The 56,654-nt window shown below is 68.5% G+C and carries 53 protein-coding genes and 1 riboswitch (2 of these 54 cut by a window edge); of the genes, 23 read left to right on the top strand and 30 right to left on the bottom strand.

The features are described 5' to 3' along the window. Positions 1–589, bottom strand: the 5' portion of a protein-coding gene (locus HDA44_RS25240; protein WP_184838477.1) for an HAD hydrolase family protein. Its footprint begins 221 nt before the window's first position; only the first 589 of its 810 coding nucleotides appear in the window; its start codon is at positions 587–589; its stop codon lies off the left edge, out of view. Between the two features lie 580 nt (positions 590–1,169). Between HDA44_RS25240 and HDA44_RS25245 the strand changes: the two genes are divergently transcribed. After that, positions 1,170–1,715: a WhiB family transcriptional regulator gene (locus HDA44_RS25245; RefSeq protein WP_238352546.1), complete on the top strand. Its 546-nt coding sequence runs from the start codon at positions 1,170–1,172 to the stop codon at positions 1,713–1,715. 158 nt (positions 1,716–1,873) lie between these two features. Here the strand turns inward: HDA44_RS25245 and HDA44_RS25250 are convergent, their stop codons facing one another. Then, positions 1,874–2,662 carry an HAD family hydrolase gene (locus HDA44_RS25250; RefSeq protein WP_184838481.1) on the bottom strand — a complete coding sequence of 263 codons (789 nt, stop codon included), beginning with the start codon at positions 2,660–2,662 and terminating at the stop codon, positions 1,874–1,876. After that, the gene (serS, locus tag HDA44_RS25255; protein WP_184838483.1) at positions 2,659–3,933 is read right to left on the bottom strand and encodes a serine--tRNA ligase; all 1,275 of its coding nucleotides are present in this window, start codon (positions 3,931–3,933) and stop codon (positions 2,659–2,661) included. Before serS ends, HDA44_RS25250 begins: the two co-directional genes overlap by 4 nt. 94 nt (positions 3,934–4,027) lie before the next feature. Here serS and HDA44_RS25260 point away from each other — a divergent pair, with 94 nt between their 5' ends. Then, positions 4,028–5,620: a bifunctional phosphatase PAP2/diacylglycerol kinase family protein gene (locus tag HDA44_RS25260; protein WP_184838485.1), complete on the top strand. Its 1,593-nt coding sequence runs from the start codon at positions 4,028–4,030 to the stop codon at positions 5,618–5,620. Between the two features lie 294 nt (positions 5,621–5,914). On the opposite strand, the gene HDA44_RS25265 is transcribed toward HDA44_RS25260, so the two are convergent. Then, a complete protein-coding gene (locus HDA44_RS25265; protein ID WP_184838487.1) occupies positions 5,915–6,388 on the bottom strand; it encodes a DUF4446 family protein in 474 nt (157 codons plus the stop codon). A gap of 111 nt (positions 6,389–6,499) precedes the next feature. Here HDA44_RS25265 and larB point away from each other — a divergent pair, with 111 nt between their 5' ends. Further along, on the top strand, positions 6,500–7,216 hold the full coding sequence (larB, locus tag HDA44_RS25270) for a nickel pincer cofactor biosynthesis protein LarB (protein ID WP_184838489.1): 717 nt from the start codon (positions 6,500–6,502) through the stop codon (positions 7,214–7,216). After that, on the top strand, positions 7,216–8,577 hold the full coding sequence (larC, locus tag HDA44_RS25275) for a nickel pincer cofactor biosynthesis protein LarC (protein ID WP_184838491.1): 1,362 nt from the start codon (positions 7,216–7,218) through the stop codon (positions 8,575–8,577). The genes larB and larC overlap by 1 nt, the downstream gene beginning before the upstream one ends. An 18-nt stretch (positions 8,578–8,595) precedes the next feature. On the opposite strand, the gene HDA44_RS25280 is transcribed toward larC, so the two are convergent. Next, a complete protein-coding gene (locus tag HDA44_RS25280) occupies positions 8,596–10,143 on the bottom strand; it encodes an MptA/MptB family glycosyltransferase (protein ID WP_184838493.1) in 1,548 nt (515 codons plus the stop codon). Next, complete coding sequence (locus HDA44_RS25285; protein WP_184838495.1) at positions 10,140–10,931, bottom strand: glycosyltransferase; 792 nt, start codon at positions 10,929–10,931, stop codon at positions 10,140–10,142. The genes HDA44_RS25280 and HDA44_RS25285 overlap by 4 nt, the downstream gene beginning before the upstream one ends. A gap of 192 nt (positions 10,932–11,123) precedes the next feature. On the opposite strand from HDA44_RS25285, the gene HDA44_RS25290 reads away from it, so the two are divergent. Further along, positions 11,124–11,714 carry a dihydrofolate reductase family protein gene (locus HDA44_RS25290; protein ID WP_184838497.1) on the top strand — a complete coding sequence of 197 codons (591 nt, stop codon included), beginning with the start codon at positions 11,124–11,126 and terminating at the stop codon, positions 11,712–11,714. Positions 11,715–11,804: 90 nt separating this feature from the next. After that, positions 11,805–13,019, top strand: a complete 1,215-nt coding sequence (locus HDA44_RS25295; protein ID WP_184838499.1) for an arginine deiminase — start codon at positions 11,805–11,807, stop codon at positions 13,017–13,019. A gap of 159 nt (positions 13,020–13,178) precedes the next feature. On the opposite strand, the gene HDA44_RS25300 is transcribed toward HDA44_RS25295, so the two are convergent. The 3 genes from HDA44_RS25300 to HDA44_RS25310 form a co-directional block, all read right to left on the bottom strand. After that, positions 13,179–14,162 (bottom strand): DUF5926 family protein, encoded by a 984-nt coding sequence (locus HDA44_RS25300; protein WP_184838501.1) that lies wholly within the window; start codon positions 14,160–14,162, stop codon positions 13,179–13,181. Between the two features lie 117 nt (positions 14,163–14,279). Continuing rightward, positions 14,280–14,696: an ATP-binding protein gene (locus tag HDA44_RS25305; protein WP_184838503.1), complete on the bottom strand. Its 417-nt coding sequence runs from the start codon at positions 14,694–14,696 to the stop codon at positions 14,280–14,282. A 174-nt stretch (positions 14,697–14,870) separates the two neighbouring features. Further along, positions 14,871–15,674, bottom strand: a complete 804-nt coding sequence (locus tag HDA44_RS25310) for a glycerophosphodiester phosphodiesterase (protein ID WP_184838505.1) — start codon at positions 15,672–15,674, stop codon at positions 14,871–14,873. Positions 15,675–15,714: 40 nt separating this feature from the next. On the opposite strand from HDA44_RS25310, the gene HDA44_RS25315 reads away from it, so the two are divergent. Beyond that, positions 15,715–16,704, top strand: coding sequence for a zinc-binding alcohol dehydrogenase family protein (locus HDA44_RS25315; protein WP_184838507.1), 990 nt, complete (start codon positions 15,715–15,717; stop codon positions 16,702–16,704). An 84-nt stretch (positions 16,705–16,788) separates the two neighbouring features. Here HDA44_RS25315 and HDA44_RS25320 read toward each other — a convergent pair whose 3' ends face one another. The 6 genes from HDA44_RS25320 to HDA44_RS39005 form a co-directional block, all read right to left on the bottom strand. Further along, positions 16,789–18,126, bottom strand: coding sequence for an LLM class flavin-dependent oxidoreductase (locus HDA44_RS25320; protein WP_184838509.1), 1,338 nt, complete (start codon positions 18,124–18,126; stop codon positions 16,789–16,791). Continuing rightward, the gene (locus HDA44_RS25325) at positions 18,123–18,839 is read right to left on the bottom strand and encodes an ABC transporter ATP-binding protein (RefSeq protein WP_184838511.1); all 717 of its coding nucleotides are present in this window, start codon (positions 18,837–18,839) and stop codon (positions 18,123–18,125) included. Before HDA44_RS25325 ends, HDA44_RS25320 begins: the two co-directional genes overlap by 4 nt. Continuing rightward, a complete protein-coding gene (locus tag HDA44_RS25330; protein WP_184838513.1) occupies positions 18,815–19,654 on the bottom strand; it encodes an ABC transporter permease in 840 nt (279 codons plus the stop codon). Before HDA44_RS25330 ends, HDA44_RS25325 begins: the two co-directional genes overlap by 25 nt. Further along, on the bottom strand, positions 19,651–20,703 hold the full coding sequence (locus tag HDA44_RS25335) for an ABC transporter substrate-binding protein (protein ID WP_184838515.1): 1,053 nt from the start codon (positions 20,701–20,703) through the stop codon (positions 19,651–19,653). Before HDA44_RS25335 ends, HDA44_RS25330 begins: the two co-directional genes overlap by 4 nt. After that, complete coding sequence (locus tag HDA44_RS25340; RefSeq protein ID WP_184838517.1) at positions 20,696–21,256, bottom strand: flavin reductase family protein; 561 nt, start codon at positions 21,254–21,256, stop codon at positions 20,696–20,698. The genes HDA44_RS25335 and HDA44_RS25340 overlap by 8 nt, the downstream gene beginning before the upstream one ends. A 117-nt stretch (positions 21,257–21,373) precedes the next feature. After that, positions 21,374–21,454 (bottom strand): putative leader peptide, encoded by an 81-nt coding sequence (locus HDA44_RS39005; protein WP_420488554.1) that lies wholly within the window; start codon positions 21,452–21,454, stop codon positions 21,374–21,376. 93 nt (positions 21,455–21,547) lie between these two features. On the opposite strand from HDA44_RS39005, the gene HDA44_RS25345 reads away from it, so the two are divergent. Both HDA44_RS25345 and HDA44_RS25350 read left to right on the top strand, forming a co-directional pair. Beyond that, positions 21,548–22,039: an RNA polymerase sigma factor gene (locus HDA44_RS25345; protein WP_184838519.1), complete on the top strand. Its 492-nt coding sequence runs from the start codon at positions 21,548–21,550 to the stop codon at positions 22,037–22,039. Beyond that, positions 22,032–22,598, top strand: a complete 567-nt coding sequence (locus HDA44_RS25350) for a methylated-DNA--[protein]-cysteine S-methyltransferase (RefSeq protein WP_184838521.1) — start codon at positions 22,032–22,034, stop codon at positions 22,596–22,598. The genes HDA44_RS25345 and HDA44_RS25350 overlap by 8 nt, the downstream gene beginning before the upstream one ends. Positions 22,599–22,687: 89 nt before the next feature. On the opposite strand, the gene HDA44_RS25355 is transcribed toward HDA44_RS25350, so the two are convergent. The 6 genes from HDA44_RS25355 to HDA44_RS25380 all read right to left on the bottom strand — a co-directional run bounded on the left by HDA44_RS25355 (position 22,688) and on the right by HDA44_RS25380 (position 28,484). After that, entirely contained in the window at positions 22,688–23,371 is a 684-nt protein-coding gene (locus tag HDA44_RS25355; RefSeq protein ID WP_184838523.1) for a class I SAM-dependent methyltransferase, read from the bottom strand. A gap of 27 nt (positions 23,372–23,398) precedes the next feature. Next, entirely contained in the window at positions 23,399–24,721 is a 1,323-nt protein-coding gene (locus HDA44_RS25360) for a purine-cytosine permease family protein (RefSeq protein WP_184838525.1), read from the bottom strand. Then, a riboswitch (TPP riboswitch) is annotated at positions 24,717–24,832 on the bottom strand. Its footprint overlaps the gene before it by 5 nt. Positions 24,833–24,850: 18 nt before the next feature. Further along, on the bottom strand, positions 24,851–25,513 hold the full coding sequence (locus tag HDA44_RS25365; RefSeq protein WP_184838527.1) for an alpha/beta fold hydrolase: 663 nt from the start codon (positions 25,511–25,513) through the stop codon (positions 24,851–24,853). Next, positions 25,510–26,328 carry a hypothetical protein gene (locus HDA44_RS25370; RefSeq protein WP_184838529.1) on the bottom strand — a complete coding sequence of 273 codons (819 nt, stop codon included), beginning with the start codon at positions 26,326–26,328 and terminating at the stop codon, positions 25,510–25,512. Before HDA44_RS25370 ends, HDA44_RS25365 begins: the two co-directional genes overlap by 4 nt. 56 nt (positions 26,329–26,384) lie before the next feature. Further along, positions 26,385–27,143 (bottom strand): DUF3152 domain-containing protein, encoded by a 759-nt coding sequence (locus HDA44_RS25375; RefSeq protein ID WP_337906397.1) that lies wholly within the window; start codon positions 27,141–27,143, stop codon positions 26,385–26,387. Positions 27,144–27,290: 147 nt separating this feature from the next. Continuing rightward, positions 27,291–28,484, bottom strand: coding sequence for an ATP-binding protein (locus HDA44_RS25380; RefSeq protein WP_184838533.1), 1,194 nt, complete (start codon positions 28,482–28,484; stop codon positions 27,291–27,293). Positions 28,485–28,633: 149 nt separating this feature from the next. Here HDA44_RS25380 and HDA44_RS25385 point away from each other — a divergent pair, with 149 nt between their 5' ends. Then, complete coding sequence (locus HDA44_RS25385) at positions 28,634–29,647, top strand: GTP pyrophosphokinase (protein ID WP_184838535.1); 1,014 nt, start codon at positions 28,634–28,636, stop codon at positions 29,645–29,647. On the opposite strand, the gene HDA44_RS25390 is transcribed toward HDA44_RS25385, so the two are convergent. Then, complete coding sequence (locus tag HDA44_RS25390) at positions 29,634–33,623, bottom strand: S8 family peptidase (RefSeq protein WP_184838536.1); 3,990 nt, start codon at positions 33,621–33,623, stop codon at positions 29,634–29,636. The two genes, HDA44_RS25385 and HDA44_RS25390, sit on opposite strands and share 14 nt — an antisense overlap. A gap of 115 nt (positions 33,624–33,738) precedes the next feature. Here HDA44_RS25390 and HDA44_RS25395 point away from each other — a divergent pair, with 115 nt between their 5' ends. From HDA44_RS25395 to HDA44_RS25410, 4 genes are all read left to right on the top strand, one after another. Next, positions 33,739–34,692 (top strand): helix-turn-helix domain-containing protein, encoded by a 954-nt coding sequence (locus HDA44_RS25395; RefSeq protein WP_184838538.1) that lies wholly within the window; start codon positions 33,739–33,741, stop codon positions 34,690–34,692. 138 nt (positions 34,693–34,830) lie between these two features. Further along, positions 34,831–36,591 carry an ABC transporter transmembrane domain-containing protein gene (locus HDA44_RS25400; protein WP_184838540.1) on the top strand — a complete coding sequence of 587 codons (1,761 nt, stop codon included), beginning with the start codon at positions 34,831–34,833 and terminating at the stop codon, positions 36,589–36,591. Continuing rightward, positions 36,588–38,366 (top strand): ABC transporter transmembrane domain-containing protein, encoded by a 1,779-nt coding sequence (locus tag HDA44_RS25405; RefSeq protein WP_184838542.1) that lies wholly within the window; start codon positions 36,588–36,590, stop codon positions 38,364–38,366. Before HDA44_RS25400 ends, HDA44_RS25405 begins: the two co-directional genes overlap by 4 nt. A 58-nt stretch (positions 38,367–38,424) precedes the next feature. After that, positions 38,425–40,212 carry a S9 family peptidase gene (locus HDA44_RS25410; protein ID WP_337906399.1) on the top strand — a complete coding sequence of 596 codons (1,788 nt, stop codon included), beginning with the start codon at positions 38,425–38,427 and terminating at the stop codon, positions 40,210–40,212. Here HDA44_RS25410 and HDA44_RS25415 read toward each other — a convergent pair. The 3 genes from HDA44_RS25415 to HDA44_RS25425 form a co-directional block, all read right to left on the bottom strand. Next, the gene (locus tag HDA44_RS25415; protein WP_337906401.1) at positions 40,184–41,095 is read right to left on the bottom strand and encodes a S66 peptidase family protein; all 912 of its coding nucleotides are present in this window, start codon (positions 41,093–41,095) and stop codon (positions 40,184–40,186) included. The genes HDA44_RS25410 and HDA44_RS25415 overlap by 29 nt on opposite strands. Before the next feature lie 10 nt (positions 41,096–41,105). Further along, complete coding sequence (locus HDA44_RS25420) at positions 41,106–44,474, bottom strand: phosphodiester glycosidase family protein (RefSeq protein WP_337906402.1); 3,369 nt, start codon at positions 44,472–44,474, stop codon at positions 41,106–41,108. A 163-nt stretch (positions 44,475–44,637) separates the two neighbouring features. Beyond that, positions 44,638–44,961, bottom strand: a complete 324-nt coding sequence (locus tag HDA44_RS25425; protein WP_184838548.1) for a rhodanese-like domain-containing protein — start codon at positions 44,959–44,961, stop codon at positions 44,638–44,640. A 118-nt stretch (positions 44,962–45,079) separates the two neighbouring features. On the opposite strand from HDA44_RS25425, the gene HDA44_RS25430 reads away from it, so the two are divergent. Then, on the top strand, positions 45,080–45,940 hold the full coding sequence (locus HDA44_RS25430; RefSeq protein ID WP_184838551.1) for a hypothetical protein: 861 nt from the start codon (positions 45,080–45,082) through the stop codon (positions 45,938–45,940). Here HDA44_RS25430 and HDA44_RS25435 read toward each other — a convergent pair. Together HDA44_RS25435 and HDA44_RS25440 are read right to left on the bottom strand one after the other, a co-directional pair. After that, on the bottom strand, positions 45,914–46,363 hold the full coding sequence (locus tag HDA44_RS25435) for a DUF2871 domain-containing protein (protein ID WP_184838553.1): 450 nt from the start codon (positions 46,361–46,363) through the stop codon (positions 45,914–45,916). The two genes, HDA44_RS25430 and HDA44_RS25435, sit on opposite strands and share 27 nt — an antisense overlap. Before the next feature lie 10 nt (positions 46,364–46,373). Next, entirely contained in the window at positions 46,374–47,231 is an 858-nt protein-coding gene (locus tag HDA44_RS25440; protein WP_184838555.1) for a DNA-formamidopyrimidine glycosylase family protein, read from the bottom strand. A gap of 101 nt (positions 47,232–47,332) precedes the next feature. Between HDA44_RS25440 and HDA44_RS25445 the strand changes: the two genes are divergently transcribed. After that, positions 47,333–47,476, top strand: coding sequence for a hypothetical protein (locus HDA44_RS25445; protein ID WP_184838557.1), 144 nt, complete (start codon positions 47,333–47,335; stop codon positions 47,474–47,476). Here HDA44_RS25445 and HDA44_RS25450 read toward each other — a convergent pair. After that, complete coding sequence (locus tag HDA44_RS25450) at positions 47,473–48,294, bottom strand: class I SAM-dependent methyltransferase (protein ID WP_184838559.1); 822 nt, start codon at positions 48,292–48,294, stop codon at positions 47,473–47,475. The genes HDA44_RS25445 and HDA44_RS25450 overlap by 4 nt on opposite strands. Before the next feature lie 119 nt (positions 48,295–48,413). On the opposite strand from HDA44_RS25450, the gene HDA44_RS25455 reads away from it, so the two are divergent. After that, the gene (locus HDA44_RS25455; RefSeq protein WP_184838560.1) at positions 48,414–49,592 is read left to right on the top strand and encodes a DUF418 domain-containing protein; all 1,179 of its coding nucleotides are present in this window, start codon (positions 48,414–48,416) and stop codon (positions 49,590–49,592) included. Here HDA44_RS25455 and HDA44_RS25460 read toward each other — a convergent pair. Further along, positions 49,580–49,849, bottom strand: a complete 270-nt coding sequence (locus HDA44_RS25460) for a hypothetical protein (protein WP_184838562.1) — start codon at positions 49,847–49,849, stop codon at positions 49,580–49,582. The genes HDA44_RS25455 and HDA44_RS25460 overlap by 13 nt on opposite strands. Positions 49,850–49,931: 82 nt before the next feature. On the opposite strand from HDA44_RS25460, the gene HDA44_RS25465 reads away from it, so the two are divergent. The 5 genes from HDA44_RS25465 (at position 49,932) to HDA44_RS25485 (ending at position 54,740) form a co-directional block, all read left to right on the top strand. Further along, positions 49,932–50,885, top strand: a complete 954-nt coding sequence (locus HDA44_RS25465) for a helix-turn-helix domain-containing protein (protein WP_184838564.1) — start codon at positions 49,932–49,934, stop codon at positions 50,883–50,885. 181 nt (positions 50,886–51,066) lie between these two features. Further along, positions 51,067–52,080, top strand: coding sequence for an acyltransferase family protein (locus tag HDA44_RS25470; protein ID WP_202887554.1), 1,014 nt, complete (start codon positions 51,067–51,069; stop codon positions 52,078–52,080). A 58-nt stretch (positions 52,081–52,138) separates the two neighbouring features. Continuing rightward, positions 52,139–52,837 (top strand): PadR family transcriptional regulator, encoded by a 699-nt coding sequence (locus HDA44_RS25475; protein WP_184838566.1) that lies wholly within the window; start codon positions 52,139–52,141, stop codon positions 52,835–52,837. 146 nt (positions 52,838–52,983) lie between these two features. Continuing rightward, positions 52,984–53,964 carry an ATP-binding cassette domain-containing protein gene (locus HDA44_RS25480; protein ID WP_184838568.1) on the top strand — a complete coding sequence of 327 codons (981 nt, stop codon included), beginning with the start codon at positions 52,984–52,986 and terminating at the stop codon, positions 53,962–53,964. Then, complete coding sequence (locus HDA44_RS25485; protein ID WP_184838570.1) at positions 53,964–54,740, top strand: ABC transporter permease; 777 nt, start codon at positions 53,964–53,966, stop codon at positions 54,738–54,740. Before HDA44_RS25480 ends, HDA44_RS25485 begins: the two co-directional genes overlap by 1 nt. Here HDA44_RS25485 and HDA44_RS25490 read toward each other — a convergent pair. Continuing rightward, positions 54,732–55,790 (bottom strand): adenosine deaminase, encoded by a 1,059-nt coding sequence (locus tag HDA44_RS25490; protein WP_184838572.1) that lies wholly within the window; start codon positions 55,788–55,790, stop codon positions 54,732–54,734. The two genes, HDA44_RS25485 and HDA44_RS25490, sit on opposite strands and share 9 nt — an antisense overlap. A 95-nt stretch (positions 55,791–55,885) precedes the next feature. On the opposite strand from HDA44_RS25490, the gene HDA44_RS25495 reads away from it, so the two are divergent. After that, on the top strand, positions 55,886–56,654 hold the 5' portion of the coding sequence (locus tag HDA44_RS25495; protein ID WP_184838574.1) for a PDDEXK nuclease domain-containing protein. 293 nt of this gene lie beyond the right edge of the window; only the first 769 of its 1,062 coding nucleotides appear in the window; the start codon lies at positions 55,886–55,888; the stop codon falls past the right edge of the window.

Raw genomic sequence — 56,654 nt, forward strand, 5'->3', positions numbered from 1 at the left:
TCGCTGCCTTCGAGACCCCGGTCGCGGAAATCTCCACCAAACCGTGACCTCCACTGTGGCTGGCCGTAACTCGTTGGCCGACCAACGGTGTCACCCGCGCGAGCAGCTCGTCCGAGTGCAGGCTCGGATGCCGGACCAGCAACTTCGCGGCCGGCTCCGCGAGCAGTACGTCGACCGCGGCGATCAGGGTGTCGTCGGGTTTCGGCCAGCGGTTCAGGTAGACTGGTTCCTGTCCGTAGCGGTCCGGTCGCTCGATCGCGAACTGTACGTCCGGCAGCTCGGCGCGGATCGCGTCCGCCACCTCGAGCCCGACCGCCGGATCGATCAGCCGGGTACGGATCGGGGTCCGGTCCACCACGTTGTACAGAATGGCGCCGTTGGCAACAATCGCGACGCCGTGGTCGCCGACCAGCTCGGCCAGGTCGTGCAGCCAGCGAGGTGGCCGCGCGGTGACCATTACGAAAACACTTCCGGCCCGCTGGGCCGCGAGCACCGCGGCCCGGGTCCGGTCGGACACCGTTCCGTCACTGCGGACCAGCGTTCCGTCAAGATCGGTGGCTATCAGGCGGGGGTACTGCGAAGCCGTCACGAGGCCAACCGTATCGTCGTTCGGGCCGGTGCCGCATTACTCCTCCGAGCACCCCGGGCGCAAGCTGTTGGACATCGGTTTCAGGCGGTTTTGACTTATCTGATTGAGCTTTTGACAACGTCATCAGACCGTTACGGCAGGATGCTGCAAAGGCAGCAAGTTCCCCTGCACCGCCGCGGGGACGCATGATTTCATGCGGAGGTCTGGTGGGGAACCGGGGGCTGTTCGGCCGCGTCGTAGGCGTGTTCTGGATCAGCGCGACTGATGCCGCCCCACCTCCGGAAGCACACACAAACGCCGAACAACTGTTGCGGAATTGGCTGCAACCAAAACCGAAGCAGCGGCGTCAAGAGTTTATGGATCGGTGCGTCCCGACGCCCGGGACGACATGGTGGGCCGGCAACCAGTACGCGGGTCCATCAGTTACCGGACTCGTTCGAACGAACGTCGTTCACCGTTCGTTCAATCGGGTCTTGATACTTGGGGAGCCTTGATGACCGTCAACAGCGCCAATCTAGCGGAGCCGGGGGGCAGTAGCTCCCGAGCGGCTGTCGACACATCTTCCATCCGGGAGGGGGCAATGACCGGCTGCATCGCTCGCTCGGACATCTATCAGCACCGCCTGATGGAGGAGCCGCCGCCCGCGTCCGCCACCCGGCGTACCCGCGAGCGGTACGAACAGCTGGTCCGCGACGCGAAGGCGTTGTGCGCTTCGTGCCCGCTGTTCACCGACTGCCTGTACAGCGCCGTCGCGCAGCACGACGTCAGCGGGTTCGTGGCCGGAACCACTGCCGCGCAACGACGTTCGATCCGCAACCTGCTCGACGTCGAGGTGCAGGCGGACGACTTCGACCAGCTCGCCGGCGCGCGGGGGACGCGCCGGCCGGTGAGCCACGAGGAAGTCCTGCGGCTGCGGACCCAGTACCCGAACGACAGCCTGGAGTCGCTGGCAATGCGGCTGGGCTGCTCGCTGTCCACGGTCAAGCGGCACCTGCGCCGGGCCCGGCGCGGGCAGAGCCCGGCCGCCAAGGCGCCGCGCAAGCGGCCCGACGTCAGCGCCGTGCTGGATGCTTTCGACACCGTCGTCGACCAGCCCCGCCGGACCGGCAGCAGCCGGGTCGCCTGATCCGATACTCGGCCCGCCAGCGGACTATCGGTCAGCAGACCATCGGTCACTGACAGCGAAGGCCCGGAAACCCTGTGAACGCGGGGTTTCCGGGCCTTTCGGTTGCCTACGGCAAGTGCCGGCGTCAACCCTTTCGGCAGCGGCCGAAAGGGTTGCGCTCAGAACCAGCGGTTCAGGATGGCGGCGGCGCCGTCGTCCTGGACGGACTTGGTGACCTCGTCCGCGGCCACCTTCACCTCGTCCGGGGACGATCCCATCGCGACCCCGTGACCGGCGTACGTGAGCATCTCGATGTCGTTGCGACCGTCGCCGATCGCCACCAGCCCGGACGGGTCCAGGCCGTACTGCGCGAGCGCGACCTTCAGGCCGGTCGACTTGTCCACACCCTCCGGCGCGATGTCCAGCCAGGCGGTCCAGCCGACGAAGTAGCTGACACCATGCAGGCCGAGCCGTTCCGCCAGCCGGACGAAGTCGTCCTCGGACTGCTCCGGGTCGCGGATGATCAACCGGGTCACCGGTTGCGGTGCGAGCTCGTCGTCACCGACCACCCGGATCTTCGCGTCCCGGCCGAGATCGCCCTCCGGGAACGGCGCGGTCACCAGGTACGTACCGTCGGACTCCTCGACCGCCATCCGCGCGTTCGGGGCGTACCGGCGGACCGACTCGATCACCGTCGACGGGTCGAAGGTCCGCTCGTCGACGACCGCACCGTCCGGGTACCCGAGCGTGCGCGCACCGTTGCTACAGACAACGAATCCACCGGCCGACAGGCCGAGCCGCTCGGCCACCGGTTTGGTGGTCGACCAGGCCCGGCCGGTGGCCAGGATCACCGGCACCCGCGCGGCGGTCCGCCGGATCGCGTCCACGACCGCGGGCGACATCCCCTCGTCGTGGTCGATCAGCGTTCCGTCGATATCCAGGGCGACTGCCGTCGGAGTTTCGATCATTTGGCGACCGGTTCGAGAACCTCGCGGCCGCCGACGTACGGCTGCAGCGCGGTCGGTACCCGGACCGAACCGTCGGCCTGCTGGTGCGTCTCCAGGATGGCGACGATCCAGCGGGTGGTGGCCAGCGTGCCGTTCAGCGTCGCGACCGGCTGCGTCTTGCCGTCGGCGTCCCGGTGCCGGATGTTCAGCCGGCGGGCCTGGAAGTCCGTGCAGTTCGACGTCGAGGTCAGCTCCCGGTACGCGCCCTGCGTCGGCACCCAGGCCTCGCAGTCGAACTTCCGGTACGCCGAGACGCCGAGATCACCGGTGGCGGTGTCGATCACCCGGTAGCTCAGCTCCATCTTGTCGAGCATCTCCTTCTCCCAGGCCAGCAGCCGCAGGTGCTCGGCGGCCGCGTCCTCGAGCCTGCAGAAGGAGAACATCTCGACCTTGTCGAACTGGTGGACGCGGATGATCCCGCGGGTGTCCTTCCCGTGCGAGCCGGCTTCCTTCCGGTAGCACGACGACCAGCCCGCGTACCGGATCGGGCCGGCGCTCAGGTCCAGGATCTCGTCCATGTGGTACCCGGCCAGCGCGACCTCGGAGGTACCGGTCAGGTACAGCTCCGGGTCCTCCAGCCGGTACACGTCGTCGTGCGCCGACAGGTACCCGGTGCCGCCCATCACCTCGGGCTTGACCAGGGTCGGCGTGATCATCGGGGTGAAACCGGCCTCGACCGCCTGCTGGATCGCCAGCTGGAGCATGCCGAGCTGGAGCAGCATCCCGGCGCCCTTGAGGAAGTAGAACCGGGCGCCGGAGATCTTCGCGCCGCGCTCCATGTCGATCGCGCCGAGCAGCTCGCCCAGCTCCAGGTGGTCGCGCGGCTCGAAACCCTCGGCCGCGAAGTCGCGCGGCTTGCCGACCTCCTCGACCACCACGAAGTCGTCCTCGCCACCCACCGGCGCCTCGTCCGAGACCAGGTTCGGCAGCGACTTGGCGAGCTCGTCGAAGCGCTGCTCGGCCTCCTTCGCCGCCGCCTCGTTCGCCTTCACGTCGACGGCGACGGTCTTGGTCCGCTCCAGCAACGCCGCCCGCTCGTCACCCTTCGCCTGCGCGACCTGCTTGCCGAGCGACTTCTGCTCGGCCCGGAGCGCCTCGAAGGCGGAAATGGACGATCGACGCTCACTGTCGGCGACCAGAATCCGGTCGACCAGGTCCGTACTCTCGCCGCGCTTGGTCAGGGCCGCGCGGACGGCATCGGGGTTCTCACGGAGCAGTTTCGCGTCAATCACACCCCGAGGGTATCGGGGCGTGTCTGCGGGGGCGAAGTGTATTCGGGATGATGTGGTGTGCACAGGCGATCGTCGAGGGGGCTTTGAGCGGGCGATGAACCACCATCCACCCAGTCAGGTCGGCCGTGTGCTCACGGTCGTACTGGGTGCGTTGCCGTTCACCGTGGTCACGCTGCTGGTCTTCGGGCACTGGCCACCGCTGGCTCGCTGGGACCAGTCGGTCGCGGCCAAGTCCGGCGCCTACGGGGCCACCCACGAGGCCTCCGTCGACTTCTGGCAGATCGTTGGCGTGGTCGCCCAGCCGTGGACGACACGGGCCGTGATCCTCGTCGTCGCCGCGTACCTCTGGCACCGCCGCGCCCGGCTGCTGACGATCTGGCTGCTCACCTCGGCGGTGGCCGAGCTGGCCCTGGTCCAGGCCGTCAAGGCGATCTTCGAGCGCGACCGCCCGGTGCAGATGCTGGTCGAGACCACTGGCTACTCGTACGTCTCCGGGCACGCGACCGCCGCCTTCGTCCTGGCCGGCGCGCTCGGCGTCGTCCTGCCGTCCGTCCGGGGCTGGCGCCGGCGGTTCCGGCTGCTCGTACTGCTGCCGGTGATCGCGGTGGTGTGGATCGCCTCCGCCGACCGGATCGCGCTGAACGTGCATTACGTGTCCGACGTACTCGGTGGCTGGGCGCTCGGGCTGGCGATCCTGACCGCGACCTCGATCAGCTTCGGGCTGCGCCCCGGCCTGCGGCGCCGCCGTCGGCGTACGCCCTCCGACGGGGAAGGGACGACCGCGCCGCCACGCGCCGCGGTGATCGTGAACCCGATCAAGGTCGGCGACGGGGTCGCGTTCCGGCGGAAGGTGACCCGGGCGCTCGCCGTCCGCGGGTACGAGGAACCGCTCTGGCTGGAGACCCGGGTCGACGACGCCGGCCAGGCGATGGCGAAACAGGCGATCGAGCACGAGTCGGACCTGGTCCTGGTCGCGGGCGGCGACGGCACCGTCCGGGTCGTCTGCGCGACGCTCGCGCACACCGGCATCCCGGTCGGCGTGATCCCCGCCGGCACCGGCAACCTGCTGGCCCGGAACCTGCACATCCCGCTCGACCTGGACGACGCGCTGGAGCGAATCCTGGAGGGCCGCGACCGGCGCATCGACCTGGTCCGGGTCCACGGTGACGAGCTCGACACCGACCGCTTCGCCGTGATGGCCGGCCTAGGCCTCGACGCCGCGATCATCTCGGACGCCCCACCACATCTGAAGAAGCAGATCGGCTGGACCGCGTACCTGGTGTCGGCCGCGAAGAACGTCAACCACCCGTCCGTACGCGTCACCATCACCCTGGACGACGCCGAACCGATCGAACGCCGCGTCCGAACAGTCGTCGTCGGCAACGTCGGCATGCTGCAGGCCAACATCCCCCTCCTCCCCGACGCCCGCCCCGACGACGGCCTCCTCGACGTGGTCGTGATCGCCCCCCGCCGCGTCACCCAGTGGCCCATCGTCCTCTGGCGCCTGATGACCCGCACCAACCGCAGCGACATGTACCTGGAACGCTTCACCGGCCACAAGGTCGAAATCCACGCCGCCGTGGACGTCCAACGCCAACTCGACGGCGACCCCATCGGCCCGGGGCGTTACCTCGCCACGGAAATCGAACCGGGGGCGTTGACGGCACGGGTGCCGAAGCGGCGGTGAATCCGGAGGGCGTGTGTTGCCCGGGGTGACGCGAACACCACCTCCGGCTGGCCCGCCTCGCGCCGACTGTCAGAGGGTCGGTCCGGTGGGTGCTGGGATCGGTTCGATGGTTGCTGCCGGTTCGTCCGGTTTGCTTGCAGTTCACGGTGGCCGAGGGCTGACCAGTGCGACCGCTTGGCCGTCGTGCGCGGCGATAGCCGCAGGAACCGGCGGGAGCCGGGTGGGAAGTGCCGGCGCTGAGCCGGGGGTGGGTGGGTAGCGCGCGGAGCACGCGGGGGTGTACGCGTCTGTGGTTCAGTCGGTGGTTGGCTGGAGGGATTGGAGGGCTTGTTGTTCTTCGGGGGAGAGTTTGGAGTCGCTGGTGTAGGTCTTGATTTCCTTGGCGTACGTGCGGGCGTCGGCTCGGCTGTTGATCGAGGTGAGGACGACGCCGTTGCCGTTGTCGTCGAGGAGGGCCATCGACCAGGAGAGTTTTCCGCCGGTGTCGCCGAAGGCGTCGTAGCGGACGACGGCGAGGTGCTGGAGGGCTAGTTTGAGGTCGGCGCGGGTGCTGGTCAGGTCCTTGGTGAGTTTGCGGAGCTCGGACTTGACGGTGCCGGGTTTGGGTTCGGGGTGGGTCTCCGGTTCCGGTTCCGGGGTGGGGGCCGGAGCGGCGGGACGGGCCGGCGGGGCGGTTCGGGCGCGGAGGGCCTGGATCGCGAACACCAGGGCGAGCACCGCCACGAACAGAGCAGCGACTGCGAAAGCACCGGCCAACGACGAAGACACGCACGAGAGCCTAAGGCATGGGGTGTACTGCCTGAGTGTTCAGGTGATCGCACAGTGTGCATGTCCCGGACGGATGCGGTACGACGAGCCTCGGCAACGTAGATTCGCGGCGTGACACATTTGCCTGATCAGGGCCCACAACCCGGCGTCCACGACCTCGGGTACGCGCGGCTCGACACCGACCGGCTGGAGCGGACCGGCGACGCGGAGGTCGTCTACGGAGCGGGTAAGACACCGTCTCAGGTAGTGGAGCTGCTGCGTACACTGCACGCGACCCACCCGGGGCACGCCGTACTCGCGACCCGGCTCAGCGTCGAGGCGCAGGACGCGGTGCGTGCCGCGCTGCCGGACGCTGTCGTCGACCCGGTCGGGCGTACGGCCGTACTCGGGAAGCCGCCCGCGCTGCACGGGACCGTCGCCGTGGTGGCGGCGGGTACGTCGGATGCGCCGGTCGCGGCGGAGGCGGCGACGACCGCGCGGGTGTTCGGCGCGGGGGTGGAGCTGATCACGGATGTCGGGGTCGCGGGGCTGCACCGGATCCTCGGCGTACGCGAGCGGCTGGACGCGGCGGACTGCCTGATCGTGGTCGCCGGGATGGAAGGCGCGCTGCCGAGCGTGGTCGGTGGACTGGTCGGTGTACCGCTGGTGGCGGTACCGACGTCGGTCGGGTATGGGGCGTCGTTCGGCGGGCTGGCGGCGCTGCTCGGGATGCTGAACTCGTGTGCGCCGGGGGTGTCGGTGGTGAACATCGACAATGGTTTCGGGGCCGGGGTGTTCGCGGCCCGGGTCGCGCGGCAGTCGGTGCCGCGGGCGACGAAGGAGGCCTGATGCGGATCGCTTGGCTGGACTGTTCGGCTGGGGCTTCCGGGGACATGCTGCTCGGGGCGTTGCTGTCGGCGGGGGCCGATCTCGAGTACGTGAATGCCGCGGTCGCGGCCGTCGATCCGTCGTTGTCGGTGACGGTCACCACGACCTCCCGCCACCAGATCGCCGCCACAAAAGCAACGGTCGAGGTGCACGGCACCCCACACCCGGAAAACGTCCCGGACACCGGGCACGGACAGGGTGGTGCTGCAGGCGGGGACGCCGGGCACGGGCAGGGCGGTGGTGCAGGCGAGGGCGCTGGGCACGAGCACGATGCAGGCGCCGGGCACGGTCATGGGCACGGTCATGGGCACGGGCACGGTGACGGCGCTGGGCATGGGCATGGGCATGGGCCGACTCGGCCGTGGGTTGAGGTGCGGCGGTTGCTGGAGGAGGCTCGGTTGGATGATGCGGTCCGGGTCAGGGCGCTGGATACCTTCGGGCGGCTGGCTCGGGCCGAGGCCTCGGCGCATGGGGTGGAGCCGGACACGGTGCACTTTCATGAGGTGGGGGCGCTGGATGCGATCGCGGACATCGTCGGCGTCGCGGCGGCGGCCGTCAGTCTCGGACTGGAGCGGGTCGTCGTGTCCACCATCGCCCTCGGCGGCGGCACCCAGGTGCGCGGCCAGCACGGCGGCATCCCGATCCCCGGCCCGGCCGTACTGCACCTGGTGGCCGAGGCCGAAGCGCCGGTCATCGGCGGCACCGCGCCGTACGAGATGACGACGCCGACCGGCGCCGCTCTGCTCGCGACGTTGGCGGACGAGTACGGGATGATGCCGCCGATGCGCGTCACCCGAACCGGCGTCGGCGCGGGCGGCCGGGACCCGGTCGAGGTACCGAACCTGCTCCGCGTGATCGTGGGCGAGACCACCGACCGCCCCGCGACCGAGCTGGTCTACGAGACGAATGTCGACGATCTCGACCCGCGGTTGTGGCCGCCGGTGCTGTCGAAACTGCTCGCGGCCGGTGCCGCCGATGCCTGGCTGACGCCGATCCTGATGAAGAAGGGCCGGCCCGCGCATACCCTTTCGGTGCTCGTCACCAGTACGAACGCGGCCGCCGTCCGGTGGGTGATCCTGACCGAGACCACCGCGATCGGCCTGCGCGAGTACCCGATCAGCAAGCATGCGGCGGATCGCGAGTTCAGTACCATCAAACTCGACGGTCAGACGATCAGCGTCAAGATCGCCCGGTACGACGGCCAGGTGGTGAACGTGCAGCCCGAGTACGACGACGTGGTCGCCGCGGCCACCGAGCTGGGCCAGCCGGTCAAGCTCGTCCTGGCCCGCGCGATCGCCGCCGCCGAATCCCACTGGAACTGACCGGCTCGGCCGCCGGGGTCAGTGCACCTCGGCGGCCTGCTGGGGTGCTGCTTTCGGCTTCCGGCGCGGCCAGTCGTACGGCCACCACTGCGCGCCCTGCCGCCGGGCCCAGATGATCAGCCCGATCAGCACCGCCAGCTCGACTGCCGGGGTGAGCGTGTCCCGCAGCCGGGCGCTGAAGAACTCCAGCGAGTCCGACAGACTGGCCGCGACCTGCCGTGCGTTCGGATCCCGGCCGGGTACGTAAGCGATCGCCAGCATGGTCGTACGGATCACCATCAGCGTGTCGATCTTGGACGCGGCCACGCCCGCGAGCGCGGCCCAGGCGATCACGTCGTACCAGGGCAGCGAGTACATCGCGGTCAGCACCCACGGGATGGCGTAGATCGCGGTGTACCGGAGCGCGGCCGGGGCCGGGTCGTCCGGGTGGGTCTGCGGGATGAGCGACTTCGGGAACACCTGGGACAGCAGGATCGCGACCACGACCAGCCCGACCCAGGCGAGGATCGCGAGCACGGTCCGGACCAGGCCGTTGGGCAGGAAGAGCGTGAAGAAGCTCAGCAGCACCTTGTGCGGCGTGCCGGTGGAGATGAACGACGTCTGCGACCGCGCCTGCTGGAACGCCTGCAGGCCGACGATCGCGTACAGCCCGCCCATCGCGATCGCTCCGCCGCCACAGAAGAAGATCGCCTTCCGCCGGTCGGCGCGCAGCGACCACAGCATCGCGACACCGACCAGACCGATGGACAGTTTGGTACAGCCCGCGACGCCGAGCATCAGACCGGCCAGGAAAACATGCCGCCGGAGCAGCACCAGCGCGATCACCGCGAACATCACCGCGATCGCGTCGTTGTGCGCGCCCGCGAGCACCGCCCAGAGCAACAGCGGGTTCGCCAGGCTGAGCATGATCACGCGCCGGCGGGCCGGCAGGTTCTTGCCGACCAGCTTCATCAGCACGAGCCCGGTGACGACCAGGCTGATCCCGACGGACAGTTGCAGCATCCACACGGTGAGCTGCGAGGAGTCGCCGCCGATCTTCGACGCCAGCCACTGAATCCACGTGGCGATCGGACCGTACACACTGCGCGCGCCCTGCCACGGCCGCTCGGTCGCGGCGATCACCGGGTCGTACCCGAGCCGGATCGTGTCCGCCGGCGACGCCGTGTACGGGTCGCCGCCGAGCGCCATGATCCGCCCGTACGCCGCGTAGATCAGGACGTCGCCGGAGGCCATTGGCGGGACCAACGTGATGGCCGCGGTCGTACCGATGCCCAGGGCAATCAATCGGTTGACGCGCGGTGCCCAGCCGTGGCGAAGTGCCTTCGTGGCCAGGTACACGCCGTAGCCACCGAGCAGGATGGCGACGTAGATCAGCACCGACACGAGCCAGTCGTTCGGCTTCGTGTCGAACCAGTACGACGGCAGCCACGAGTGCCGGTTGGTCAAGGTCAGCACGACCACCGACGGACCGAGCAGACCGACCGCGACGATCAGCGCCGTACATGCGAGGTAGAGAGCGACTGCCCGGCGACCGTACTTCTTTCCGAGCTCCAGGTCGGTGTTCATTGCGTGGACTTCCGCGGGAACAGGCTGCGCAACGACGGTCCACCGCCGTCCGCGGGCAGCGCGCTGCGGGCGGCGAGCGCGCGGCGGACGTGCCGGTACTGCTTCGCGCGGTGCAGCTGGCCGCGCAGGTCGGTCCCGGTGGCCCGGTGCCGGACGTCGATCGGCACCTCGAGGATGCGGAAGCCCTTCCGGCCGAGGTCGATCGTCAGCGCGGTCTCCACCCCGAACCCGAACGCGAGCGGCACGGCGGAGTCGAACGCGGCCCGGGTCAGGCAGCGCTGACCGGACAACGGCTGCTCCGGCGCCCAGCCGATGGCCTCTTGAATCCCGGACCGGGACAGCCGGACCACGAACCCGTGCCCGCCGGCCTTCGATCCGTCCGCGCGGACCTGGGCCGGCAGCGTACCGATGGTCATGTCCGCGCGGCCGGTCTGCACCGGCTCGATCAGTGGACCGGCGGCGGCCGCGGTGTCGGTCAGGTCGGCGTCCAGGAACAGCAGGTGCCGCGGGCGGGCACCGTCCCGCTCGGCGACGGCGGCGGCGCCGGACTCCATCGCCGCGGCCTTCCCACGGTTCCGCTCGTGCCGGACGACGACGGCACCGACTCCCTCGGCCACCTCGGCCGTACGGTCCGTGGAGCCGTCGTCGACGACCACGACCAGGTCCACGCCGATGATCTTGTGCACCGCGTCGACGGTCGTCGCGATCCGGTCCGCCTCGTCCTTCGCCGGGATCACGCAGGCGACAGCACGCTCGAACGGTTCGGGGGAGACGTCTTCACCGGGCACAGCACCGCAGCCTAGTTCCTCCGCGGCCGATCGACCTCGTCAGCGGTCACCAGCGGGGAATCTTCATTCTTTCGAACGATCGTCGAATCAGCCGTCGGGTGAGCGGATATCAGCCAGGTGGCAGATGTTCCGCCGGGCCGGCGGCGGCAGGATTTCTGGTATCGAACAAACCGAACCGAAAGAGGTACCGACATGACCCGCACCGTGACCGCCAACATCTCGCTCTCGCTCGACGGCCGGGTGAGCGGCGCCGACGGTGAGTACGACATGAGCTGGATCGTTCCGCACGCGATCACCGAGGGCGCCCGCGACCACATGATCCGGGTGACCGAGCCGGCCACCACCGCGCTGCTCGGGCGGAAGAACTACCAGGGCTTCGGCGGCTTCTGGCCGGCCGTCGCCGACGACGAGACCGCGGCGCCGCAGGACCGGGCGTTCTCCCGCTGGCTGAACGCGACCGAGAAGGTGGTGTTCTCCTCGACGCTGACCGAGGCGCCGTGGCAGAACTCGCGGATCGCCGACGGCGAGCCGGCCGACGTGGTGAAGCAGCTCCGGGCCCAGCCCGGCGGCGACATCATCGTGCTGGCCAGCTCGAGCGTGATCCGGGCGCTGCTGGCCGCCGACGAGGTGGACCGGCTGAGCATCACGCTCGACCCCGAGCTGGTCGGGGGCGGCGCGCGGCTGTTCGAGGACGGGCTGCCGGCCACGTCCTGGAAGCTGACCGCCTCGACGCCGACCGAGTCCGGCGCGCTCTGCCTGCTGTACGACCGGGTCCGCTCCTGATTGGCCTTCCGAGGGATATTGTCGGACAATCAGACAGATCGAGCTGGCTGTCGTAGCGTGGTGAGCAGAACCCGAGCGGAGGGCGGACGGATGACCGAGACGCGGCAGGACGGCCGGGCGTACGGCGTCGACAGCGAGGTCGGCCCGCTGCGGACAGTGATGCTGCACCGCCCCGGCAACGAGCTCCGCCGGCTCACCCCGCGGAACAACGACAAACTGCTCTTCGACGGCATCCCGTGGGTCGGCCGGGCGCAGGACGAGCACGACGCGTTCGCCCAGGCGCTCCGGGACCGCGACGTCGAGGTGCTGTACCTCGGTGAGCTGCTGACCGAGGCGCTCGACGACCCGGCGGCCCGGGCGCAGGCGATCACGGGCGCGACCGAGGACCTGCGGCTCGGCGACACCCTGCGCGACTACCTCCGGGCCGCGCTCGGCGAGCTCGATCCGGCCCAGTTGGCCGAGACGCTGATGGCCGGCATCCGGAACGACGAGGTACGCGCCGGTGGTCTGGTCACGTCCCTGCTGGCCCACGAGGACTTCCTGATCGACCCATTGCCGAACCTGCTCTTCACCCGCGACTCGAGCGTCTGGATTCGGGACTCGGTCGCGGTCACCTCACTGGCGATGCCGGCCCGGATGCGCGAGACGCAGCTGACCGAGGTGATCTACACGTACCACCCGCGCTTCGCGGGCGTCGACAAGGTGTACGACCACCAGCTCGAGCACGTCGAGGGCGGTGACGTACTCGCGCTCGGACCGGGTGTACTAGCGGTCGGCGTCGGCGAACGAACCACGCCGGCCGGCGTGGAGCGGCTGGCGCAGCGAGTGTTCGCGAAGGATCTTGCGCACACCGTGCTTGCCGTACCGATCGCGCAGCAGCGGGCGACGATGCATCTCGACACCGTGTGCACGATGGTCGACACCGACGCCGTGCTGATGTACCCGAACATGGCCGAGCAGATGCGGGCGCTCGCGGTCACCACCGACGGTGACCAGCTGCATGTCGCCGAGCCGGAGCCGTTCCTGGTGGCGGCGGCGAAGGCGCTCGGCATCGACACGCTGCGCCGGATCGATACCGGTCTGGACCCGGTGACCGCCGAGCGGGAGCAGTGGGACGACGGGAACAACACGCTGGCGGTCGCACCCCGGGTCTGCATCGCGTACGAGCGGACCGTCGAGACCAACGCCCGGCTCGAGGAGTCCGGTATCGAGGTGGTCCGGATCTCCGGCTCCGAGCTCGGCTCCGGCCGTGGTGGGCCGCGCTGTATGTCCTGTCCGGTGCTGCGCGCACCGACGGCTACGTGAGCCCAGCGACACGCGGAGTGAAATCGGGGCTTGTGGCGAGCACCTAACCTGAGTACTCTCTTTGCCTAGGCCCAGGCCCTGTTGCTCCCCCGTCAGCAGGACTTGGGCCGTCCACGTATGAACGCCCACCTCGGCACCGCCGAGGTGGGCGTCTTCATGTCAGCGGATGGTCAGCTGCCGGCTGGCGAGACCCGCCCGGGCGGCGCGCTCCTCGGTGGTCAGCGTGGCATCCGTGGCCAGCGCCTTGTCCAGCGCCGTGGCGAAGTCGGCGGCAGGCTTCTCCACATCGGCAGCCTCGGTGCCGGCGGGCAGCTCCCAGACCGGAGCAAGCACGCCGAGAGCGCGGAACGAGCCGATCAGGCGACTGCCGGCGATCAGCGCGGACGAGCCGGCCGCGTGCAGGCGGGCGAGCGCGTCGAGCAGCGTCTCCTCGGTGTGCGGCATGACCCAGCGCAGGTAGATCCGGTCACCGATCCGCGTCCAGTACGCAGCGTCGACCGACTCCAGCCGTACGGTCGGGGCCGCCGCCGCGTTGGCGCGCTCCAGCCCGGCCGCGACCTCACCGGTCGGGTCGTCGACGTTCTCGCCGACCCAGTAGTCGAAGCCCTCGTGCACCTTGACCTCGACCGGCTTGCCGGTGTCGATCAGGTCCTGCAGGCGCGGGCCGTCCTTCATCAGGTCGCCGACCTGGATCGGGTTGCCCGGCTCGGTCCGGAGCGCGGCCGTGATCGCGTGGCCGAGGTCCCGGCTCGGGTCGCCGGACGACGCGTGCGTCTGCATGCCGATCCAGATCGTCTCGTCGTCGCGGACCAGGCCGGGCATCGCCATCGGCAGCAGCGTGACCAGGTTGATCACCTTGCCGGCGCTGTCACCGACCTTGGCACCGGCGAGCTCGAGCTGAACGGTCCCGGACGGCACGATCTCGCGGAACGCGATCAGATCGCACTCCGCCGGCAGGCCCTCGAACGGCCGCATGACGAACGCGTCCGCCGCCTGTGCCCGCTCCTTGCCGTGGCACTGCTTGAACCGCTTGCCGGAGCCGCACGGGCAGGGTTCCCGCGGTCCGACGTCCACCAGGTCGGCCGGGTCGAGCGTGACGGTCGTCGTCGTGTTCTTCGCGCGCTGCCGCGACTTCTTTCCCATAACCCCGCAGTCTTGCAGCCGAGTCCGCCCCAGAGCCAACCCACGGCCGCGCTGAGCCGCCCCGCGGCCGGTCAGAGCCGACCCACGGTCCCGGTCGGCGCGAGCTCGCGGACGGGGTCAGGCCGGGATGACCGCGTGTACGGTGCGGTGGCCGGCGGCGGTGCGGACGTCCCAGCTGGAGGTGAGCACCTCGACGATCGCCAGCCCGCGGCCGCCGACCGATTCCGGGTGCGGGTCGGTGATCCGGCGCGGTTCGGTCTCCCCCCGGCCGTCGGTGACCTCGACATGAATCCCGGCCCGGTCGATCCACCAGGCCGCGCGGACCTCGCCGGCCGGCAGCGGCGGCGCGTACCGGATCGCGTTCGAGAGCAACTCGGACAGCACCAGCTGCGCGTCGTCGCGGGCGGCTTCGGTGACCCGGTAACGCTTCAGGTAGGCGGCCAGACGGCGGCGGGCGTCCGCTACCGCGGACACTTGGTGCGGCAGTACGACGTCCACGACGCTCACGTCGGCGGGCAGGGTCGCAGAGGACAAGCAGGGCTCCTCGGGATCGGTTCAGCCACAGGAACTTCTGCCCACGATCCGGCCCCGGAAAACACCCGCAAGTATTCCGTTACATAGCCTCGGCGAAGATCACGCCGAAAAGCCCGGAAACCGTGATGAAATCGACGGAATTGAACGTTGCAATAACCGCGCGCATTCTCCCGGCTACGTATCCATACCGAGTACTCGCACCGCGACGTCCGGGCGGTCGGTGATCACCGCGTCGACGCCGAGTTCGCGGCAGCGGCCGATGTCGGTTTCCGCGTTCACGGTCCAGACGTGTACCTGGTGCCCGTGCTTGTGCGCCCGGTCCACGTACTCGGGATGCGCGGTGACGATCTCCAGGCTCGGTCCGGCGCACGAAACCCCGGTCGGCAGCGAACCGTCCCGGAAGCGCAGCGGCACCCGGTCCATCAGCAGTACGGTCCGCAGGCCGGGCGCGGCGGTCCGGATCCGGCGCAGCGACAGCCAGGAGAAGCTCATCACCCGGACCGGCGACTCCGTTCCGACCTTCGGGTGCGCCCAGCCGTAGCGCGCCAGGGCCTCGATCAGGCGGCGTTCGACCAGCCCGGCGTACCGGGTCGGGTGCTTGGTCTCGATCGCCAGCTCGACCGGGCGGCCGGCGTCGCGGACCGTCGCCAGCAGGGTCTCCAGCGTCAGCACCTTGCGGACGTCCAGGCCCGGCAGCTCGGCGTCCTCGTCCAGATCGGCCCACGGGTGCTTCCAGGAGCCCCAGTCGTACGACTCGAGCTCCTCCAGGCGCATCGTGGACAGGACGCCGCGCCCGTTCGAGGTCCGGTCGATCCGCCGGTCGTGGACGCAGACGAGATGCCCGTCGGCGGTCAGCCTGACGTCACACTCGAGCGCGTCCGCGCCGACTTCGATCGCCCGCTGGTACGCCGCCAGCGTGTGTTCGGGATTCACCGCACTGGCGCCACGATGGGCAACAACACTCGGGAGTTTCCCCATACCGGGAAACTCTTTCACACCGGCGGTAAAGATAGGCGTCATGGACATGCGGGCAATCGTGCTGGCGGGTCCGGTCGCACCGGAGGAACTACGGGTCCGGACGGTACCGGTCCCGGAGCCACCGGACGGCTGGGTACGGATCAAGGTCGAGGCGTTCGGGCTGAACCGCTCGGAGTACCACCTGCGCGCCGGGCTGGCGGGGAACGCGCGGTTCCCGGTCATCCCGGGGATCGAGGCGGCCGGGACCGTCGACCTGGCGCCCGGCGGCGAGTTCGCGCCCGGGCGGCAGGTGGTCGCGATGATGGGCGGGATGGGCCGCGAGTACGACGGTGGGTACGCCGAGTACACCGTCGTCCCCGCGTCGTCGGTGATCCCGGTGAAGACCGAGCTGGACTGGGCCACGCTGGGCGCGCTGCCGGAGATGCTGCAAACGGCGCACGGCTCGCTGTACACGGGCCTTGCGATCGAGCCGGGTCAGACGCTGCTGGTTCGCGGCGGTACGTCGTCGGTCGGCGTCGCGGCGGCCGTACTCGCCAAGGAGCGTGGACTGACCGTACTGTCCACCACCCGCAACCCGGATCGGGTCGAGCTGCTGCGTACCCTCGGCGTCGACCATCCGATCGTGGACGACGGCAACGTCGCGGCGAAGGTCCGTGAGATCGTTCCCGACGGCGTACACGCGGCGCTCGAACTGGTCGGGACGAACGTGCTGCCGGACACGCTTCGGGCCACCGCCGTGCACGGCACGGTGTGCTTCACCGGCATGCTCAGCGACAGTTGGACGATCCCGGATTTCTACCCGATCGGCTACCTTCCGAACGGCGTCCGGCTGACCGCGTACGGCGGCGAGAGCTCGGATCTGCCGGCGGAGGCGTTCCAGCGGTACGTCGACCTGGTCGCGGCCGGCCGGCTGCCGATCCGGATCGACCGGGTCTTCACCATGGACGAGATCGGCGCGGCGCATCGTCTGATGGAGGACGGCGGCGCGGTCGGCAAGCTCGTGGTCCGGATCTCCAGGCCATCACACTGAGCAGACCCGTGCGCCGACCCGCGCGGCGCTCGGCGCGCGGGCGGTGCATGGCGCGCGAGGCGGTTGTGATGACCTGGATTCGCTCTACCCGGTCGCCTCCTGCAGTTGTGGCGCGCGGCCGGCTGGGCGGGGTAGGCCGTAGTGGTCGCGGAGGGTGGTGCCGGTGTACTCGGTGCGGAACAGGCCGCGGGCCTGCAGGATCGGGATCACCTCGTCGACGAACGTGGTGAGCCCGGACGGGAGCACCGGCGGCATGATGTTGAACCCGTCCGCCGCGTCCGCCTCGAACCAGTGCTGGATCGCGTCCGCGACCTGCTCGGGTGTACCGGTGAACGTCCGATGCCCGCGCCCACCACCCAGCCGGCCGATCAGTTCGCGTACGGTCAACCGCTCCCGCCGCGCGAGCGTCACGATCAGCGTGTACCGGCTCTTCGCCCCCTCGATCTCGTCCTCGTCCGGAAGCTCCGCGGGAAGCTGCTGATCGAAGGGCAGCTCCTCCGGCGCCACCCGCAGCGTCTTCGCCAGCTGCAGCCGCGCGTACTCCGGCCGGATCAGCTCGTCCAACTGCCGCTCCAGCGCCTCGGCCTCCGCGACCGTGGACCCGATCACCGGCACGATCCCGGGCAGGATCTTCACCGACGAAGGGTCCCGCCCGAGCGCGGCCGTACGCGCCTTCAGGTCGCGGTAGAAGTCCTGCGCGTCTTCCAGCGTCTGCTGCGCCGTGAACACCGCCTCGGCGTACCGCGCCGCCAGCCCCTTGCCGTCCTCCGACGACCCGGCCTGAACGATCAGCGGGTGCCCCTGCGGCGATCGCGGCAGGTTGAGCGGCCCGCGGACCTGGAAGTGCCGGCCGACATGGTCGATGGGTACGACCCGCTCGTCGACCGCCCACACGCCGGAAGCCTTGTCCGCGACGGTGGCGTCGTCCTGCCACGAGTCCCACAGCTTGTACGCCACCTCAAGGAACTCCGCCGCCCGTTCGTACCGCTCCGCGTGAGCCGGTTGATCGGTCAGGTTGAAGTTCCGTGCCGCCTCCGGGCCGGCCGTGGTGACCACGTTCCAGCCCGCGCGTCCACCGCTGACGTGGTCGATGCTGGCGAACCGCCGGGCCAGGTTGAACGGGTCGTTGTACGTCGTCGACGCCGTCGCGATCAGTCCGATCCGCGAGGTCACCACGGCCAGCGCGGTGAGCAGTACGGTCGGATCGAGCGCACCCGCCGGGCGGCGCCCGACCGTACCCCAGAGCACCGGGGAGTCGGCGAAGAAGATCGAGTCGAACTTCCCACGCTCCGCTGTCCGGGCCAACTCCTGGTAGTGCTCGATCTTCACGTTCGCGTACGGGTCGCTCTCGGGCAGCCGCCAGGACGCCTCGTGGTGGCCCGTACTCATCAGGAACGCGTTCAAGTGCAATTGCCTGCTCATGCCGAAACTCCCAATGCATCGAGAAGCCGCGACCGGACCGCGGCGAATCCTGGATCGGCCGGGCTCCGCGGCGCGGCGAGCTCGACCACCTCTTCCGCGACGATCCGGCCCTGGTCCAGCACGATCACCCGATCGGCCAGCACGATCGCCTCGTCCACGTCGTGCGTCACCAGCAGGACGGCGGGTTGGTGCGCGGCGCACAACTTCCGCAGCAGGACATGCATCTTCAGCCGGGTCAGCGCGTCCAGCGCACCGAACGGTTCGTCCGCGAGGAGCAGTTCGGGTTCGCGTACGAGGGACCGCGCCAGCGCGACCCGCTGCTGCTCGCCACCGGACAACTCGCTCGGCCAAGCGTTCTCCCGCCCGGCCAGCCCGACTTCTTCCAGACTAGTCCGGCCACGCTCGGCGGCACCGTTCAGCCCAAGGACGACGTTGTCCAACACCTTTGCCCAGGGCAACAAGCGGGAATCCTGGAAGACCACCGACACCTGCGCCGGTACGGCCAGCTCGCCGGTCCCGTCGACATCGTGATCGAGCCCGGCCAACGCCCGCAGCAAGGTGCTCTTACCCGATCCGCTCTTACCCAGCAGAGCAACGAACTCACCCGGCGCGATGTCCAGATCCAGCCCGTCCAGCACGGCACGATCGTCGTACCGGCGGACGAGGTTCCGTACCTGAACGGTCGCGGTCAGGAGGCTAGCGTTCGGCGCCATGTCAGGGCTCTCCTTTGGATCAGGCGGACGGCCGCGTCGGAGAGCAGGCCGAGGATTCCGTACACGACCAGGCCGACGATGATGATGTCGGTCTGTCCGTACGTGCGGGCCAGTTCCATCATGTAGCCGATTCCGCTGGTGGAGTTGATCTGTTCGACGACGACCAGCGACAGCCACGCGCCGGTGACCGCGAACCGTAGGCCGAGCAGGAATCCGGGCAGTGCGCCCGGCAGCACCACGCGCCGGATGAACTCCCACTGCGACAGGCCGACGGTCTGAGCCAGCTCGACGTACCGGCTGTCGATCGTCCGCAGACCGTTGTGGGTGTGGATGTAGATCGGCACGAACGCCCCGAGCAGGATGGTGACGATCTTCATCGGCTCACCGATCCCGAGCCAGAGGATCAGCAACGGCAGCAACGCCAGCGACGGAATCGCGCGCTTGATCTGGATCGGCCCGTCGAGCACGGCTTCGCCGAGCCGGGACAGACCGGAGACCAGCGCCAGCACGACGCCCAGCACGATGCCGAACGCGAGCCCGATCAGTGCGCGCTGCGCGGACGTCCACAGGTTCGACTGCAGGCGGCCGTCGGCGATCAGGTCACCGGCCGTCGTCACCACGGTCCAGGGCGCGGACAGTACTCGTTGGTCGATCCAACCGGTTGCCGAGCCGATGCTCCAGATCGCGAGCAGCAGCACCGGACCGATCGCGGCACCGAACCTGATCGGCTTCCCCGGCCCCAGCCGCCGGCGGCGTACGACCGGCCGCGCCGCCGCCGCGCGGGCACGCAGCCCGGGCAGCGTGGTCGCACTCATTTCACGCCGCCTTTGATCGCGTCCGTGGCGACGGTCTGGAACCGCAGGTCGTACAGGTCCTTGGCCTGGATCACCGGGTTGCCGGTCTCCTTGGCGAGTAGGTCGATCGTCTCTTGCTGGCGCTGGATCGCGCTACTCCAGTCCGCCGGGATGTCCGGGTGACCGGCGTTGTCGACCAGCCATTGCCCGTCCGCCTCGGAAAGGCCCTGGTCCTTCACGTAGTACCCGGCGATCCATTCCTTGGGGTGCTTGTCGATCCATTCCTGGGCGATTCCCCAGGCGGCGACGTACGCCCGGATCGCGGCCGCCTTGGCCGGATCCTGGAGTGATTCGACCGGCCCGTACAGGTGGCCGGCGTCGTCGCGCAGCCCGTGATCGATCGTGGCCGCGCCGTCTTTGCCGTACTTGGCCAGGTACCGCTTGATCTGTACGCCGCCGATCGGCGCCACGTCGACCTGCTTGCCGGCCAGCGCCTGCGCGTACACGTCACCCGTACTGGGCAACTCGACCAGTTTGACGTCGTCCTTGGTCAGGCCGGCCTTCTGCAGCACCTTGAGGATCAGCGCGCCCTGCGCCTGGCCGGGGCTGTACGCGATCTTCTTGCCGCGCAGGTCGGCGAGCGTCCGCACCGAGACACCGGGCGCGATCCCGAGCTTGTAGATCGGATGCGCGAGCGGCTCCTGGCGGAACTTGGAGGCGACGATCTTGACGTGCAGACCGGTCCAGGTGGCGTGGATCGACGGGATCTCGGCGACCGATCCGAGGTCCAGCGCGTGCGCCCGGAACGCCTCGGTGGTCTGCGGACCGCCGCTCAGGTTGGCGAACTGGACGTACTTCGAGACCTTGTCGTACTGACCGGACAGCTTCAGCGCGACCTCGGTCGCGGGATCGCCGACGACGATCTTGGCGCCGTCCGGAACGGTGGTCGGCAGCGCCGCGTCCAGCGACAGCTTGCCGGCGGATTCGCTTCCCGCGGCGGCGTTGCCACCGCATCCGGTCGCCAGGGCGGCGACGGCGAAGAGAGCAGCAATGATTCGTTTGCTAGGCATGGTGTGCTTTCGAGGTGGCCGTGACATTGACATAGCTTCCGTCGTGGTACAGCAGGGGTTCGTGCTCGCGGCGCTCGGTGTGAGTGGCCAGGCGGGCGACGACCAGGTAGTGGTCGCCGACCGCGAACCGGTGTTCGACCTGCGCGCGCAGGAAACTCGGCGCCTCGTCGAGCACGGGTTCGCCGGTGCGCAACCGGGACCAGCGGGTCGGTTCGGCGAACCGGTCGATCCCGCTGGTGGCGAACCGGCCGGCGATGGCGTGCTGGTCGGCGGACAGGAAGTTGATCACGACGCTGCTCGTCGTACTCACGGTCGGCCAGCTGGACGCGCTGGTGGCGATCGCGAACGAGACCAGCGGCGGCAGCAGGCTGATCGAGACCAGTGACGTCGCGGTGAAGCCGGCCGGGCCGTGGCCGGCGTCGGCGGTGATCACCACGACGCCCGCGGCGTGCCGGCGGAAGACGGACTTGTAGACGTCGGCGTCCACGATCCGTTCCTCGGCTCGGTCGGGGACAACGGACAGGGCAGGACGATTCAGGGCAGGCAAAGACATGTCTCTCCCTCGGAACCGGGGCAGGGACGACCGGCAGCATGAAGGCACACCGGGCGGGGTGGAGGCCGGCGAAGCTGGCGCCTGACCTCGTGAGAACGCGCGTTGCGGGGAACCGCGTCACCGACAGGTGGCGCTCGCCGTCCGGAGCAGATCGATGACGCGACGGCGGGTGAGGAAGGTCGTCGTCATGTCAGCCATCTTCGCATCTATGTCTACTACCTAACTAGACAATCTCGTGATCTGGACCGGGCGCCCTCACATCCGCCGCCGGGGATGCGTTCTACTTGCGTGATGGCTCGGGAAAAGGTCGTACTGCCGCCGTTCCAGGCGCTGATCGACGCGCACTGGCGGGACGTGGCCAGGCTGGCGCGGGCGATGGCCGGTGACGACGGTGACGACGTCGCGCAACGCGCCTGGGAGAAGGCGTACGCGGCGTACCCGGCGCTGACGTCGGCGAAGAACCTGCGTAGCTGGCTGCTGACCATCACCGCCCGGTGCGCGACGGACGTGCACCGGGCGCGGAAACCACAGCGGTCGCTGGACGAGGCGCCGCCGGTCGCGGTCGACGGCCCGGAGGCCGCCGAGTGGCCGGACCCGGACCTCTGGCGGGCGGTCAACGAACTCCCGGAGCGGCAACGCTTCGCGATCACGCTCAAGTACGTCGGCGACCTGGACCACCATGGCGTGGCCGCCGCTCTGGACACCACGCCGGCCGCATCACGCCGGCTCGTCAGCGACGCGCTGGCGACCCTGCGGGGCAAACTCGGAGTACACCATGACTGATCTCGAGAGCCGGCTGACCCGGCTCAGCACCCCTGACCTGAAACCACCCGTCCTTCCGGACGCCGACGTCGCCTACACCCTGCACGACACCCCGATCGGCACGCTGCTGCTGGCCGTCGCGAGCGGCCGGGTGGTGGCCAGCTCCTTCGGTGACGAGGAGACGATGACCGGACGGCTCGCCCGCGCGGTGTCCCCACGCGTACTGCGGCAGGCGCGCCCGCTGGACGGTCTGCGCCGCCAGCTCGACGAGTACCTGACCGGGGCTCGTCAGACCTTCGACGTCGAGGTGGACCTGGTGCTGGCGACGCCGTTCCAGCGGCTCGTACTGAACGACCTTCCGGACCACACCTCGTACGGCCGGACGACCAGCTACGGAGCGGTTGCCCGTGACATCGACAAGCCGAAGGCGGCCCGCGCGGTGGGTACGGCACTGGGCGCGAACCCGGTCTGTGTCGTGCTGCCCTGCCACCGGGTGGTCGGCGCGAACGGAGCCCTGACCGGATATGCGGGCGGGCTGGACGCCAAACTCTATTTGCTGAATCTCGAAGCAAAAAGCTGAGTTTTCCGGAATCGCCCGGAATGGTTTTAGACTGAATGCAGAAAGAAGCAGATCCCCAGTGTGGAGTGGGGATCTGCTTCTTTTACTTGTCAGGAAGTCGCGGGCTGGTGCAGCTCCAGGATCAGCCGGCGGCGGCCGCCCCAGTCGCGTTTGTAGACCTTGAAGTCGTCGATTCCGGCCGCCGCGCAGAGCCGGCCGTAGCTGATCTCGTCGTGGATGAAGTGCACGCTGCTGCGGTCGTCGTCGTGCTCGGTGGTGACGATCCGGTGCTCCGGTCCCTGCCGCATCCCGTTCGCGATCTCGGCCGCGGTCGCCGGGCCCCAGACCGGTCCCTCGATGATCGCGATCCCGCCCGGTTTGAGTACCCGGGAGATCTCGCAGATGGTGGAGAGCTGCTCGTCCTCGGCGAACAGCTCGTGGAACGCCGTCCAGAGGCAGATCACGGCGTCGAACGAGTCCCACTTGTACGGCAGGTCGGTCATCGAGCCGATCGCCCAGTCGACCGCGAGCTCTTCCTCGGCGGCGCGGGCCTGACCGGCTTCGATCAGGTTCGGCGAGATGTCCAGGCCGCGGACGACCTTGCCGGCGCGGCGCAGCGGAAGCGCGACCCGCCCGTACCCACAGCACAGGTCCAGGACGGTCTCGCGGCCGACGAGCAGTTCCTCGACCGCTTGTACGATCGCCGCGTCCCGCTCCGGCGTCGTACGGGCGGCCAATCCGTCGGCCCCGAGTTCCGCGTACTCGGCCCGGCTGCGCAATGCGGAGTTCAGCATGACCGCCAGTATTCCGGTCCGCGCGGGTCAGTTGTCCAGTGGGCGGCGAATTCGGCCGAGGAGAACGGCGGCCAGCATCGAGACGACGATCGAGGTGTACGTCGCGCCGAGCCAGGTCGGTACCGGGTGATGGTTGAACAGCCACTGCTGGACATTCGTCCAGAAAGTCGACCAGCCGGCCACCGTACCGGGGTTGACCAACTGGTACGCGACGAAGCCGATCAGCCACGCGACCGTCGGCTGCCAGCGGAACTTCGCCGTCGCGGACACATCCCAGCGCATCTTGGAGACCACGAAGAAATCGGCGATCGCGACCGCGAACAACGGGATGAAGACCGAGCCGATCAGGTACAGGAACTGCGTGTAGTTGCCTAGGTCAACCAACAGCGCGATCCCGGTGGCGAGGACGCCGATGCCGACCGAGATCCAGCGCCGATCGACGTGGCCGACCAGGTTGTGTGCCGCCATCGTGGTCGAGTAGATGTTCGCGTACGCCTCGTCGACCTCGTCCACCAGCAGTACGAACAGCGCGATCGCACCGGCCGGCAAGGTGACCAGCGCGGTGATCACGCCTTCGCTGTCGGTTTGCAGGGTGGCTACCGCGACAACACCGAGCGCGTAGTACCCGATCGCCGCGAGTCCGTAGCCGAGAGACGAGCCGGCGAAAGCAGCCTTGTTCGTCCGCGAGTGCCGCGTGTAGTCGGCTGCCAGTGGGGCGAACGAAACGACGCCGGCCGCAGCCAGGTCGACCGCCGGCCAGAAGCCGAACACGCCGTCCTGCGGCAGCGCGTGTACTGGCTTGCCGAGCACCTGGACGAACAAGTACACCGACGCGGCCAGTACCAACCACACCATGAACTTCCGCAGGATCTTCACGCTGCCCAGCGGGCGTACGGCCATCGTGGTCGCGATGATGCCCGCGAGTACGACGAACACCCAGCGCCAGCGCTCGCTCGTCACCGCGACCGCGGCCTGGGAGATGACGATGATCTCCATCGTCGCCCAGCCGACGTTCTGCGCGATGTTCAGTACGGTCGGCGCGATCGATCCACGCCGGCCGAAGATCCCGCGCAGACTCGCCATCGCCGGCGCGCCGGTTTGCGAACCGAACACGGCCGCCCCGCCGAGTACGAGCGCGCCGATCCCGCAGCCGACGACGACGGCAAGCAGGCCCTTCCACAGCGACCCGGTGTACGCCGCCACCAACGCGCCCGTGACCGGACCGAACAGCGAGATCCCGAAGTTGCCCCAGAGCGTGAACTGATCGAAGAAACTCAGCGTCCGCGGCGCATCGGTGGTGAGGACGAGCGGCGCCTCGGTCGTGCCGGATCGAACAGCTGTGTCGGCCATGAGTGACCCAACTCCCTACGCCGGCATTACCCGGTCAGGTTCAGGCGGTCGGCGACCCAGCTGTCGCCCTCTCAGCCCGCGCTACTGGTGCGAGCTCCCGCAAAGGTTTGTCCGGGTGATCTTAACGCGTCAGCTATCTGACGGCAGGGCGGCCGCTCGTTCTATCAGCGCGGCCAGCTCCGGGCCGTTGGTTGCGATCGGCATGTGGGCGCCCGTCTCGAGCGTCCGCGCCTCGCCACGACTGAGCTCGGCGAGCCGCTCGGCCCACTCGGCGGTCGACAGCAGGTCGTGCCGGCCACGGACGATCAGCACCGGCACCTTGACTCGGGAAATCACGTCGGCCAGGTCATGATGCCGGGCCGCTTCACCGGCGCGGGCGATCGCCGGCAGAGTGGTTCGTACGTACTGCGGGGTGACTGTCCGGATCAGCTTCGGTGAGTCCGGTACGGCAGAGCCAAGCCAGCGGACCGCCCGGTCGACCCAACTGGACATGCGCGCGTCACCAGTCGGAGCGACCAGCACCAGTGCGTGCGCCAGCTCCGGGTAGCGCACTGCGGCCTCAACCACGATCTGGCAGCTCGCGGAGTGGCCGACCAGCACCGCGCGGTCGCGGATCTTGTCAGCCAGCGCCACTGCGAGCGCCTGTGGGTGCAGGTCTTCACGGGCACCGGCTGGTTCGCCGTACCCGGGCAGGGTGACTACGTGGTACGGCGTGGCGAGGTGCTCGACGGTCCGCGCGTACGACTCGGGTCCGAGGCCCAGACCGGGCACGAGGACTACTGGAGCGCTCACTCCCAAGGAGCCTTGGCGGGCGGGCCTTGCACCACTGGGTTCGGTACGGCCGGCTTCAGCTCGCGGTAGCCGAGGAACAGGCCGACCGCGAGGAGCAACAGCCCGAAGCCACCCCAGCCGTACGCGGTGGGCAGGCGGTGCACTGAGCCGTCCGACGAACCCAGACCGGTCGACAGCACGAGGATCACCCACACCAGGATCGGCACCAGCGACACCGCGACCAGAATCAGACCGGACAGCTCGGCCAGGTCCGGCTGACGGCCCGCCTTGCGTCGAGCGATGACGTCGCGGAGCCACATCACCAGTGCGGCGGCGCCGACGATCACCAGGAGCAGTTGACCGATCGCATCCAGTACGTCGGTACGCAGCGGGTGGTTGAGCGGTGAGCCCGGTGCCTGCGAGATCTCGCGCAGTGCGACCCGCTGGACGGTCAGAACGAGCAGCCCGTAGATGACCGCGACGAACGCGGCCAGTCCGACCACGCGGGCCGCGCGGGGGTCGCGGGGCGCAACCGGTTGGTCGCGGCCGTACGCCGGGAGCTCATGCGGCATCGGACTCGCCGGTACACCGAACGGTACGCCGGGCCGGTAGTTCGGTGGCTGGGTCGGATGCTGAGTCGGATGCTGGGTGTGCTGCTGCGGTGCGGCGCCGTACGGCTGTGGCTGGGCATACGGGAACTGCTCCGGCGCAGGCTGCTGGCCCGGGCCGTAGCTGCTGCCCCCGTACGGTGTGGGTGGAGCGTAGTGATGCTCATCACCGGGCCGCTGCTCAGGCTCATCACCCCGGCCGTACGTCGGGAAGTCCTGTGACGACATCTGCGCTCCTTCCCCGTTGTACGACCCAGTGTCCCGCGGGCGGGACACTAAGTCTGTCAGGTCGCCTTGATCGTCGGCCAGGCATTCGGCAGGCAGCCGGCCAGGCCCTTGGTCTGCTGCATCATCACCGGTGCGGGGGTCTTCGGCTCGGTACAGGTCGAGTGGCCGTGGCCGAGCGCGTGGCCGACCTCGTGGTTGACCAGGTAGCTCCGGTAGAGCTCCACGTCGTAGGACGGGATCGCGTACACCCAGCGCTTCGCGTTCAGCACGACCCGGTCCTCGACCCGGCAGGACACCTCACCGCCGGTGTCCAGTGGAAGACACAGCTTGTCCGTCATCGACGGCGTGGCCAGGATGATGCGGAGATCGGCGTCATCCTTGTCCGTACGCTCGAAGTTCACCGGATGCACTGCCTGCCAGCCGCGCGCATCGGTCAGGGTCTTGTGGATCTTCGCGGCTACGGCCGCACCGTTCACCGACAGGCCCTGCTCGATCTCGACGCGGTACGTCATGACATCCCGTACGCCGCTCGCCTTGTTGGTCCCCGGAACCACGGTGAGCTTTCCGGTGGACACCAGCACGTTCGGCTTCGCGCCCTTGGGTTGTTTCCTCGGCAAACTCGGTGCCGGCCGCAACGGAGTGGTGTACTTCTGCGTCGGCGTTGCCACCGGCGCCGGTGTCAGAGTCGGCGCGGTCTGCGCGCGTTCTTTCGGCGCTTGGTTGGCCCCCGCAACCACATCCGCGGCCAAACTCGTCCGGTTCGCGACGTCCGGATGCGCCACCACCACGGTCCCCAGCACGGCAAGCGCGGTCACCGTGAGCCATTGCCCGCGATAAGGCTTCCGCCGCCGAGCCCGCCCAGCCCGTCGCCGTCCACGCGTAGCCGCACGCTGGCCGCTCCGCCGGGTGGTCATGACACTTCACCCTACAGAGTTGACTCGTCAGCGGAAAGCCAGGCTTTGTTAAGCCGTGCGGGTGCGGAGGAACTTGCCGAAGTGGGGCACGGTGAAGGCGACGGTGCCGCGTTCGGCGGAGAAGACGAGGCCCTTCTTGATCAGGCCGTCGCGGGCGGGGGAGAGGGACTGGGGTTTGCGGTTCAAGGTGCTGGCGACTTCGGCGGTCGGGACCGAGCCGTCGTCGACGCCGATGCCGAGCTCCGCCATCGCGCGCATGTACTCACGTTCGGCGGGCGTCGCGCGTTCGTAGCGGGAACCGAAGAAGCCGACGGTGAGCTCGGCCGAGGCTTCCGGCGCGGCCACCGCCACGTCCTTGATGGTGATCGGCGACTTCGGCGCATGGTCCCAGGTGGAGTGCGCGAACGCCTGTACGAAGTACGGGTAGCCGTCGGTCTGGGCATACAACTCGTCCAGCGCTTCGTCGTCGTACTGCACGCCCTCGCTCTCCGCGGGGATCATCAACGCGCGGTCACACGCATCACGCGCCAACCGGTCCACGCGGACGTACCGGAACAGCCGCTCCGAATACGACTTGCTGGCGGACAGTACGGCCGGCAGATGTGGCAGTCCGGCGCCTACGACAACCAGTGGGGCGCTCTGTTGCGAGATCTCGTGGCAGGCAGCGCACAACGCGGACAGGTCATCCGCACTGATGTCCTGCATCTCGTCGATGAACAGACCGGCGCCGACAGACAGGTCACCGGCCAAATCGGCCGCGTCGGTGAACAGCTCGATCAGGTCCATCTCCAGATCACCGGAATCGGCCCGGCCCTTCGCCGCGGCCACGTCGACCGGCGGATGCCAGCGGATACCTTTCCGGTCCTCCGCACCGGTCCGCAGCGCGAACGCCTTCAGCACCGCACTGAACTGATCCACCCGGTCCTCGTCCCGGTGCCGATGCCCCAGCTCACGCATCGCCGTGTGCAGTGCCTGCGCGATCGGCAGCCGGATGCTCTGCTCCGGCCGCGCCTCGATCTTGCCCGTACCCCACGCGCGTTTGATGGCCTGACTGCGCAGTGTGTTGAGCAGCACCGTCTTGCCGACGCCCCGGAGTCCACTCAGCACCAGACTGCGCTCCGGCCGGCCTGCCGCGACCCGCTCGAGGACCACCTCGAACTGCCGCACCTCGGTGTCGCGTCCGGCCAGCTCAGGCGGCCGCTGACCGGCGCCGGGCGCATAGGGATTCCGGATCGGATCCATGCTTTCACTGTATGTGGCCGTCTACCGTTTTCCGTAGATTGACCAATCAACGACCAGAGCGTGTCGCGACCATCGTCTACGGCTTTCTAGCAAAAAGCCTAGAATTCGATAGACGTTGCCAGCGAGCGTGGGACCACTATGGTTCCGCCATGGTGGAGTGGGTTCCGCAAGCCGGCGCGCTGTACGAACGCGTGCACCAGCAGTACGTCGGTGGCGCCCGGAAGCTCGAAGCGCTGATCAACGAACTGATCGGTGAAGAAGAGGGCATCAACTACCTGAGCGCGACCGCCCGGGCGAAGGACCCGGAGTCGTTCCTGGCGAAGGCGGCGAAACCACACCCGGACGATCCGGCCCGGCCGAAGTACGACGACCCGCTGAACCAGATCACCGACCTGGTCGCGGCGCGGGTGATCACCTTCCTGGTCGAGGCGGTGGACCGGGTGTGTGAGGTGATCGAGGCCGAGTTCGAGATCGTCGAGCACACCGACATGGGGGCGCACACCCGCGCGCAGGGCGTCTTCGGGTACGCCAGCAAGCACTATCTGGTCCGGCTGAACGCGCACCGGCGGGAGCTGCCGGAGTACGCGGTGCTGAAGAACCTGGTGATGGAGATCCAGGTGCGGACGGCGGTGCAGCACGCGTGGGCCGAGTTCGAGCACGACATCAGGTACAAGCTGGACATCCCACCGGAGCGGAAGCCGGAGTTCGACCGGCGGTTCCTGCTGGCCGCCGCGCTGATGGAGCTGGCCGACAACGAGTTCACCGAGATCGACCGCCTGTACCGCGAGCTGGCCGCGACCGCGTCGGACAAGGCTCCACTGGATCTGACCACGGGCACCTTGACCACGTACCTGAACCGTCGCTACCCGGACGCGCCGCACGCCAAGACGACCCACTACACGTGGATTCTTGGCGTGCTGGCGCGGCTGGGCGTCACTACGGAAGAGCAGCTCACCGACCTGCTCACCGGCATCGACAGCGCCGCCGTACAGTCCGCCATGACCCACCGCGCACCCGCCGGAACCGTACGCCGCCTGGACGACGACCTGTTGGCAGCAAAGGGTTCCGCCTATCTTGACCTGTTCCCCAACGAGGAACGCCGGCAGAAGATCCTCCGCGGCCGCCTGAAGGCCCTGACCCGCGCCGGCATCACCCAGCCCTGACGCCGAGCAGTGAGTCGATCGTCTGGGAAATGGTGTTGCCGTTCAGGTCGGTTGCCTCGACGTGCAGCGACACGGCGGCCGTACCACGTGGTGGCACCAGGAGCGCCTGGTAGCTACTCCGCAGGTTCACCCCAGGCACCGGCTTCCAGCTCTTGCCGGCGTCGTAGCTGGCCGTCACCTTCACGGACCGGAACACGGCCGCGCTGCCTGCCTTCGCGGTGCGCTCGTAGTACGGCTTGATCTGCAGCGGCACCAGCCAGTGACGCACCTTGTTGGTGCTGTCCGTCGCAGCTGAGTACCTGAGGTACAGCAGCTGCTGCGGCGCGCAGGTCAACGGTGCGGTCTTCTCGACCCACGCCTGATAACAGGTGGTGTTGCCAACGTTCGTCGCACCCACATGCGCGGAACCGAACGTCCACTCCGTGTGCTGCTTCGCGCTGTACTTGTACAGGTCGTAGACCTTCTGCGGACCGGTGTTCAGATCGGAGTCCAGTACGAGGCGATAGCGCCCCGGGCCGGACGGCAGCGTGAAGGACGGGAACCCGGAGTACGTCGTGGCCGGGATCTCCTGGCCGTCACGGTACAGCTTGGTCTGCGTACCGGTCAGCAGCAACGAGGGGACGACCAACGGGTCCGGGTTGGCGTACTCAGGTACGACGACGAGCCGGTCATCATCACGGCACGCGAAGCAGAAGCCCATGTGCGTAAGGTTTGTCGCGGTCGGCGGTACGTCGGACGGTCCGATACCACGTGGTGCACCCAGCCAGCGTTCATCCGGCATCCGGCCGGGGCGCAGCGTCGTACGCCGCTCCTCCGCCGACTTCTGCGCTACATCGGTTCCGGCTGTACGGATCCACTGCACGTCCGGTCCGACCGGCCCGTACAGCTCGTCGCGCGTTTGTGGGAAGGATGTGAAGTAGTTCGGCCAGGTGAACAGGGTCCGCGACTCCACGGCCGCGTTGAGCCGGCTGCCGACGCTCTCCTGACCCGCGAACGGTTTCGGTTGCCACTCCGGCGTGTAGCTGGTCCGTACGCGCGCCAGGTCCTTGTCGTGCACCCGATAGGTCGCCGAGTCCGGGAACCGTCCGGGCGACACCTGTGCCAAGTGGTAGACGACAGGTGCGTTCGGCGTACCTGTCAGCGACACCGTCACCGGTCCACGAGCCAGTAGCTTCCGGAGCCGAACTCCTTCGTTCGCGTCAATCCCAGCAACTGGCAGATCTACATTGCCTTCCACCCACTGCGGGTAGAGATCACAGTCGCCGGACTCCTGCAGTACACCAACCGCACCGGCCGCTTTAAGTGCAGCGAGGTCCTCCTCATGCAGTGCGCACTCGTACCCACCGTGGCCCCAGGTGTACGACATCAGTACGAGCTTGCCGCGTACCTTCGCCAGCTCAGCCGGATCGAGCGACCAGCCGGCGTCTACAACCGGCAGCTTCCGGTAGCGACCGTCGAACCGCGGCGCGGCTCCGGCGTAGTCCGAGTAGTTCGGGACCATCGACAGACCGCGACCGTTGGCGGAGTCAACCGCCAGCTGCACCTGCGGAAGCGCACGGGTCGCGTTGAACTTGATCGAGAACGCCCCAGCAGTCACTGGCTTCGTCGGCGCCAGGAAGAAGCCACCGTCGCCGTTCTTGGTGAGCAACTGCGTCACACCGAGCCCGTCAGTGCCATCCGTCGTCGACCGGTACGCCATCACTCCACCGGCGATGTTCTGTGTCGGGGTGTCGGTGACATTGCGGTACGGGACCGCGTCCTGGTCGTCGAACGACAGCGTGACCGGACCCTGCACCGACAGCTCCGGCTCCGCGAACATCACGTACTCCAGCCGCTTGCTGGCCGGCTCGCGGTCATGACTGACGACGATCGACCACCGGCCGGGCGGCAGGTCGAGCGAGAACGAACCGCTCATCCCGTCCGGCGCGATCTCGGCCCGCTGCAGCAGCACCATGTTGGCGGTGTGGTCGTCGAGGTTGATCGCGTTGATCATCGCTCCGAACATCGGCCGGGCGCTGAACTTGACGTTCACCTTGACCTGAAAGCTCTGGCGCGACCGGCGCAGTGCCAACGACGTACGGACCTGGACACCGTCCGCCGTAGCCATCACAGCGCCCGATGAGAACCCGTCCTGAAGCTGACCGGCGTGTACGGTCACGTCGACGCTCGCGGTCGAATGCGCTGGTACGACAACCTCTCCCGGCACGCTGACAGCTTGGCCAAGGTCAGTACCACTGGTCGAACGCAACGTACTTCCGAGGTGCAGCGTCACGTCGCTCGCACTGTCATTGCGATAGCTGATCTGACGTACGACGTCGCCTGTCTCGGTCTCCAGGATCTTCCCGAAGTCCACTCCGGCGGTTACACCTGACACCTGCTGCGCCACGGCCCGCGCCACATCGACCCGACCGGCACCTTGCTCGTACGTGGAGTACCCGTCGTCCTTGCTGGTACTCATCAGCGCCGCCTTGAGCTGCGCGGCCTGCCAGTCCGGATGCTCTTGCGCGAGGATCGCAGCGGCTCCGGCGACATGCGGTGTCGCCATCGACGTACCGGACAGCGACGTGTAGTTCGCGTCGACCGGACTGCCGAGCGACGTACCGGCAGCACGAGCAGCAACAATGTCCGAGCCCGGTCCGGAGATGTCCGGCTTGCTCACTCGGTTCGGGTACAGCAGTGGGCCGCGGCTGGAGTAGTACGCCAGCTTGTCGCTCTTGTCGACGGACGCGACGGTCAGAGCAGACTCGGCGACACCAGGGGTACTGACAGTCGACGCGCCGGACAGACCGTTGTTCCCAGCGGCGACCACGAACAACACGCCGGTAGCCGCGGTGATGCGGTCGACAGCCAGTGCACCGACGTCATCGGCTTCGTCGGCTGTCGGTGTGCCGCCGAGACTCATGTTGATGACCTTGGCGCCCTGCGCCGCGGCCCACTCCATCCCGGCGATGATGTCGGAGTCCTCACCGAACCCCTTGTTGTTGAGCACCTTGCCGACAAGCAGCTCCACGCCGGGCGCCACACCCTTGTACTTGCCATCGGAGGCGGCGCCGGTCCCGGTGATGATCGAGGCGACGTGCGTCCCGTGGCCGAAGCCGTCACTGACGTCCGGGTCGCTGGTGAAATTCTTCGACGCGGCGACCCGGCCCTTGAGGTCCGCGTGGTTCGCGTCGATGCCCGTGTCCAATACCGCGACCTTGACGCCCTTTCCGTCGTAGCCGGCGGCCCACGCCTGCGGTGCGCCGATCATCGGCACGCTCTGGTCCAGCGTGGCCTTCAGTTTCCGGTCCAGCCAGACGTGGGTCACGCTGCGACCGAAGGCACGTGGCACGGGCCGCCCGGTCCGTGGCACGGCCGCGCCGGCGATGGACGACCAGAACGAACCCGCCTGGGTCTTCGGTACGTCCGCAGCGGTCGCGTGCACGCTGTTGAGTTGCACCGTCGGCTTCAGCCCGGGCAGTGCATCGACCTGGTTGCGTAGTTTGGCAGCCGGAACAGCTGACGACAGCTGGGTGATCACCGGTAGCTGGCTGGTCGCGTTGTCGGCGTACCCGATGCTGACGAGGTAGCCGACGTCGAAGAGCGTCCGGTCCAGTACACCGGCCGACAGGTACGGCAGGGCGTCATCCGGTACTGCCAGCTGCTGTTCGTTGGTCTGCACCAGCTGCATGCCCGGTACGTAGCCGTTCGGGCGAGCCACTGGCTGCAGCTGGACCTGGGTAGTCCCGTCTGGGTCCGGGGCGAGAGTCACCTTGTCACCGGTCACCAGCGTGACCGTCGTCGGCGCTGTGACTCGCGGCAGACCGACCGGCTTCACTCCGGGAGGCGGCGCAGTAGGTGGCGGCGCGGCGGCCACCGGGGCGCCGGAGGTGGACAGGAGGCCGGCGACCAGCGCCGCGCCAAGCAGGACGGACACAGCCGGTCGCGGCCGTGCCGGGCGGGACAGTGCTGGGCGGGACAGGGCTGGGCGTGACATGGGGCGGCTCCCAGGAATCGATTTCCAGGAGCATCACCGGATCGGCCGGACGGTGTAAAGGCATCCGGACGGCAGGTCTAGGCCATTGGCCGAGATCGGTCATACGCTGGTCCGCGTGCTGGAGCGCCTGGGGATCGACAGCGGACAAGAACAGGTCTATGAGCACGTACTGACCCATCCGGGACGGAGCGCCGCGGAGCTCGCGCAGGACCTCCCCGGCGCCAATCTGGACGCGCTGGTCAGCAAGCGGCTGCTGCGGGTGGAGGACGGCAAGTACAGCGCCGTGCCGCCGGCCGTCGCGCTACAAGGACTACTGGATGCGCGGCAGCTCGAGCTGGACCAGGTAGCCACCCGGGTGCAGGAGCTGGAACGACTGCATCGCGCCACGCCGTACCCGGTCCGCCAGTCACCGGTGGAGGTGGTGCCGGGCGACCAGGCGCATGCGTACCTGCTGGCGATCCACCGGGCGACCCGGTCCGAGGTACGCGCCTTCGAGACGCCGCCGTACGTGAAGCCGATCTCCCCGGCGGACGCACAGCCGGTCGCGGATGCGATCCAGCACGGAGTAGTACACCGGATCGTGTACAGCCGGGCAGCGGTGGACGAGCAGGGGCTGGACACGCTGCTGGTGACTCTGTCGGTGGGCGAGCAGGCACGGGTCACCGGCGACGTACCGCTCCGGCTGGCGATCTACGACAACCAGGTCGCGACGCTGCCGATGGTGACCGGCACCCGTACCAGCGAGGGCCTGCTGGTGGTCCGGCCGAGTGCGCTGCTGGACGCGCTGATCGCCCTGTTCGAGCGGGTCTGGGCGGCGGCCCTGCCGCTGGCGCTGGCGCTCGGCAGTGAGGGGCCCGATCAGGAGCGCGGTCAGGAGGCCGGTGAGGACGGCGACCACACGCTGATCGCGCTGCTGTCCGCCGGGATGACCGACCAGGCGATCGCCCGCCAGCTCGGGATCAGCCTGCGGACCATCGGCCGGCGCATCCAGCGGGTACAGAACAGCCTGCACGCGGAGACCCGGTTCCAGGCCGGCGTGGCGGTCGGGCTGGCCCGTTCGGGCGGTTGACCGGACCACGATCGCGGGTGTGACCAATCCCGGGCTGAAAAGGGTTTGACTGGTTGTCGGCGGCGGCGCCTAGGCTTGATCCATTCGCCTGGTCAGGCACCTTCCTTCATCCCTCTCTGCCCTTCTTTGTGAGACGTCATGTCCTTGCGCCTCCTTCCCTTCGCCGATCCGGGCGTGCCCGACACCCGGTCCGGTCTCCGACTCATTCTCTGGCTGGAGCACCAGCAACTGCGCGGGCAGCTGCTCGCGGTGTTCTGGGGCCTGCTGTTCTTCGGCGGGATCGCCGCCACTCCGGTCGCCGTCGGGCTCGCCGTGCAGGCGGCCATCGACCTGTCCTGGCCCAAGCTGATCCTGGCCGGCACGCTGTTGCTGGTGTTCGGCGCGGCCAAGGCCGGTGCCGACTCGTTCTTCCACCGCGCCGTCGTGACGAACTGGATCAGCACCGCGTCTCGCCTGCAGCAGCTGCTGATGCGCAAGGCGGCCGAGCTGGGCTCGCTGCTGACCCGCCGGATCGCGGCCGGTGAGGTGGTCGCCGTGAGCAGCGGCGACGTGGAGAAGATCGGCTGGTTCGTCGAGGTCGTCGGCCGGTTCGCGGCGGCGCTGCTGACCTGCTTCGCGGTCGTCGTCGGCCTGATGCTGTACGAACCGCAGCTCGGCCTGATCGTCGCCGTCGCGGTGCCGGTGCTGGCGTTCTCGATCGTGCCGCTGATGGGTCCGGCGGAGCGTCGCGCGGACGAGCAGCGGGCCAAGGGCGGCCGGGCGACCGAGCTGGCTGCTGACACCGTGGCCGGTCTGCGTGTACTGCGCGGCATCGGTGGCGAGCAGCTGTTCCTGGAGCGCTACCGCGACGCCTCGCAGCAGTACCGGACCAGCGCCGTCCGCAGTGCCCGGATGTGGTCGCTGATCGCGGCCCTGCAGGTGCTGCTGTTCGGCCTGTTCCTGGTCCTGATCGTCTGGATGGGCGTCCGGCTGGTGCTGTCCGGCCGGATCTCGGTCGGTGAGCTGGTCACCACCTACGGGTTCGTGACGTTCCTGCTGGTGCCGCTGCACACGTTCGAGGAGACCGCGAGCGCGTTCATCTTCTCGAAGGTGTCGGCGCGCCGGGCCGCGCGGGTGCTGTCGCTGCAGCGCACCGACCTGACGATGGGGACTGCCGAGGCTCAGCAGCCGGAGGGCGACCTGCTCGACCCGGTCACCGGGCTGTACGTCCCGGCCGGGAGCTTCACCGCGGTTGTCTGTGGCAACCCGGACGCGGGCGGTCTGCTGGCCGACCGGTTGGGTGGTCACAGCCCAACAGCCGACGGCGAGCCGTCAGTACGACTGGACGGCGTCGCGCTGGACGACCTCCCACTGGACTCCGCACGGACGGTCGTGCTGGTGCAGGACAAGGACCCGGTCCTGCTGTCCGGGACAGTGCATGAGCTGTTCGACGTGCCGTCGAGTGGTGCGGTCACGCCAGAGACAGCACTGGATGCCGCGCAGTGCGCGGACATCCTCGACGTACTGCGGCAGACACTGCCGTCCGGTGAGTCCGACGCGCTGAACGCCGTACTGACCGAACGCGGCCGCTCGCTGTCCGGCGGTCAGCGTCAGCGCGTCGCACTGGCCCGCTCGCTGTACGTCGACCCGCAGGTGCTGGTGCTGGACGAGCCGACCAGTGCGGTCGACGCCCACACCGAGGCCCGCATCGCAGACGGCCTGCGGCTGTTGCGTACCGGGCGCACCACGGTGGTGTTCACGTCCAGCCCACTGATGCTGGACCGCTCGGAGCGCGTGGTGTTCGTGCCGGACGGCCAGGCGGAAGCGACCGGGACGCACCACGAGCTGCTGCAGACCAATGCGCGCTACCGCGCGGTCGTGACCCGTGAAGAAGAACCAACTCTCGAGGAGCTGTCGTGAAGCGCCCTCTGTACGACCCGGCGGCCCCACAGGAAGTGGTGCGGCTCCCGGTGGCAGGCAGCGCGACCGTGCGCGCCTACCTGAAGACGCTGTTCCGCCGGCACCGCCGCGCGTTCCTCTGGCTGACGCTGGTGAACGCGGTGGCGGCGCTGAGCGGCATGGTCGGTCCGTGGCTGCTCGGCAACGTGGTGCAGAAGCTGTCCGAGGGCAACACCGACGTGAAGCTGCCGTCCGTCGTGATCGGCTTCGTGATCGCGCTCGCGGTGCAGGCCGGCTTCACCCGGCTGACGCGGCTGCGCGGCGCTGTTCTCGGCGAGGAGATGCTCGCCGACCTGCGCGAGGACTTCCTGGTACGCGCGGTGGGCCTGCCGCCGGGCGTGCTGGAACGCGCCGGGACCGGTGACCTGCTGTCCCGGATCACCACCGACATCGACCGGCTCTCGCACGCCATGCGCGATGCCGTACCGCAGCTCACGATCGCGGTGATCTGGGGCAGCCTGCTGATCGGTGCGCTGATCGTCACCGCACCGCCGCTGGCGGTGGCAGTGGTGATCGCGGCGCCGATCCTGATCATCGGCGGCCGCTGGTACTTCCGCCGTGCACCATCGGGGTACCGGTCGGAAGCAGCTGGGTACGCCGCGGTGGCGTCCGCGCTGGCCGAGACCGTCGACGCCGGCCGCACGGTCGAGTCGCACCGGCTCGGCGCCCGCCGGATCAGCCTCGGCGACACCCGGATCGGTCAGTGGGTCGCCTGGGAGCGGTACACGCTGTTCCTGCGGATGATCCTCTTCCCGGTGATCAACATGACCCACACCGTCGCGCTGGCGGCCGTGCTGGTCATCGGTGGCGGGTTCGCGATCCAGGGCTGGCTGACGGTCGGTGCGCTGACCACTGGCGCGCTGTACATCCAGATGCTGGTCGAGCCGGTCAACATGATGATCCGCTGGTACGACGAGCTGCAGGTCGCGCAGGTGTCGCTGGCACGTCTGGTCGGCGTCCGTGAGGTCGAGGAGGCCGCGGCGGCGAGCGAGGACGAGCCAGAGGGCCGGACCGTGCTGGCCGACGACGTGCGGTTCGGCTACCTGGAAGGCCGGGACGTGCTGCACGGTGTGACGCTGACGGTCCAGCCGGGTGCCCGGGTGGCGCTGGTCGGACCGTCCGGTGCCGGCAAGTCGACGCTGGGCCGCCTGCTGGCCGGCATCTACTCGCCACGGGTCGGTGACATCACGCTGGGCGGCGCGGCGCTGGACCGGATGTCGGCGGAGCAGGTACGAAGCCACGTCGCGCTGGTCAACCAGGAGCACCACGTGTTCGTGGGCAGCGTCCGCGACAACCTGCGGCTGGCCAGGCAGGACGCGTCCGACGCGGACCTGTGGGCAGCGCTGCGCTCGGTCGACGCCGACGGCTGGGTAGCGGGGTTCGACGACGGGCTGGACACCGAGGTGGGTTCCGGTGGGGTCTCGCTGACGCCCGCGCAGGCGCAGCAGGTCGCGCTGGCTCGCCTGGTGCTCGCGGACCCGCACACCCTGGTCCTGGACGAGGCGACCTCGCTGATGGACCCGCGTGCTGCCCGGCATCTGGAGCGGTCGCTGGCGGGCGTACTGGAGGGCCGGACCGTGGTCGCGATCGCACACCGGCTGCACACCGCACACGACGCGGATGTGATCGCGGTCGTCGAGGACGGTCGCATCGTCGAGCTCGGCGGCCACGACGAGCTGGTGGGCGCCCAGGGCCCGTACGCGGCGCTCTGGCACTCCTGGCACGGCGAACGCTGACGAACCAGAGTGTCCGGCGTAACAGGCCGGACACCCTGGGTCATGTCAGGATGAGGGGGTGCTGCTGACGACGCTCTTTTCGCTGCCCACTGCCATGGCTCTCGACGTCGCCGACGATGGCCGGCTGCTGGTGCTGTACGACGGCACCGGCACCCGCCAGATCAACGAGGTCGCGCCGGACGGCACCTGGCGTGCCCTGACCGATCTCGGTGACACCTGCCGTGGCGCCCAGTTCGTACCCGGCAGCAGCCAGGTGATCGTCGAACACGATGCCGGTGGCAACGAACGCGGCCAGCTGTCGCTGCTCGACCTGAAGGACGCCGGTCTCCCAGTACTGGCTCCGCTCGTGCACGATGCCGAGTACATCCACCACCTGGTCGCCGTACGCGCCGGGCGGGTGCTGTACACGACGAACCGTCGCAATGGCGTCGACTTCGACCTGATCGCGCACGACTTGGCCACTGGTAGCGAGAGCGTCCTGTACGACTCCGGTGGCTGGGTGATGGCAGTCGATCCGTCTCCGGACGACAAGTGGGTCGTACTGTCCAAGGCCAGCAGCCCGGCGAACTCGATGCAGTTGCTCTTGCTCGACACCTCCAGCCGGGCCATCACCGAGCTGACAGCGGAAGACGCCCAGAACGACCAGGGACCAGTGGCCTGGCTGCCCGACTCGTCCGCGTTCCTGGTTTCCGGTGATGCCGGCCGCGACCGCAAAGCACTCCGCCGGTACGACGTCGCCGACGGCACCTGGAGCGACTTCCTGGCCGACGACGCCCGTGACTTGGCCGGCTGGCCCGCACCGGACGGCCAGCACCTGCTGGTTGCGGTACTGGATGACGGCGAGGTGTCACTGGCGCTGCACCACCTTGAAGACGGCTCGCTGATCGCACCGCTCGGTCTGCCCACTGGTGGTTGTGCGGCGTTGATGATCGCGACACCGAACCCGGTCTGGTCGCCGGACGGATCGTTCGCGGCCATCACCTACAACTCCCCGGTCACACCGCCGACGGTGTTCCGCTTCGTACCAGGTGGTGAGCTGACCGCGATCCGGCCGCCGGAGATGCCTGACGTACCGGCGGAGCTGCGGTACCCCGAGAGCATGCGGGTGCCGTCGTTCGACGGCGAGCAGGTGCCGGTGTTCGTGTTCCGCCCGACCAGTACGGAGCTGGGCTCCACGGTGGTGCACGTACACGGCGGGCCGGAGGGTGCCGCGCTGCGGATGTGGAACCCGATCGTCGCCGCACTGGCAGGTGACGGGCACACGGTCGTCGTACCGAACGTGCGCGGCTCGGCCGGCTACGGCAAGCGCTGGTACTCGCTGGACGACCGGGAGCTGCGCCTCGACTCGGTCAAGGACCTGGCGGCGATCAACGCCTGGCTGCCGACGATCGGCGCCGACTCGTCACGTGCGGCGCTGTGGGGCGGCTCGTACGGCGGCTACATGGTCTTGGCCGGTGTGGCATTCCAGCCTGACCTTTGGGCCGCCGGTGTCGACCTGGTCGGGATGGCGTCGCTGGTGACGTTCCTGGAGAACACATCGGACTACCGGCGAGCCATGCGCGAACGGGAGTACGGCTATCTGGCGACGGACCGGGAGTTCCTGGAGTCCGCCAGTCCACTCAGTCGAGTCGATGACATCCGCGCGCCGCTGTTCGTCATCCACGGCGCCAACGACCCGCGCGTGCCGCTGTCGGAGGCGGAGCAGATCACGGACGCGCTGACGAAACGAGGCGTACCGTGCCGGCTGCTCGTCTACCCCGACGAGGGCCATGGTCTCGCCAAGCTCACCAACCGCCTGGACGCGTACCCGCAGGCCTTCAGCTTCCTGCGAGAGCACCTGGCGTAAGCGTCGCGGCGGTCGCGTCGAGCCGTACCGGCAGTCCGAGCGGTACGGCCAGGTTCAACACCTCATGGCCGACCGCTGCACGCTCCACCATCGGTACGCCCAGTGGCTCGAGCCGTTCGCGGATGACGTCGCCAACCTCAGCACCGACCTCACTGAAGTCACCGACAACCACACCGGTGACCTGCTCGAACCAACCGGCTCGCAACAGCTGAGTGAGCAACCGGTCGGCCCGGTAGGCCTCCTCGTTCACGTCCTCCAGTACGACCACACCGGAGGGCGGCGCGTACGTCCGCGTCCCGATGCTCGATGCCAGCATCGCCAGGTTGCCGCCACGCAACGGACCCTCCGCGACCCCATCGACCACCGTACGAGCACCCGCCGGCGCTAGCAGGTCGGTCACTGTCTCCGGCTCGAACAGCAACGCCCGCAGCCGTTCCCGACCCAGGTCGTTGCCCAACTGCTCCACTGCAGCCGCCATCGGCCCGTGCACAGTCACCAGACCACGTGCGTTCAACGGCTCGTGCAGCGCAGTGATGTCACTGAACCCGACAAACCACTTCGGTACGGCCACCAGCTCGTCCAGGTCGACGTACTCGAGCATCCGCTGCACGCCGTACCCGCCACGCGCACAGAACACCGCAGCGAACCGCTGGTCGAGCCAGGCGTTCCGCAGGTCCTCCGCACGCGCTTTGTCGTCGGCAGCCAGGTAGCGGAACCGCTCGTGTCCCGCCAGCACCGACGGCATCACCTCGACCTCAAGGCCCCACCGCTTCAGGTGCTCGACCCCAACAGCCAGCCTGGCACCGTCCACTCGACCAGACGGTGCCACCACAGCAACTCGGTCTCCACTCCGCAGCCGCTGCGGCACCACTACGTCAGTCACCTCGCTGACGCTACCAATCGACCCGCAGCGTCGTGCTCTTGGTGACGCCATTGACGGTGACACCGAGCTGGGCAGTGCCAGGCCGCAGTGCGGTGAGCTGGCCGGTCGCCGGGTCGTACGAGGCGATCGCCCAGAACGGAGCGCTCTTTGCCGTACCGATGTGCAGATTGCTCGATCCGAACCAGTCAGCCGACACGGGGAAGGTCACCGGGACCCGGCGACTGTCCTGGACGACCGTGGCGGACGCGGGAGCGGTCTGACCACGACGGAGCACAGCCGGAGCGGCCAGCTCCAGCGAATCGACATGCGGTCGCAGCTCGACCTGGAACCAGGAACGCTCCGGCGCCGACCAGTTGCGCTCGCCGGCCGGAGCCGCGGTCGCCTTCGGGTCGATACCGACCAGCGCCCAGCCGGTGAACCCACCGGCGTCCGGCGCGGCGGCCGGGCTCTTGCCCGAGTTACCGGTCAAGGGCAGCAGCACACCGTCGGTACGGGTCGCGGCGAACGTACCGGCGTGACCGGCCATGTACGCGGCGCCCTTGCCGGTCGAGGCCCGGAAGTCCGCCAGCCACTTCACGATCATCGCGGCTTCCTTCCGGTCCCCGAGCTGCGAGTTCTGCGTCGGCGACGGGTCGTCGATCGGGTGATGCGCCATCACCACTACGTTCCGGATCGAGCGATCGCGAGCCGCCGAGTCGAGCTGCTTGCGCAGGTCGAGGATCTGGTCGAACCCACCGGCCCGCAGCGACCCGAGCGACGAGTCGCGCAGGATGAACCGGGTGCCGTTGTGGTCGAACGTGCTGGTCGCGGCGCCGAAGACCTTCTTCCACTCGGACAGATCACCGGGCCCGTACGTCTCGTGGTTGCCCGGCACGTAGTGCACCGGCACCTTGCCGGCGACCTCTTCGTCGATGATCTGCTTGGCCAGCGCGATGTCCGGCCCGAACGCCCGGTCGACGAAGTCGCCGTTGATCACCAGGAAGTCCGGCTTCTGCGCGAGCGCCTCGCGGATCGTCCGCCGGGCCTGCTTCACGTAATCCGAGTTCGGGTCGTCGGCGGTGAACTGCGCGTCCGACATCACCGCGAACCGCCAGCGACCGCTGGTCTGCACGGTCCCGTCGGTGACCACCATCGGGTCGATCACCTTGGCCGGCGGGTCCATCGTCACCGGCGGCGCGCTGCGTACGGTCAGGTCGTCGACGATGATGCGGCCCGAGTACTGCCGGGTCGGCGAGGTCTCGACGACGTACAGCCGCCAGAACCGCAGTGGCATCGCCAGCCCAGGCGGAATGTCCGCCTCGACGTACTTCCAGCCGGTCCAGTCGATCGTCGCGGCCAGGTTGAGCGTCTGCGCCGTACCGCCGGCCGCGTCGTACGCGTTCGCGCGCAGCCAAGCACCCTTGCCGTCACCGTAGATCCACGCACCGAGCTTCTGCGGCTGCCCCGGCAGCGTCTGCTGCGGAGTCTGCGACAGGTACGCGGCCCGCGTCGCCGTACTGCCCGTGAGCGAGTAGTCGAGCGCGATCGCCTGCCCGCCGTCATGCCCTTCGGCGGCCGATCGCGTCGCGGTCGCGGCACCGGCCGGTACGGCGGTGGCGGCCCACTTGGTCACGTCATCGAGCTTGTCGACCACCGTACTGGCCAGACCGGCGGTGACACTGAGCTGCGTGGACAGTCCACCGACCTTCGCGGTCACCACCGCCGACACCGCGTCGTTGCTCAGCGCACCGACTTCGAATCCATTGCCCTTCGCAACGATCTTCACCTTGCTCGCGTCGTAGTCGAGTTTCACGTCGCGCGGCTCGATCCAGGTGGAGAAGCCGTTCGCGTCGTACCCGTCGATCTCGAAGAAGCCCTTGGCGCCGGAGTCGGCGAGCGAGACCTGGCGGGTCGACGGGGCGAGGCGGGCCGGCGTACCGAGCACTGTCATCGGGAACCTTCCGTTCGCCGTACCGCGGGTCGCGGTGACGACCACATCGCCCGCACGCCGCCCGGTGACCACGCCGCGTTGATCGACGCGGACATTGCTACCCGCGTACCAGGAAGGTGTCCCACTCGCGGGAGCGTACGTCTCGTCGAAGCCGGTCGCACCGAGTACGCGGCTGAGGCCGGTGAGGACGCGGGAGCTGCGCGAGACGTCGGCGTCCGGTCCCGCCTGCGACGTACCGACGGACTCGACCCGGAAGCCCTTCAGCTTGCCGGAACCCTTGACCGGGAGTAGGCCGAGACCGTTCGGCACCAGCCGCTCGCCGCCGTCGGACGGGTCGTTGACCACCTCCGGCGCGGCCTTGCCCGGGGTCCTGGCCAGCATCGTCGAGGAGCCGCCGCCGTCCAGGTTCAGCGCGCCGTCGGCGCCGAGGCTGATCATCAGCTGACCCATTTCCTTCAGCGTCAAACCGCGGGAGCCGGTCGCCCGGCCGTCGACGGTGAGCAGGATCATCCGGCTCCCGTCGGCGTCGAAGCCGACCGCCGTCCGCGGCGCCAGATCCGCATCCGGAACGTTCGCCGGTACCTGCCCGTCCTTCGCCAGCTGGTAGTTGCCACTGATACCGACCGCGACCTCGGCGGCATCGGGGCGCAGCCCGTACTGCACGTCGACCTTGTCGCCGACCGCGAGCGCCTTGAGCGCGTCGGCGCCGGCCTCGCGGCCGATCAGCGCCTGCTCGTTGGCGGCCAGTGGCGTGGTGGCCGGAGCGGTGGCGGAGCTGGCAACCACTCCGTCGCGGAGGATCACCTCGCGGACGTTCGGCACGCCGTCGACGGTCCGGGTCCGGGCCGCGTCACCCCACTCCGGGGTGTAGAGGCCGATCCCGCCGGCGTTCACACCGGGCGAGTTCAGGTTGGTCAGGTCGAGCTTGGTCGCGCCGTCCGTGACCGTGCCCTGCAGGAACAACTGGGCGATCTTGCCGAGTCCGTCCTTACCGACCACCGCGGTGTCGTTGTGACCGGCGGCCGGCGCGTTGATCAGCCGGCCGGTCCGCTCGACTCCGACGCCGAGCGGCGCGGTGGTGTCGTTGATGTCGAAGAAGTCGCCGTTGACGCCGGCGATGGCACCCTTGCGGGCGAGCTGCTGGCTGAGCGGCTGCCCACCCGACACCTTGCCGGTGTTCACGTAGTCGACCGTGACCCCGTGCTTGTCGAGGTCGGTGTCCAGGATGTCACCGCGCTGCCAGCCCTTCGGGTCGAGCCGCTCGAACGACGTGTAGTTCACGCCGGGCGCGACCGGGCTGTCGGTACGGGACGTGAGCACCCCGTTCTCCGCGATGGCGGCGTCCGGGATACCGGGCCGCGTGGGCTGGCCGACGGCCGGACTGACAAGGACGCCGGCGAGCAAGCCGCCGACGCCCAGAGCTGTGGTCAAGGGACGGATGAGCGACACGGAAGCCTCCCCAGCGTGGACGGACGCGGCCATCCGACGCCGTGCGCGCTACCGCCTCGTGAGCCGCAGGTGTACGCCGGTCAACCGACCGGTGACAAAGTAACCCGCGCCGTCACGCTTTGGAAGGTTTCCTTCTCAATCCGTGCACGTCAGTTTCGTGCGGTCAGTTCGTGCTCATCGGGCGGCCGGCCACCTGCCAGGCGTGCATGCCGCCGTCCAGGTTGATCGCCTCCCGGCCGACCTGGTTCAGGAACTGGGTGGCCATCCCGGACCGGCCACCGACCGCGCAGACGCAGAGCACCTTCTGGTCCACCGGCACCTCGCCGACCCGCTCCTGCAACTGGCCGAGCGGGATGTGCGTGGCGCCCTCGATGTGCCCGCGGTCCCACTCGTCCGGCTCACGCACGTCGAGTACGAACGCCTCGGCCAGCAGGCTGTCGTCGAGCTCGGCCACCACGACCGAAGGAATCTCCTGGTTCCGGAACATGCGCCCAGCATGCCAGACCCGCGTAGGCGGCCGATGGCCGGAAGCGGTTGGCCGCGGAAGAAACCGTTGACAGTTCGCGACGGATTCCGGACCGTGGGTGACTCGGAGGAGGGGTGCGGTGGGACTGATTCAGGGCATCCCGGGGGAGTTCGAGCCGCAACCCTGGGGCGAGGCGGTCTTGCGGTCACGCGAACTGCTGCTGCTCCGGATCGCGTGCCCGCCGAAGGACCAGGAGGTCCGGCTACCCGGGCTGATCACCACGCCGCTGCACGTCGTCGAGGATCACACCGGCCGCGCGCTGACCTGGCGGAAGGACGGCGACGACCTGGTCGTCCGGCTGCCCGACGCCGGCACCGCGGCCAGTACCGCGGCCGGTGTCGCACAGGTGGTCCGGGTCGCCTTGCAAGGCAAACTCCGGATCGTCCCGGCGAACACGGTCACCGCGAACGCGGACGGCGTCTGGGACCTCACCCCGACCAGTACGAAGGCGCATCTGGTGGCGCGGCGCGTGACCGATGTGGGCGTCCGTTTCGTCGGCATGGTGGAGCCGGACAGCCAGCATCACATCCGGCTCGCGGGGCGCAGGTACGCGGTCACGGGGCACCAGCTCACCCGGACCACGATCGGCCCGTTCCCGGTGCCGGCCCGGCGGGTCGTTCCGCTCGCGGTACCCAGCGGCGTACGCCGGGTGCTGGTCGCGCCGGTCGGCACGGTGCTGGCGTGGATCCACCCGGGTCGTGACGAGATCACCGTCGTCGTGACGAACTTCGGCCGCGTGCCCGCCTGCGGTGAGGTCGATCTCGCCCTCCCCCGCGGCTGGACCGCGCGCAAACAGGCGTGGGCGTTCGACGGGCTCGAAGGCGGCCGGTCAATCGGCTGGGCCACCCGGGTCACGGGACCACCCGGCGACCATGAGCTCAAAGTACGGCTCGATGCCGGGCGGCGATCCGCGTCATCCCCGTACGTCGTCCACCTCTGACTCGGCCTTCCCGGCCTTGTCGGCGGTGGGCAGGCACTTGCCGAGGTTCACGAAGAAGAAGATCAGGCCGAGCGTGATGGTGATGTGCCCCAGGCCGGAGATCCCGTCCAGCGCGGGACCGGGCTGGTGACCCAGCACGGTCATCGTGCCGCGGGTCAGCAACATCGCGACGGTCAGCGCGAGACCGGCGTTGTAGACCCAGAAGAAGCCGTTGAACAGCTTGCCGGAGGTCAGCGTGAACAGCTTCTCCAGCGCCAGCACGATCAGGAAGAACAGCATCCCGAGCGCGAGGATGTGGGTGTGGACGACGCCGAGCTGGGAGTCCCCGGTGAAGTCCTTCGCCTTGGTGAGCTCGCGGTAGTACAGCCCGCTGATCAGCCCGAGGATCATGTAGACGTGGGCAGCCACGTAGATCTTCCGCATGAGCGGGAACCTACTTCAGCAGCTTCGACATCCTCCGGTCGGCCAACGGTTTGCCGCCGGTCTGGCAGGTCGCGCAGTACTGCAGGGAGGAATCGGCGAAGCTGACCTCGCGGACGATGTCACCGCAGACCGGGCACTTCTGGCCCTTCCGGCCGTGCACCCGCAAACCCGACTTCTTCTCCGACTTCAGGTCCTGGACGGCCAGCCCGGCGGACCGGTCGACGGCGTCCTGGAGGGTTTCGCGCATCGCGTCGTACAGCGTCTGGAGCTCGTCGGCGGACAGGTTCGACGCGGGTTTGAACGGGCTCATCTTCGCCACGTGCAGGATCTCGTCGGAGTACGCGTTGCCGATCCCGGCGATCACCGACTGGTTCCGCAGCACGCCCTTCAGCTGCACCCGGCCGGCCCGTTTCAGGATGTCGCCGAAGTCCTCGATCGAGAGCGTGAACGGGTCCGGGCCCAGCCGCGCTATGCCCGGCACCTCGGCCACGTCGCGCACCACGTACACGGCGAGCTTCTTCTGGGTGCCGGCCTCGGTCAGGTCGAAACCGGCGCCGTCGTCCAGCACGGTCCGGAGCGCGATCGGCCCCTTCCCCGGCCGGACCAGCCCGGTCGACTGCTCTTCCTTCCACCGCAGCCACCCGGCCCGGGCCAGGTGGATCACCAGGTGCACGCCCTGGGCCGAGATGTCCAGGAACTTCCCGTGCCGCTCGACGCCGTCGATCAGCAGCCCGACCATCGCCGAGATCGGCGGATCGTACGTCTTCAGCGCGCTGATCGCGGTGATGTCCGCCCGGACGAACGCATGCCCGACTGCTCGCTCACGCAGGAACGTGGCCAGCGACTCGACCTCCGGCAGCTCAGGCACGCTCCTAGTGTGCCCGACGCCAGGGACAGTTCCGGTACATCACCCATGGAGGCGGGTTGCGGGGGGCGGTAGTTTCGTCAGGAAGAGAGAGGGAGGCCCCGATGGGCGGTTTCGTGAAGACGTTGGTCAAGGGCGCCGTGGTCGCCAAGCTGGTCCAGGTCGCGCAGCGCGAGCTGAGCAAGCCGGAGAACCAGCAGAAGATCAAGCAGGCGTTCCAGAAGGTTCAGCAGCGCCGGGCGCACTAGCTCGGTTTGTGCGCCCGCAGGGTGTAGGTGGCGGCCAGGCGGTCCGGATTCTCCGTCAGGCGCCACTCACCAGCACCGTCCTCGGTCATCAGACCGGGGAGGGCGTTCCAGGGCGCGCTGTCGTGCTCGGTGAGTGAGTCGAACACCAGTCCGGCCTGCTGGAGCGCGGTGATGATCTCGGCGAGGCCGTGATTCCACTCGTGCGTGACGGTGGAGTCGAAGTCCACCTCGGTTTCGACGTACGTCCCACCCTCGTCGACGACGATCGCCTCAGCGGTCTCGAAGTACGGGTACCGCACCTCCGGGTGCTGCGCGCCCGCATCGAGCGACCACAGCATCGGATGGCCTTCGCGTACGAACAGCCGGCCGCCCGGCTTCAGCAGGCCGGCGACCACGTGCGCCCAGCGCTGGATGTCCGGCAGCCAGCACAGCGCGCCGATTCCGGTGTAGACGAAGTCGTACGACGCCGCACCCAGTACGTCCACCGCGTCGTACACATCGGCCACGTGGAAGTCCATCGACAAGCCGAGCCGGTCCGCGAGCGACTGCCCGTGCTCGACTGCCGGCGCCGAAAAGTCCAGACCGCTCATCCGCGCACCCAGCCGGGCGAGTGAAACCGTGTCGGTACCGATGTGGCACTGCAGGTGTACGCCACGCAGACCACTGATCGCACCGAGCCTGGGCACGTCGAAGCGCACCACTCCGCTCAGGTACGACGGGTCGGCCAGGAACTGCTCCACGTGGTAGCTGGGCGATGCGACGTGCGCCGGCACCCGCTCGTCCCAGTTGGCCCGGTTGACGTCCCGATAGTCGCTCATACCCCCGACTCTGGCACACCGCACCGGGCCGGCGCCTCCGCTTTGGTAGAGGAAACTCCACCATCGAAGAGGATTCAGCGCGAGTGTGTACGGGGTGCTGTGCTGGTGTGCTGGACGGCATGAGCCAGGTACCGCATCGGACTCGTATTCAGGACGTCGACGCGCTCCGCGGGTTCGCTCTGCTGGGCATCCTGATCGTGAACATCACGTTCGCGGCCTCCGGCTTCCCGATCCATCTCGCGAAGGACCCGGCGTACGACTCCTGGCTCGACCACTCGGTGCACTGGCTGTCGTCCGCCTTTGTGGACATGAAGTTCTATCTGCTGTTCTCGTTCCTCTTCGGCTACAGCTTCCAACTGCAGATAGAGGCGGCGCAGCGGGCGGGCGCCGCGTTCAAACCGCGCATGCTGCGACGGCTGGGTGGGTTGTTCGTACTGGGCGCGCTGCACGGCGTCTTCCTGATCACCGGCGACATCCTCAGTGTGTACGCGATCATCGGCGTGGTTTTGCTGGGCCTGCGCCGCGTGAAGGACCGTACGGCACTGATCATCGCCGGAGCGATCTACGCGTACCTGTTCATCACTCTGGCAGCCGCGGCGCTCTTCCTGGACACAGCCCAGTTCGTCGACCCCACCACAGCAGTAGCAGCCGCACAGCAGACCACGGCGAATTTGGCCGGCTCGTTCAGCGACATCATCGGCGAGCACGTCCGCGCGCTTCCGACGTACGGTCTGTCGCTGCTGACGGTCCAGGGCCCGACCACGCTGGCCGCTTTCCTGGTCGGCATGGTGGTTGGACGGCGCCGCCTGCTCCAGAACCTCACCGGCAACGAGGCGGTACTACGGCTGATCCAGCTGATCGGATTCACCATCGGCATCACCGGTGGCGTGTTCTACGCGTCGGACGGCGGCAACGGTGCGGCCGGCGCCGTACTCACCAGTGTGCTCACTGCACCGTTCCTCACGGCCGCGTACGTCGCGACACTGTTGCGGGTCATGCACTCCGACCGCGGCGAGGACATCCGCCGGCTACTCGCTCCGGCCGGCCGGATGGCGCTGTCCAACTACCTCGGGCAGTCAGTGGCGACCGTAGTCATCTTCACCGGTGTCGGTTTCGGACTGGTCGGTCAGGCGTCCCCACTGGAGACGGTTGGCCTCGCGGCCGGCATCTTCCTACTGCAGGTCATCGCCAGCCACATCTGGCTGAGTACCTTCCGGTACGGCCCGGTGGAGGGCGCACTGCGGGCGGTCACGAACGCGGCCGCCCCCAGCTGGCGACAGGTGGGTCAGGCCGCGTGACGGCCGTCGTCGGTGAACAGCCGGGCGCTGCGGATCGCATGCACCGACCCGGTGGTCGAAGCGGGCTTGTGGTTGAAGGGCACGGCCGACCCGCCGAGGGCGAGCAGGTCGAGCTTGGTCCGGGCCACGTCACGGTCGTCGGAGCTCCAGGAACCCCCCGGACCGGCCTGCGGACCGGTCGAGTTGCGCCTGTCACTGAGCTCCAGAGCCGCGATCACGGCCAGCACGAGTACGAGGAGAACGAAGTATCCGGTCATGGCAGTAATGATTCCCTCAACGAGATCCTGCCACCAGTGGCACTATTGACATAGTCCGACAAAATCCGGCCATACTGGCGGAATGCTGCAGAAGATCGCCGTCGTACTGATGGAGGACGTCGCGCTGTTCGAGTTCGGCGTCCTCGCCGAGGTGTTCGGGCTGGACCGCACCGACGACGGCGTACCCCCGTTCGACTTCAAGGTCTGCTCCACCCGGCCCGGCGAGCCGCTGCAGACCAGCACCCATTCACAGGTGATCGCGCCGTACGGGCTGGAGGAACTGGAGGACGCCGACCTGATCGGCATCCCGGCAACCACCTGGCGGCACGAGTACGACGAGCGCATCCTGGCCGCGCTCCGGCGGGCGGAGGCACGCGGCGCGATCCTGCTCACGGTCTGCTCGGGCGCGTTCGTGCTCGCCACCGCCGGCCTGCTCGACGGTCGGGCCTGCACCACGCACTGGCGCTACATCGACAAGTTCACCGCGCAGTTCCCGAACGTGAAGATCGACCCGGACGTGCTGTTCGTCGACGACGGCAACATCATCACCAGCGCGGGTACGGCGGCCGGGATCGACGCCTGTCTGCATCTGGTCCGGCGCGAGCTCGGCAGCGCGGTCGCCACCCGGATCGCCCGCCGGATGGTCGTTCCGCCGCAGCGCGACGGGGGCCAGCGGCAGTACGTCGACGTCCCCGTACCGGAGTCGTCCGGCGAGAGCCTGCAGCCGGTACTGGACTGGATGGTCGACAACCTCACCATCGAGCACACCGTGCCGGCGCTCGCCCGCCGCGCGCAGATGTCCGAGCGAACCTTCGCCCGCCGCTTCGTCGCCGAAACCGGCACCACCCCGCTCAAGTGGGTCACCACCCAGCGCGTACTGCGCGCCCGGACGCTGCTGGAACTGACCCGGATGGGCATCGAGCAGATCGCCTCCGAGTCCGGCTTCGGCACCGCCGCGCTGCTCCGCCACCACTTCCGCCGGATCGTCGGCGTACCGCCGCAGGACTACCGCCGCACCTTCCAGACCGCCGGCTGACCCCGAACGTGACGCCACGCACACGAATTGGCGTCCCGCCGCATCGGCCCCCTAGGATCGACCGAAGTGTCACAGGGGGGTAACGGCCGAAGAGATCGGCGAGCGATGCGTAGATGGAGTGACTGTGACAACGCCGGACCGTCCCCGGGTCAGGAACGGCCGCAGGCTGAGCTGGGACGTCGTGCGCGTTCTCGCGGTGCTGGCGGTCATGTTCACGCACACGACGTACCAAGGCCCGTTCCTGCACCCCGAGCTCGGCGCGCCACTCGGGCGGTACCCGTTTCAGGTCGGCGCCAGCGTGCTGCTGGTGATCAGCGCCTACTTCGTCTGCGTGACGATCCGCAGGGGCTCGACGTCCCGCTGGCTGTGGCGCCGCGTTTGCCGGGTGCTTCCGCCATACCTGGCGGCCGTACTGTTCACGTACACCCTGCTGGTGTTCTTCGGGCCGTCGAACTGGATTCTTCCGACCCGGCATGACCTCTGGGGCAACCTGACGCTGGCCGCGTCATTCGATCCGACCGTCCAGCTCATCGACGGCTCGTACTGGACCCTGCCGCTCCAGCTGATGGCCTTCGCCGTGGCCGCTCTGCTTTGGCCGCGCGGTCTGGGCAACCGGATCACCACACTGCTCTGGATCATGATCCTGGCGCCGGTAGCGCTGCAGTGGAACGGCCGGATCGACCACAGCCCGATCTGGGTGATCCAGCTCTGGAACGGACTCGGACTGCACCGGATGCAGTTGTTCGCGATCGGCATCGCCATCTGGCTCTGGTCGAAGAACCGGATCAGCGCGCCGCACCTGGGCGCCCTACTGGTCGCGACCGTGTTCGCCCAGCATGCGCATACCGCCGACTGGCCGTCCTCGCTCGGCATCGGTGCACTACTACTGCTCGTCGCACTCGCCGCCCGCGGCCCGGACTGGACCGTGTTCGCCAGCATCCGGCGGCCGATCGAGTTCCTGGCCCGCATCTCGTTCGCCTTGTACCTGCTGAACCAGGAAGTCGGGTACCTGATCGCGTACCGGCTGATGGAGCTGGGCGCCGGCCGGCTGGCCCAGATCGTCGGCGCGGTCGCCGGGGTGATCGGACTGGCCTGGCTGCTGACCAAGTACGTCGAGGAGCCGATGTTCCGCGCCTTCTCCGGACTGCGCGTCCGCGGCCTCGGCGCCCGGGCGTTCGCCTGGCTGAATACTTGACATCGGATACTCGCGAGCTAATACTCGATTTCGAGTAATCGAGATCGAGGAGTACGAGATGGGCAAACGGCGCAAGGTCGGCAACCCGTTGGCATTCGCCGTGCTCGGCACCCTGTTCGAGCGGCCGATGCACCCGTACGAGATCTCCACGACGCTCCGCGAGCGCGGCAAGGACCAGAGCATCAAGGTCAACTACGGTTCGCTCTACTCGGTCGTCGCGGCGCTGGAGAAGCACGGCTTCGTCGAAGCGGGCGAGAAGATCCGGGAGGGCAACCGGCCGGAGCGGACGGTGTACCGGATCACCGACGCGGGACAGGCCGAGTTCGACGACTGGCTGACCGAGCTGGTCGGTACGCCGTCCCGTGAGTTCCATCCGCTGGAGGCCGGGCTCGCCTACCTTCCCGGCCTGCTGCCGGATCGGGCCGTCGAGTTGCTCGAACAGCGGCTGGTGCTGATCGACACCGAGATCCGCGAGCTGACCGCGGCGCACAAGCTGATGGACTCGAAAGACCTCCCGCGGATCTTCTGGGTCGAGTCGGAGTTCCGGCTGGCGCTGCTGCGGGCCGAGTCGGAGTACGTGCACCAGCTCGCGGAGGAGATCCGCACGGACTCCCTCAGCGGCTCGACGTTCTGGCGCAAGGCCTGGAAGGTCTACCTGGAGGACGGCATCGCGCCGGGCGACCAGCTGAAGGACCCGGTCAAGTACTTCGGTCAGGAATTCACCTGGATGCAGGAGGTTCCGCCGGAAGCCCACTAGGGCGCGGCCCTCGGCCCACGGTGCGGCAACACCACGGGTCAAGGGCCGCAAGTTCCTCGAGTCGGTCCGAAGACCTGGCACCCAAGGCGCAACCATCAGGATAGCCAGCCCGACGACCGGCTCCCCAATCACAAGGGAGTCAACAGATGGCTACGCATGCCGTCGAAGCAGTCGACCTGGTCAAGACCTACCCGGCTGGGCGGAAGAAACCACCACTGCGCGCGCTCGACGGGCTCACCGTCAGCGTCCCGGAGGGCGTCGTCCTCGGCCTGCTCGGGCCGAACGGGGCCGGCAAGTCCACCACGGTCAAGATCCTTACGACCCTCTCGCGGGCCGACTCCGGCAGCGCGCGGGTGGCCGGGTACGACGTGGGGCGGGAGCAGGACAAAGTACGGCACGCGATCGGGTACGTGCCGCAGAAATCCAGCTCGGACCCGATGGCGACCGGGATCGAGAACCTGGTCCTGAGCGGCCGGATCTTCGGTCTGTCCCGAACGGACGCGACCCGGCGGGCGAACGAGTTGCTGGCCCGGTTCGGCCTGACCGAGCACGGCGGCCGGCCGGTGCGTACGTACTCCGGCGGAATGCAACGCAAACTGGACGTCGCGCTCGGCCTGGTACACCGGCCGAAAGTGCTGTTCCTGGACGAGCCGACGACCGGGCTGGACCCGGAAGCCCGCGCCGACCTGTGGAACGAGGTGCTCCGGATGTCCGGCCAGGAAGGGCTGACCGTCCTGCTCACCACGCACTACCTGGAAGAGGCCGACCGGCTCGCCGGGCAACTGGCGATCGTGGATCACGGCAAGATCGTTGCCGAAGGCACCCCGGAGGCGTTGAAGGCCGGGCTGCGTGGCGATTCGGTCCAGGTCGAGCTGGTCGATCCCGACACCGAGGGCACCGTGCGTACGCTGCTCCGCCAACTGTCCGGTATCGGCGAAGTCATTGTCGAAGGCAACGTCTTGCGAGCGCGGGTCAATCGCGGCGCGACCGCCGTACCAGCCGTACTGGGAGCCCTTGAGGACAAGGCGATTCCGGTCGCCGCCGTGACGGTTTCGCGGCCGTCGCTGGACGACGTCTATCTGCAGCACACCGGCCGTTCGTTCCGGATCACCGAGGAGGCCGCGTGATGTCCGCGACGATTTCCCACACCGGCCTGGTACTCGGCCGGTGGACGCGCGCTTCGTACCGGCAGCCGGCCTTGATCGCGTTCACGTTGGTGCAGCCGGCGATCTGGCTGCTGTTGTTCGGGCAGTTGTTCCAGGGCGTCGTACACATCCCGGGGTTCGGCAACTCGTCGTACATCGCGTTCCTGACGCCGGGGATCGTGATGATGACCGCGCTGATGACGAGCGGCTGGAGCGGTACGTCGTTCATCCAGGACATGGAGCGCGGCGTGATGGACCGGATGCTCGCGTCGCCGGTCAGCCGCGGCGGACTGATGGCGGGGCAGTTGCTCAGCAGCGCGTCGACCACGCTGATCCAGACGATCCTGGTGTTCGCGATCGGGATCGCGGCCGGCGCCCGCTACCACGGCGGGATCGGCGGCTACCTGGTCACGATCCTCGCGTCGGTGCTGGTCGGGCTGTCGTTCGGTTCGCTGTCGAACGCGGTCGCGCTGCTCACCCGGCAGCAGACGGCGCTGATCGGGATCTCCCAGTTCGTGTCGCTGCCGCTGACGTTCATGTCGTCGATCATGATCGATCCGTCGGTCGCACCGCACTGGGTGAACGTCGCGGCACGTTTCAATCCGGTCGACTGGGCAACGATCGCGGCTCGGCAGTCGCTGGCAGCCGACCCGGACTGGTCATCGGTGTGGCGGCACCTCGGTTATCTGGTCGCTTTCACACTGGTCGTCGGATGGTTGTCCACAAGGGCATTCCGCACGTACCAGCGATCAGTGTGACGCGTACCAGGGCTTGATCACCTCGTCTATCAGCTTCAGTCTTTCGTCGAAAGGTATGAAGGCGGACTTCATCGCGTTGATCGCGAACCAGCGGAAGTCGTCCAGCCCGTAGCCGAACGCGTCGGCAAGCAAGGCGAGCTCACGGCTCATCGACGTACCGCTCATCAACCGGTTGTCGGTGTTGACGGTGACCCGGAACCGGAGCTTCGTGAGCAGGCCGATCGGGTGCTCGGCGATCGACGCGGCGGCACCGGTCTGGAGGTTCGAGCTCGGGCACATCTCCAGCGGAATCCGGCGATCCCGGACGTACGCCGCGAGCCGCCCGAGCTCGGCCTGCTCACCGTCGTACGTGATGTCGTCGATGATGCGGACGCCATGACCGAGCCGGTCCGCACCGCACCACTGGATCGCCTGCCAGATCGACGGCAACCCGAACGCCTCACCGGCATGGATGGTGAAATGCGCGTTCTCCCGTTGCAGGTACTCGAACGCGTCCAGGTGCCGGGTGGGCGGAAAACCCGCCTCGGCGCCGGCGATGTCGAACCCGACCACGCCGCCGTCCCGGTACCCGACCGCGAGCTCGGCGATCTCCATCGACCGCGCCTTGTGCCGCATCGCGGTCAGCAACTGCCGCGCCACGATCGGCCGCTCGGCCACCGCCATCCCGTGCTCGAACCCGTCCCGGACCGCGTCCACGACCTGTTCAAGACTCAGCCCACGATTCAGGTGCTGCTCCGGCGCATAGCGCACTTCCGCGTACAGGACACCGTCCGCGGCCAGATCCTGTACACACTCGCTGGCCACCCGCTTGATCGCCTCGGCCGTCTGCATCACCCCGACGGTGTGATCGAACGTCTCCAGGTACCGCTCCAGCGACCCCGAATCCGCCGACTCGACGAACCAGACCCCCAACTCGTCGGCATCCGTCCGCGGCAACGCATGCCCAACCTCCCCCGCCAACTCCACCACAGTCCCCGGCCGCAACCCACCATCCAAATGATCATGCAGCAACACCTTGGGCGCCGCCCTCAACCCCTCAGCCGAAATCATCCCCCCATCCTCCCAGCCAAGTCGCCCGAATCTGCCCCTGGATGCCCTCGAATGGCCGTCGTGTCAGCGACGCCGAACGCGGAAGCCTGAGCGGCATGAACGACATGACGCCGCGCTTCGAAAGCGCCCCCGCCCGATCGTCCCTGCCCAGCTGGTACCCGGAGTTGCTCGATGAGGTCTCCGAGCACGTCGCGATCGGCCACCGACGTGCGGTGACCGCAGCCAACCAGGAGCTGTTGCGCAGTTACTGGTCGGTGGGGCAGAAAATTCTCGGTCGGCAGCACGCGGAAGGGTGGGGAGCGAAGGTGATCGACCGGCTGTCGACCGACCTGAAGACACGCTTCCCAGGTACGACCGGGTACTCGCCGCGCAACCTCAAGTACATGCGGGCTTTTGCGGATTCCTGGCCACGTGAGGCGATTGTGCAAGCGCCACTTGCACAATTGCCCTGGTACCACCACCTCGCTCTTCTGACCAAGGTCGAACACCCCGAACTGCGGATCTGGTACGCCGCCGCGGCCGTCGAGCACGGGTGGAGCCGGGACGTGCTGGTGCTGCACATCGAGGGACGGTTCCACGAGCGGTCAGGGCAGGCGGTGACCAACTTCGCGACCGCACTGCCGCCGGAGGAATCCGACCTGGCGCAGCAGGCAACCCGCGACCCGTACCTGTTCGACTTCCTCGGCAGCACCGACGGGTGGCGGGAGCGTGAGGTCGAGCAGAAGCTGGTCGAACACGTCGGAAAGTTCTTGCTCGAACTCGGCCAGGGGTTCGCGTTCATCGGCGAGCAGGTCCGGCTCGAGCTGGCCGGTGAGGAGTTCTTCTGCGACCTGCTCTTCTATCACCTGGAGTTGCGGTGTTACG

It is taken from the genome of Kribbella solani (assembly GCF_014205295.1).
Lineage (GTDB): Bacteria > Actinomycetota > Actinomycetes > Propionibacteriales > Kribbellaceae > Kribbella > Kribbella solani.

Coding starts and splice junctions, on each gene's coding strand:
- HDA44_RS25245 (WP_238352546.1), top strand. CDS start 1,170: ATGACCGGCTGCATCGCTCGCTCGGACATCTATCAGCACCGCCTGATG.
- HDA44_RS25250 (WP_184838481.1), bottom strand. CDS start 2,662: ATGATCGAAACTCCGACGGCAGTCGCCCTGGATATCGACGGAACGCTG.
- HDA44_RS25260 (WP_184838485.1), top strand. CDS start 4,028: ATGAACCACCATCCACCCAGTCAGGTCGGCCGTGTGCTCACGGTCGTA.
- larC (WP_184838491.1), top strand. CDS start 7,216: ATGCGGATCGCTTGGCTGGACTGTTCGGCTGGGGCTTCCGGGGACATG.
- HDA44_RS25280 (WP_184838493.1), bottom strand. CDS start 10,143: ATGAACACCGACCTGGAGCTCGGAAAGAAGTACGGTCGCCGGGCAGTC.
- HDA44_RS25290 (WP_184838497.1), top strand. CDS start 11,124: ATGACCCGCACCGTGACCGCCAACATCTCGCTCTCGCTCGACGGCCGG.
- HDA44_RS25295 (WP_184838499.1), top strand. CDS start 11,805: ATGACCGAGACGCGGCAGGACGGCCGGGCGTACGGCGTCGACAGCGAG.
- HDA44_RS25300 (WP_184838501.1), bottom strand. CDS start 14,162: ATGGGAAAGAAGTCGCGGCAGCGCGCGAAGAACACGACGACGACCGTC.
- HDA44_RS25310 (WP_184838505.1), bottom strand. CDS start 15,674: ATGGGGAAACTCCCGAGTGTTGTTGCCCATCGTGGCGCCAGTGCGGTG.
- HDA44_RS25315 (WP_184838507.1), top strand. CDS start 15,715: ATGGACATGCGGGCAATCGTGCTGGCGGGTCCGGTCGCACCGGAGGAA.
- HDA44_RS25320 (WP_184838509.1), bottom strand. CDS start 18,126: ATGAGCAGGCAATTGCACTTGAACGCGTTCCTGATGAGTACGGGCCAC.
- HDA44_RS25325 (WP_184838511.1), bottom strand. CDS start 18,839: ATGGCGCCGAACGCTAGCCTCCTGACCGCGACCGTTCAGGTACGGAAC.
- HDA44_RS25330 (WP_184838513.1), bottom strand. CDS start 19,654: ATGAGTGCGACCACGCTGCCCGGGCTGCGTGCCCGCGCGGCGGCGGCG.
- HDA44_RS25335 (WP_184838515.1), bottom strand. CDS start 20,703: ATGCCTAGCAAACGAATCATTGCTGCTCTCTTCGCCGTCGCCGCCCTG.
- HDA44_RS25340 (WP_184838517.1), bottom strand. CDS start 21,256: ATGTCTTTGCCTGCCCTGAATCGTCCTGCCCTGTCCGTTGTCCCCGAC.
- HDA44_RS39005 (WP_420488554.1), bottom strand. CDS start 21,454: ATGGCTGACATGACGACGACCTTCCTCACCCGCCGTCGCGTCATCGAT.
- HDA44_RS25345 (WP_184838519.1), top strand. CDS start 21,548: ATGGCTCGGGAAAAGGTCGTACTGCCGCCGTTCCAGGCGCTGATCGAC.
- HDA44_RS25350 (WP_184838521.1), top strand. CDS start 22,032: ATGACTGATCTCGAGAGCCGGCTGACCCGGCTCAGCACCCCTGACCTG.
- HDA44_RS25355 (WP_184838523.1), bottom strand. CDS start 23,371: ATGCTGAACTCCGCATTGCGCAGCCGGGCCGAGTACGCGGAACTCGGG.
- HDA44_RS25360 (WP_184838525.1), bottom strand. CDS start 24,721: ATGGCCGACACAGCTGTTCGATCCGGCACGACCGAGGCGCCGCTCGTC.
- HDA44_RS25370 (WP_184838529.1), bottom strand. CDS start 26,328: ATGTCGTCACAGGACTTCCCGACGTACGGCCGGGGTGATGAGCCTGAG.
- HDA44_RS25380 (WP_184838533.1), bottom strand. CDS start 28,484: ATGGATCCGATCCGGAATCCCTATGCGCCCGGCGCCGGTCAGCGGCCG.
- HDA44_RS25385 (WP_184838535.1), top strand. CDS start 28,634: ATGGTGGAGTGGGTTCCGCAAGCCGGCGCGCTGTACGAACGCGTGCAC.
- HDA44_RS25390 (WP_184838536.1), bottom strand. CDS start 33,623: ATGTCACGCCCAGCCCTGTCCCGCCCAGCACTGTCCCGCCCGGCACGG.
- HDA44_RS25400 (WP_184838540.1), top strand. CDS start 34,831: ATGTCCTTGCGCCTCCTTCCCTTCGCCGATCCGGGCGTGCCCGACACC.
- HDA44_RS25425 (WP_184838548.1), bottom strand. CDS start 44,961: ATGTTCCGGAACCAGGAGATTCCTTCGGTCGTGGTGGCCGAGCTCGAC.
- HDA44_RS25435 (WP_184838553.1), bottom strand. CDS start 46,363: ATGCGGAAGATCTACGTGGCTGCCCACGTCTACATGATCCTCGGGCTG.
- HDA44_RS25445 (WP_184838557.1), top strand. CDS start 47,333: ATGGGCGGTTTCGTGAAGACGTTGGTCAAGGGCGCCGTGGTCGCCAAG.
- HDA44_RS25450 (WP_184838559.1), bottom strand. CDS start 48,294: ATGAGCGACTATCGGGACGTCAACCGGGCCAACTGGGACGAGCGGGTG.
- HDA44_RS25455 (WP_184838560.1), top strand. CDS start 48,414: ATGAGCCAGGTACCGCATCGGACTCGTATTCAGGACGTCGACGCGCTC.
- HDA44_RS25460 (WP_184838562.1), bottom strand. CDS start 49,849: ATGACCGGATACTTCGTTCTCCTCGTACTCGTGCTGGCCGTGATCGCG.
- HDA44_RS25465 (WP_184838564.1), top strand. CDS start 49,932: ATGCTGCAGAAGATCGCCGTCGTACTGATGGAGGACGTCGCGCTGTTC.
- HDA44_RS25475 (WP_184838566.1), top strand. CDS start 52,139: ATGGGCAAACGGCGCAAGGTCGGCAACCCGTTGGCATTCGCCGTGCTC.
- HDA44_RS25480 (WP_184838568.1), top strand. CDS start 52,984: ATGGCTACGCATGCCGTCGAAGCAGTCGACCTGGTCAAGACCTACCCG.
- HDA44_RS25485 (WP_184838570.1), top strand. CDS start 53,964: ATGTCCGCGACGATTTCCCACACCGGCCTGGTACTCGGCCGGTGGACG.
- HDA44_RS25490 (WP_184838572.1), bottom strand. CDS start 55,790: ATGATTTCGGCTGAGGGGTTGAGGGCGGCGCCCAAGGTGTTGCTGCAT.